Source organism: Alkalibaculum bacchi (assembly GCF_003317055.1).
Lineage (GTDB): Bacteria > Bacillota > Clostridia > Eubacteriales > Alkalibacteraceae > Alkalibaculum > Alkalibaculum bacchi.
On record NZ_QNRX01000003.1, the window covers coordinates 57,672 to 115,342 of the forward strand.

Annotated in this window: 56 protein-coding genes and 1 tRNA gene (2 of these 57 cut by a window edge); 2 read left to right on the forward strand and 55 right to left on the reverse strand. The window is 34.5% G+C overall.

Annotated elements, in window-relative coordinates; all coding sequences use genetic code 11:
* The 11 genes from DES36_RS02920 to dapF form a co-directional block, all read right to left on the reverse strand.
* Nucleotides 1-355 carry the start of a Stp1/IreP family PP2C-type Ser/Thr phosphatase gene (locus DES36_RS02920; protein ID WP_113919730.1) on the reverse strand. It extends 386 nt beyond the left edge of the window, so the window shows 355 of its 741 coding nt (coding positions 1-355); it begins with the start codon at nucleotides 353-355; its stop codon lies beyond the left edge, outside the window.
* Nucleotides 356-359: 4 nt separating this feature from the next.
* Complete coding sequence (gene rlmN / locus DES36_RS02925; protein WP_113919731.1) at nucleotides 360-1,397, reverse strand: dual-specificity RNA methyltransferase RlmN; 1,038 nt, start codon at nucleotides 1,395-1,397, stop codon at nucleotides 360-362.
* A 218-nt stretch (nucleotides 1,398-1,615) separates the two neighbouring features.
* A complete protein-coding gene (gene rsmB, locus DES36_RS02930) occupies nucleotides 1,616-2,956 on the reverse strand; it encodes a 16S rRNA (cytosine(967)-C(5))-methyltransferase RsmB (RefSeq protein ID WP_113919732.1) in 1,341 nt (446 codons plus the stop codon).
* 3 nt (nucleotides 2,957-2,959) lie between these two features.
* Nucleotides 2,960-3,649, reverse strand: a complete 690-nt coding sequence (locus tag DES36_RS02935; protein WP_113919733.1) for a zinc metallopeptidase — start codon at nucleotides 3,647-3,649, stop codon at nucleotides 2,960-2,962.
* A 285-nt stretch (nucleotides 3,650-3,934) separates the two neighbouring features.
* The gene (gene fmt, locus DES36_RS02945) at nucleotides 3,935-4,873 is read right to left on the reverse strand and encodes a methionyl-tRNA formyltransferase (RefSeq protein WP_113919735.1); all 939 of its coding nucleotides are present in this window, start codon (nucleotides 4,871-4,873) and stop codon (nucleotides 3,935-3,937) included.
* A gap of 289 nt (nucleotides 4,874-5,162) precedes the next feature.
* On the reverse strand, nucleotides 5,163-5,597 hold the full coding sequence (def, locus tag DES36_RS02950) for a peptide deformylase (protein ID WP_113919736.1): 435 nt from the start codon (nucleotides 5,595-5,597) through the stop codon (nucleotides 5,163-5,165).
* Between the two features lie 9 nt (nucleotides 5,598-5,606).
* Nucleotides 5,607-7,871, reverse strand: a complete 2,265-nt coding sequence (gene priA, locus DES36_RS02955) for a replication restart helicase PriA (RefSeq protein ID WP_170128152.1) — start codon at nucleotides 7,869-7,871, stop codon at nucleotides 5,607-5,609.
* A 295-nt stretch (nucleotides 7,872-8,166) separates the two neighbouring features.
* Nucleotides 8,167-8,355: a DNA-directed RNA polymerase subunit omega gene (gene rpoZ, locus DES36_RS02960; RefSeq protein ID WP_113919738.1), complete on the reverse strand. Its 189-nt coding sequence runs from the start codon at nucleotides 8,353-8,355 to the stop codon at nucleotides 8,167-8,169.
* 1 nt (nucleotide 8,356) lies between these two features.
* A complete protein-coding gene (gene gmk, locus DES36_RS02965) occupies nucleotides 8,357-8,986 on the reverse strand; it encodes a guanylate kinase (protein ID WP_170128153.1) in 630 nt (209 codons plus the stop codon).
* 12 nt (nucleotides 8,987-8,998) lie between these two features.
* Nucleotides 8,999-9,877, reverse strand: a complete 879-nt coding sequence (locus DES36_RS02970) for a YicC/YloC family endoribonuclease (RefSeq protein ID WP_113919739.1) — start codon at nucleotides 9,875-9,877, stop codon at nucleotides 8,999-9,001.
* 28 nt (nucleotides 9,878-9,905) lie between these two features.
* The gene (dapF, locus tag DES36_RS02975) at nucleotides 9,906-10,730 is read right to left on the reverse strand and encodes a diaminopimelate epimerase (RefSeq protein WP_113919740.1); all 825 of its coding nucleotides are present in this window, start codon (nucleotides 10,728-10,730) and stop codon (nucleotides 9,906-9,908) included.
* A 476-nt stretch (nucleotides 10,731-11,206) separates the two neighbouring features.
* On the opposite strand from dapF, the gene DES36_RS02980 reads away from it, so the two are divergent.
* On the forward strand, nucleotides 11,207-12,967 hold the full coding sequence (locus DES36_RS02980; RefSeq protein ID WP_170128154.1) for an Rqc2 family fibronectin-binding protein: 1,761 nt from the start codon (nucleotides 11,207-11,209) through the stop codon (nucleotides 12,965-12,967).
* Nucleotides 12,968-13,157: 190 nt separating this feature from the next.
* Here the strand turns inward: DES36_RS02980 and DES36_RS02985 are convergent, their stop codons facing one another.
* From DES36_RS02985 to DES36_RS15125, 14 genes are all read right to left on the reverse strand, one after another.
* The gene (locus tag DES36_RS02985) at nucleotides 13,158-14,087 is read right to left on the reverse strand and encodes an RluA family pseudouridine synthase (RefSeq protein WP_113919742.1); all 930 of its coding nucleotides are present in this window, start codon (nucleotides 14,085-14,087) and stop codon (nucleotides 13,158-13,160) included.
* A 6-nt stretch (nucleotides 14,088-14,093) separates the two neighbouring features.
* Nucleotides 14,094-14,837: a YlmH/Sll1252 family protein gene (locus DES36_RS02990; RefSeq protein ID WP_113919743.1), complete on the reverse strand. Its 744-nt coding sequence runs from the start codon at nucleotides 14,835-14,837 to the stop codon at nucleotides 14,094-14,096.
* Nucleotides 14,834-15,103 carry a YggT family protein gene (locus tag DES36_RS02995; protein WP_113919744.1) on the reverse strand — a complete coding sequence of 90 codons (270 nt, stop codon included), beginning with the start codon at nucleotides 15,101-15,103 and terminating at the stop codon, nucleotides 14,834-14,836. The genes DES36_RS02990 and DES36_RS02995 overlap by 4 nt, the downstream gene beginning before the upstream one ends.
* A 10-nt stretch (nucleotides 15,104-15,113) precedes the next feature.
* The gene (locus DES36_RS03000; protein WP_113919745.1) at nucleotides 15,114-15,584 is read right to left on the reverse strand and encodes a cell division protein SepF; all 471 of its coding nucleotides are present in this window, start codon (nucleotides 15,582-15,584) and stop codon (nucleotides 15,114-15,116) included.
* A gap of 21 nt (nucleotides 15,585-15,605) precedes the next feature.
* The gene (locus tag DES36_RS03005) at nucleotides 15,606-16,259 is read right to left on the reverse strand and encodes a YggS family pyridoxal phosphate-dependent enzyme (protein ID WP_113919746.1); all 654 of its coding nucleotides are present in this window, start codon (nucleotides 16,257-16,259) and stop codon (nucleotides 15,606-15,608) included.
* 9 nt (nucleotides 16,260-16,268) lie between these two features.
* The gene (locus tag DES36_RS03010; RefSeq protein ID WP_113919747.1) at nucleotides 16,269-17,549 is read right to left on the reverse strand and encodes a biotin/lipoyl attachment domain-containing protein; all 1,281 of its coding nucleotides are present in this window, start codon (nucleotides 17,547-17,549) and stop codon (nucleotides 16,269-16,271) included.
* A gap of 210 nt (nucleotides 17,550-17,759) precedes the next feature.
* Nucleotides 17,760-18,614 carry a metallophosphoesterase gene (locus tag DES36_RS03015; protein WP_113919748.1) on the reverse strand — a complete coding sequence of 285 codons (855 nt, stop codon included), beginning with the start codon at nucleotides 18,612-18,614 and terminating at the stop codon, nucleotides 17,760-17,762.
* A 227-nt stretch (nucleotides 18,615-18,841) separates the two neighbouring features.
* The gene (locus tag DES36_RS03020; RefSeq protein WP_113919749.1) at nucleotides 18,842-19,369 is read right to left on the reverse strand and encodes an FmdE family protein; all 528 of its coding nucleotides are present in this window, start codon (nucleotides 19,367-19,369) and stop codon (nucleotides 18,842-18,844) included.
* 291 nt (nucleotides 19,370-19,660) lie between these two features.
* Complete coding sequence (locus DES36_RS03025) at nucleotides 19,661-20,041, reverse strand: GNAT family N-acetyltransferase (RefSeq protein WP_113919750.1); 381 nt, start codon at nucleotides 20,039-20,041, stop codon at nucleotides 19,661-19,663.
* Nucleotides 20,042-20,329: 288 nt separating this feature from the next.
* Complete coding sequence (locus DES36_RS03030; protein ID WP_113919751.1) at nucleotides 20,330-20,692, reverse strand: VOC family protein; 363 nt, start codon at nucleotides 20,690-20,692, stop codon at nucleotides 20,330-20,332.
* Nucleotides 20,693-21,055: 363 nt separating this feature from the next.
* Nucleotides 21,056-22,870 carry a heme NO-binding domain-containing protein gene (locus DES36_RS03035; protein WP_113919752.1) on the reverse strand — a complete coding sequence of 605 codons (1,815 nt, stop codon included), beginning with the start codon at nucleotides 22,868-22,870 and terminating at the stop codon, nucleotides 21,056-21,058.
* A 286-nt stretch (nucleotides 22,871-23,156) separates the two neighbouring features.
* Entirely contained in the window at nucleotides 23,157-23,801 is a 645-nt protein-coding gene (locus tag DES36_RS03040; protein WP_113919753.1) for a DNA alkylation repair protein, read from the reverse strand.
* A gap of 390 nt (nucleotides 23,802-24,191) precedes the next feature.
* Nucleotides 24,192-24,368 carry a hypothetical protein gene (locus DES36_RS14730; RefSeq protein WP_170128155.1) on the reverse strand — a complete coding sequence of 59 codons (177 nt, stop codon included), beginning with the start codon at nucleotides 24,366-24,368 and terminating at the stop codon, nucleotides 24,192-24,194.
* A gap of 388 nt (nucleotides 24,369-24,756) precedes the next feature.
* Nucleotides 24,757-24,855, reverse strand: coding sequence for a putative holin-like toxin (locus DES36_RS15125; protein ID WP_242981681.1), 99 nt, complete (start codon nucleotides 24,853-24,855; stop codon nucleotides 24,757-24,759).
* A gap of 392 nt (nucleotides 24,856-25,247) precedes the next feature.
* On the opposite strand from DES36_RS15125, the gene DES36_RS03045 reads away from it, so the two are divergent.
* Complete coding sequence (locus tag DES36_RS03045) at nucleotides 25,248-25,910, forward strand: phosphatase PAP2 family protein (RefSeq protein WP_207657420.1); 663 nt, start codon at nucleotides 25,248-25,250, stop codon at nucleotides 25,908-25,910.
* Between the two features lie 140 nt (nucleotides 25,911-26,050).
* Here the strand turns inward: DES36_RS03045 and DES36_RS03050 are convergent, their stop codons facing one another.
* The 30 genes from DES36_RS03050 to yajC form a co-directional block, all read right to left on the reverse strand.
* The gene (locus DES36_RS03050; protein WP_113919754.1) at nucleotides 26,051-26,662 is read right to left on the reverse strand and encodes an N-acetyltransferase; all 612 of its coding nucleotides are present in this window, start codon (nucleotides 26,660-26,662) and stop codon (nucleotides 26,051-26,053) included.
* Entirely contained in the window at nucleotides 26,649-26,840 is a 192-nt protein-coding gene (locus DES36_RS03055) for a hypothetical protein (RefSeq protein ID WP_113919755.1), read from the reverse strand. The genes DES36_RS03050 and DES36_RS03055 overlap by 14 nt, the downstream gene beginning before the upstream one ends.
* 401 nt (nucleotides 26,841-27,241) lie before the next feature.
* A tRNA-Pro gene (locus DES36_RS03060) sits at nucleotides 27,242-27,318 on the reverse strand.
* Nucleotides 27,319-27,670: 352 nt separating this feature from the next.
* Complete coding sequence (gene spoIVA, locus DES36_RS03065; protein WP_113919756.1) at nucleotides 27,671-29,143, reverse strand: stage IV sporulation protein A; 1,473 nt, start codon at nucleotides 29,141-29,143, stop codon at nucleotides 27,671-27,673.
* 364 nt (nucleotides 29,144-29,507) lie between these two features.
* The gene (locus DES36_RS03070; protein ID WP_146953596.1) at nucleotides 29,508-30,536 is read right to left on the reverse strand and encodes an NAD(P)H-dependent glycerol-3-phosphate dehydrogenase; all 1,029 of its coding nucleotides are present in this window, start codon (nucleotides 30,534-30,536) and stop codon (nucleotides 29,508-29,510) included.
* A 1-nt stretch (nucleotide 30,537) separates the two neighbouring features.
* The gene (der, locus tag DES36_RS03075) at nucleotides 30,538-31,866 is read right to left on the reverse strand and encodes a ribosome biogenesis GTPase Der (protein ID WP_146953598.1); all 1,329 of its coding nucleotides are present in this window, start codon (nucleotides 31,864-31,866) and stop codon (nucleotides 30,538-30,540) included.
* Between the two features lie 11 nt (nucleotides 31,867-31,877).
* Nucleotides 31,878-33,185, reverse strand: a complete 1,308-nt coding sequence (locus tag DES36_RS03080; RefSeq protein WP_113919759.1) for a DUF512 domain-containing protein — start codon at nucleotides 33,183-33,185, stop codon at nucleotides 31,878-31,880.
* Between the two features lie 277 nt (nucleotides 33,186-33,462).
* On the reverse strand, nucleotides 33,463-33,648 hold the full coding sequence (locus DES36_RS03085; protein WP_113919760.1) for a capping complex subunit for YIEGIA: 186 nt from the start codon (nucleotides 33,646-33,648) through the stop codon (nucleotides 33,463-33,465).
* Between the two features lie 3 nt (nucleotides 33,649-33,651).
* Nucleotides 33,652-34,563 carry a YIEGIA family protein gene (locus tag DES36_RS03090; protein ID WP_113919761.1) on the reverse strand — a complete coding sequence of 304 codons (912 nt, stop codon included), beginning with the start codon at nucleotides 34,561-34,563 and terminating at the stop codon, nucleotides 33,652-33,654.
* A 181-nt stretch (nucleotides 34,564-34,744) separates the two neighbouring features.
* The gene (phoU, locus tag DES36_RS03095; RefSeq protein ID WP_113919762.1) at nucleotides 34,745-35,401 is read right to left on the reverse strand and encodes a phosphate signaling complex protein PhoU; all 657 of its coding nucleotides are present in this window, start codon (nucleotides 35,399-35,401) and stop codon (nucleotides 34,745-34,747) included.
* Nucleotides 35,402-35,434: 33 nt separating this feature from the next.
* On the reverse strand, nucleotides 35,435-36,193 hold the full coding sequence (gene pstB, locus DES36_RS03100; protein WP_113919763.1) for a phosphate ABC transporter ATP-binding protein PstB: 759 nt from the start codon (nucleotides 36,191-36,193) through the stop codon (nucleotides 35,435-35,437).
* Between the two features lie 15 nt (nucleotides 36,194-36,208).
* On the reverse strand, nucleotides 36,209-37,399 hold the full coding sequence (gene pstA, locus DES36_RS15355) for a phosphate ABC transporter permease PstA (protein WP_113919764.1): 1,191 nt from the start codon (nucleotides 37,397-37,399) through the stop codon (nucleotides 36,209-36,211).
* A gap of 11 nt (nucleotides 37,400-37,410) precedes the next feature.
* The gene (pstC, locus tag DES36_RS03110; protein ID WP_423230746.1) at nucleotides 37,411-38,307 is read right to left on the reverse strand and encodes a phosphate ABC transporter permease subunit PstC; all 897 of its coding nucleotides are present in this window, start codon (nucleotides 38,305-38,307) and stop codon (nucleotides 37,411-37,413) included.
* 152 nt (nucleotides 38,308-38,459) lie between these two features.
* Nucleotides 38,460-39,317 (reverse strand): phosphate ABC transporter substrate-binding protein, encoded by an 858-nt coding sequence (locus DES36_RS03115; protein ID WP_242981682.1) that lies wholly within the window; start codon nucleotides 39,315-39,317, stop codon nucleotides 38,460-38,462.
* A 280-nt stretch (nucleotides 39,318-39,597) separates the two neighbouring features.
* Complete coding sequence (locus DES36_RS03120; protein WP_113919765.1) at nucleotides 39,598-41,364, reverse strand: ATP-binding protein; 1,767 nt, start codon at nucleotides 41,362-41,364, stop codon at nucleotides 39,598-39,600.
* An 8-nt stretch (nucleotides 41,365-41,372) separates the two neighbouring features.
* Nucleotides 41,373-42,062, reverse strand: coding sequence for a response regulator transcription factor (locus DES36_RS03125; protein WP_113919766.1), 690 nt, complete (start codon nucleotides 42,060-42,062; stop codon nucleotides 41,373-41,375).
* Between the two features lie 354 nt (nucleotides 42,063-42,416).
* Nucleotides 42,417-42,842, reverse strand: coding sequence for a SoxR reducing system RseC family protein (locus DES36_RS03130; RefSeq protein WP_113919767.1), 426 nt, complete (start codon nucleotides 42,840-42,842; stop codon nucleotides 42,417-42,419).
* Between the two features lie 117 nt (nucleotides 42,843-42,959).
* Nucleotides 42,960-44,741 (reverse strand): aspartate--tRNA ligase, encoded by a 1,782-nt coding sequence (aspS, locus tag DES36_RS03135; RefSeq protein ID WP_242981683.1) that lies wholly within the window; start codon nucleotides 44,739-44,741, stop codon nucleotides 42,960-42,962.
* A 388-nt stretch (nucleotides 44,742-45,129) separates the two neighbouring features.
* Nucleotides 45,130-45,741: an MBL fold metallo-hydrolase gene (locus tag DES36_RS03140; protein ID WP_113919768.1), complete on the reverse strand. Its 612-nt coding sequence runs from the start codon at nucleotides 45,739-45,741 to the stop codon at nucleotides 45,130-45,132.
* 247 nt (nucleotides 45,742-45,988) lie between these two features.
* Entirely contained in the window at nucleotides 45,989-46,438 is a 450-nt protein-coding gene (dtd, locus tag DES36_RS03145) for a D-aminoacyl-tRNA deacylase (protein WP_113919769.1), read from the reverse strand.
* 8 nt (nucleotides 46,439-46,446) lie between these two features.
* Nucleotides 46,447-48,612, reverse strand: a complete 2,166-nt coding sequence (locus DES36_RS03150; RefSeq protein ID WP_113919770.1) for a RelA/SpoT family protein — start codon at nucleotides 48,610-48,612, stop codon at nucleotides 46,447-46,449.
* Between the two features lie 188 nt (nucleotides 48,613-48,800).
* Nucleotides 48,801-49,319 carry an adenine phosphoribosyltransferase gene (locus tag DES36_RS03155; protein ID WP_113919771.1) on the reverse strand — a complete coding sequence of 173 codons (519 nt, stop codon included), beginning with the start codon at nucleotides 49,317-49,319 and terminating at the stop codon, nucleotides 48,801-48,803.
* Between the two features lie 56 nt (nucleotides 49,320-49,375).
* Nucleotides 49,376-51,139, reverse strand: coding sequence for a single-stranded-DNA-specific exonuclease RecJ (gene recJ / locus DES36_RS03160; RefSeq protein WP_113919772.1), 1,764 nt, complete (start codon nucleotides 51,137-51,139; stop codon nucleotides 49,376-49,378).
* A gap of 232 nt (nucleotides 51,140-51,371) precedes the next feature.
* Complete coding sequence (gene secF, locus DES36_RS03165) at nucleotides 51,372-52,253, reverse strand: protein translocase subunit SecF (protein ID WP_113919773.1); 882 nt, start codon at nucleotides 52,251-52,253, stop codon at nucleotides 51,372-51,374.
* Nucleotides 52,254-52,264: 11 nt separating this feature from the next.
* On the reverse strand, nucleotides 52,265-53,542 hold the full coding sequence (secD, locus tag DES36_RS03170; RefSeq protein WP_113919774.1) for a protein translocase subunit SecD: 1,278 nt from the start codon (nucleotides 53,540-53,542) through the stop codon (nucleotides 52,265-52,267).
* A 146-nt stretch (nucleotides 53,543-53,688) separates the two neighbouring features.
* Complete coding sequence (gene scfB, locus DES36_RS03175; protein WP_113919775.1) at nucleotides 53,689-55,029, reverse strand: thioether cross-link-forming SCIFF peptide maturase; 1,341 nt, start codon at nucleotides 55,027-55,029, stop codon at nucleotides 53,689-53,691.
* A 61-nt stretch (nucleotides 55,030-55,090) separates the two neighbouring features.
* Nucleotides 55,091-55,228, reverse strand: a complete 138-nt coding sequence (gene scfA / locus DES36_RS03180) for a six-cysteine ranthipeptide SCIFF (RefSeq protein ID WP_113919776.1) — start codon at nucleotides 55,226-55,228, stop codon at nucleotides 55,091-55,093.
* A gap of 289 nt (nucleotides 55,229-55,517) precedes the next feature.
* On the reverse strand, nucleotides 55,518-55,904 hold the full coding sequence (locus DES36_RS03185) for a TIGR04086 family membrane protein (protein WP_170128156.1): 387 nt from the start codon (nucleotides 55,902-55,904) through the stop codon (nucleotides 55,518-55,520).
* 90 nt (nucleotides 55,905-55,994) lie between these two features.
* Nucleotides 55,995-57,419 carry a spore germination protein gene (locus DES36_RS03190; protein WP_113919778.1) on the reverse strand — a complete coding sequence of 475 codons (1,425 nt, stop codon included), beginning with the start codon at nucleotides 57,417-57,419 and terminating at the stop codon, nucleotides 55,995-55,997.
* A gap of 241 nt (nucleotides 57,420-57,660) precedes the next feature.
* A protein-coding gene (gene yajC, locus DES36_RS03195) for a preprotein translocase subunit YajC (protein ID WP_113919779.1) crosses the window boundary here: on the reverse strand, nucleotides 57,661-57,671 show its 3' portion. Its footprint extends 304 nt past the window's final position; the window shows 11 of its 315 coding nt (coding positions 305-315); its start codon lies off the right edge, out of view — the gene reads right to left on this strand; the stop codon is at nucleotides 57,661-57,663.

The following is a 57,671-nucleotide window of genomic DNA, read 5'->3' on the forward strand; positions in this document are numbered from 1 at the left end:
CATGAAAAATATGAACTTGTTGATTCGCTATAATGGATAAACAAAGGGTTGTTCCCATTTTGCTCAAATTCACATCATTACTACCCATTTCATAGATGATTTTGTTGATTTCTTTAATAATTTCTATTACCTCTTGCTCTTGAATTCGTTCCTCATCTATTATATTGGTATTTTCAAATTTATCTTTTATTTCTTTTACTAAAGTACTGCTGGCAATTTCTCCTGCATTATGTCCACCAAGGCCATCTGCTACAGCCAATATGATTACTTTTGCACTAGATTTCTCTAATACGAGGTAGGCATCTTGGTTTTTGGCTCTCATATTGCCAATATGGCTTTTATAACCAATGTCCATTATTTCACCCCTTAGGTTTTTCAGTATGATTTCTACGCAATTGGCCACATGCCGCGTTAATACTCGATCCTAATTCCCTTCGAATAGTTGTGGGTATACCGATATCATTTAAATAACGGCTAAACCTTATTATATTATCTTTCGAACTTTTTATAAAGTCTCTTTCTTTAATTTCATTTACAGGTATTAAATTCACATGACAATTAAGAGCTTTTAATAGAACTTCTAGTTCCTTTGCATGCTCTATTTTATCATTTACGCCATTGACCATTGAGTACTCAAAACTGATTCGCCTTCCTGTCTTTTCAATATAAAACTTACAGGCTTCCATCAATTGTTGTAAAGGATATCTTTTGTTTATTGGCATCATTTTTGACCTAATGAAATCATTTGAACCATGTAACGAAATAGATAAATTAATCTGTAAATTTTCTTTTGCTAAATCATATATTTTAGGTACAATACCACAGGTGGAAAGTGTGAGATGTCTTTGTCCAATATTTATTCCATTTGAATTATTGACATTGTAGATAAATTTTAAAACCTCATCATAATTATCTAAAGGCTCTCCACTGCCCATTAAAACCACATTTGAGATTCGAATTTGAAGGTGGTTTTCTACAACCATAATCTGATCGATGATTTCACCACTAGTCAAACTCCTCACGACACCCTCTAAAGTAGAAGCACAAAATGTACAGCCCATTTTGCAGCCTACTTGGGTAGAAACACATAAGGCGTAGCCGTATTTATATTTCATCAAAACACCCTCGATGGTGTTTTGATCGTTTAAAGAGAACAAGAACTTATGGGTTTCATCTTTTTCATCTATTAATATTTTTTCAATCTTAATATGTTCAATGGTGTGTTTTTCTTTTAATTTCTCTCTTGTATCTTTTGGCAAATTGGTCATATGATCAATAGATGGAGCTCTATGTTTGTATACCCATTCATAAATCTGCTTTCCTCGAAACTTCGCTTCCCCCAGCTCTCTTACTACTTCGTATAATTGATCTTGAGTCAATCCGATAAGATTTGTCATAATCTGTTCCTTTCTAATTTACCTTATTATAGAATACCAAAAAATCATCAATTTCTCCACTAAAACCAAAAATATTGTCGAATTATAACAATTGTGAACAGTAGTTGAACGATAGTAAAACAATCGTCCAACCGTTCCACTTTCCACATTCCACTACTAACTATTCATTAAATGAACCTAGACCGAACCAAAGCAAAAAAGCGCCATTACGGCGCTTATCAAGTTCTCTTTTGAATTTTTGACATAAAGAATCCATCCCATTGGCCTTCTTTTGGGAAGGTTTGTACAAAGTGCTTATTTAGTAAAATCGATTCATCAATACCCTTTAAACTTAATAAGGATGCACTCTTATTATTCTCAATCAAATCATGAACTACTTCTTCGTTTTCTTGTCTATTGATAGTACAGGTGCTGTATACTAAAATACCACCAGGCTTTAAATAATCAAAAGCATTTTTTATTAAACTCTTTTGAATCTGTATTATGGCTTTAATACCTTCTTCGCTGAGATTCCATTTAATATCTGGTTTTCGTCTTAAAATCCCTAATCCTGAACAAGGTGCATCTAAAAGTATCTTGTCATACTTTTCCTCGTCTTCAGGGTAAAACTTGAGCCCATCTTTTAATTCTATTTGAACATTTTTTAAGCCTAATCTTTTACAATTCTCATCTATGAGCTTAAGCTTGTGATCGTAAATATCTCGAGCAGTCAGTCCATGAGTATCTTTTATCATTTCCCCTATATGAGTAGTTTTCCCACCTGGAGCACTACACATATCTAAGATTTTTTCACCAGGTTTGGGATCTAATAAGTCTACTGTCATCATGGCTGCTTCATCTTGTATGATAAACAATCCTTCCTGATAACTAGGATTTTTGCTTATATCTGAAAACTGATTTATGATAATGGAATAATCCCTGAGTTTCCCATCTTCTACACCAATGCCCTCTGTAGCTAAAGATTTTTTTAGTTCTTCTTTTGTGGTCTTTAGCCTATTTACGCGAGCAGTTATAGGCGCATTTTTCATAGATTCCTCAAAAAAAATTTCTACTACTTCTATGGGATACTGCTCTTTAAGCATTTTCACAAGCCAAATAGGTGCAGAGTATTGAATCGTCAATTTTTCATCTCCCTCAAAACGATGTTGGAGAATCTCCTCTTTATTTCTAAGGATAGAGCGAAGTACACCATTGACAAACTTATCGGATTTACCCTTAGAGTACTTTTTACTCAAATTGACGCTTTCATTTACTGCTGCAAAATGAGGCACCTTGTCCAAAAAAAATACTTGATAAACCCCAATGCGAAGGATTTCTAAAAGCATTGGGGCAATTTTTTTTAATTTAATCTTACTGTGATTCGAAATAACCCAATCACAGTAACTCATATGCTTAATCACTCCATAAACCAGTGTATTGACAAAGGGTTTATCAATTGAAGACAATTTAGGGTCCTTCAGACTCTTTTTTAAAGCGATATTTACAAAGGCTTTGTTGTGATTGATTTCATATAATGTTTTTACTGCTAATTCTCTTGGATAATCTATCTTATAACCCATAAATTAATCTCTAGATCCTTTCAATGCAAGCATTCGTAATAATTGTAAAAAAGACATGATTGTGGCAGCTACATAAGTTAAAGCCGCTGCATTTAAAACTCTTCTTGCCCCTGGACCATCTTCATCATAAAGAATAGCATTTTGATCTAATTGAGCAATAGCACGCTGGCTAGCGTTAAATTCTACAGGCAAGGTGATAATATTAAATAGAATCGCTCCTGTAAAAAATACAATACCTAATTCCATAAGCCCTGCAAAATTAAAGAACAAGCCTATTATAAACAAATACCATGCAGAATTTGATGCAAGTGCAGCTACAGGTGCAATAGCGCTGCGAAGTTTAAGTGGGGCATAACCTATATTGTGCTGAATAGCGTGACCTACCTCGTGAGCTGCAATGCTTACAGATGCTACGCTTCTGCCATTGTATACTTCATGAGATAATCTCAGTACTTTCTTTCTTGGATCATAGTGGTCGGATAATTTTCCGCCTACTAGTTCTACAGAAACGTCTGTAATCCCATTGTTGATGAGTAATTTCCTTGCCGTTTCTGCACCAGTTATTCCTCTGCTATTGGCAACCCTCAAATACTTGTTATAAGTAGACGACACATTCCACTGAGCAAAAGCTGCTAAAATCAACCCAGGAATGAGTATAATCATTGTATAGTCAGAAAAATATGGAAAAATCATTCTAACACCCTCCTTTTGCGTATATACGGTCATCTTAGTACTTATTCTATACGATATTTCTTAAATGATGCTTAAAATAGCTGAAAGCGGAAGGCGGAAGGTAGAAAAAACACTTCGCCTTTAGGCGAGTTTTGATTTTCCTAACCAACCAACTAGCTTTTCTAACATACCAACATTCCAACTTATAAAGTTCCGCTTTCACCTTTCCGCCTTCAGCTAAAAGGTTTTCCGGTCCAACCGTCCAACCGTCCAACCGTCCAACCGTCCAACCTTTTAATTTTCCGCTTAATCCAGTATTGTTCCTATATTAATCGAATTTCCTTTTAAGTAATCATCTACATGCATTTTCTTTTTATTGGGGAATTGGATTTCTTCTAGAAATAGTCCTCCATCTCCTGTTTTTACTAGGAGTCCTTTGCCTTTTACGTGTTTTATGATGGTGCCTGGAGTGATATCAGAAGACAGTTCTTCTGTGTATCTTTTGGAAGTATGGACTTTTAACCTTTTTCCTTCGTAATTGGTATAGGCTACAGGCCATGGATTAGTGCCTCTGATAAGATTAAAGATCCCTTCTGAGCTCTTATTCCAGTGAACTTTTCCAGTATCTTTTGTCAGCATAGGTGCATGAGAGCTCTTTTCATCTTCTTGCTTTGTTCTGGGTTCTATTTTCTTTTCTACATGATCTAATGTTTTTAAAATCAGACTTGAACCTAAATCCGCTAATATATCGTAAAGCTCTCCAGCAGTCATATCCTCTTCTATTTTTACTTTTTGCTGGTAAATAATATCTCCTGTATCCATACCCTCATCCATATACATTGTAGTCACACCAGATTCTTTTTCACCTTTTATTATGGACCAATTTATAGGTGCAGAACCCCTATAAGCTGGCAATAATGAAGCATGAATATTAATACAACCGTATTCTGGAAACTCAATGAGCTCCCTAGGTAAAAGCTGTCCATATGCAACTGCAATGATTATATCTGGTTGAAACGCCTTAACTTGATTCACTGCGTCTTTATCTTTAATTCTATTTGGTTGTAAAATAGGGATATTATACTCTAAAGCCAATTCCTTTACGGAAGAATAAATAACCTTATTGCCTCTACCTTTAGGCTTGTCAGGCTGTGTAACCACAGCTACTACTTCATGGTCTGATTCTAATATAGCTTTTAAAGGCACAGCCGCAAAATCAGGAGTACCCATAAATAGGATTTTCATACTACGCTATCACCTCTATAGTTGTTTTATATTAATTGTTACGTTAAGGTTTATTGCTAATGTAGCAGAAAGTAGAATGTGGAATGTGGAAATTTAGGTCACATAAAGTGACCATTATGGTTGGTGGACGGAAAAACTCTTCAATGAACAATGAACATTGAACATTGAACAGTACAAATATGCTACTTTTATTACTCTTCTAAATTGTTCATTATTTATTGTTCCGCATTCATTGTTCACTGCGACGTAAGTCGCATATTTGACCACCTGACCACCTGACCACCTGTTTTTACAATTTATCTATGAATAGTATTCCATCTAAATGCTCTACTTCATGGCATATAGCTCTTGCTAGTAGTTCCTTACCTACTAGTTCTTGTTTTTTTCCTTCTAAATCTAAATATTCCACTTTTACTTCATTAGGTCTTTCTACTTCTTCCGTTACATCAGGGACGCTCAAACATCCTTCTGGACCTACTTGTGAACCATTGGTTTCCACAATTTCTGGATTAATCATAACAATTGGACCTTCTCCAACGTCCATTACGATGATCCTTCTAAGTATTCCCACCTGAGGTCCTGCTAAACCTACTCCTTCTGCGTGATACATCGTATCTAACATATCTCTCGCCAATTCTTTTATACGGAGATTTACTTCTGTTATCTCCCTCGCTTGTTTGCGTAGTATTGGGTCTCCTTCAGTTCTAATATTTCTTAGTGCCATAGCGTCCTCCTATAGTATATTGTTTGGATTAATATCAATGATTAATGTTGAATGTAGTTCCATAATTTCTTTTTCTTCACTTAATTTATTCAATATGGAATTATACTGTAAAAGGTGATTGGTCTTAATAATAAAGTACCACCTGTATTTTTTATTGATTTTTTTAATAGGAGAGGCTGTAGGTTGATACATTTCCCTCAAAAGCTCTTCTCCTTCTTCCTCTTTAACTAGCTTGTACAATTTGTCATAGTATTTTAGGCAATCTCGTGAAACTTGCACTTCATCTTCATTCGTAAAACCTATATATATAATATCGGAAAATGGAGGATATTTCATCATTTTTCGATAAGATATCTCCTGATCATAAAAGCCCTTATAATCGTATGCTTGAGACAGAGTGATGGCATAATGATTAGGCTCATAAGTCTGGACGATGACTTCTCCTAATTTATCTCCTCTGCCTGCTCTACCTGCTACTTGAGTAATTAATTGAAACGTTCTCTCACTAGCCTTATAATCTGGTATATTTAAAGTAGAATCTGCTAAGATTACACCTACTAATGTGACATTTTTAAAATCAAAGCCCTTTGTAACCATTTGAGTTCCAAGAAGGATATCTGCTTTGCCTTGTTGAAATAAGTCAATGGTCTCTTCATAGGCTCCTTTTCGTTGCATAGAATCCGTATCCATCCTCAGTATTCTTGCCTGGGGATAGTACTTTCTCAGTTGCATCTCAAGCTTTTGAGTACCAGAGCCAGTGTATTTGATTTTGTCACTATTGCATTTAGGACAAATGGTCGGTACATGTTCTTTATGTCCGCAATAATGACAAGCCATTTGCTTTATATTATGATGATATGTCATACTGATTTCACAATTAGGGCAGTTTACTGCATATCCACAATTTCTACAAAATACAAATGTAGAATAACCTCTCTTATTCAAAAATAAAATAGTCTGTTCTCCGCGTTTTAAATTTTGCAAAATGCCATTATGAAGCTTTCGGCTGATCACTGTTTTATTCCCAGCGTATAGCTCTTCTTTCATATCAATAATATGAATCTCAGGCATAGGAATGGACTTGACCCTTTCTGGCAGCTCTAATAAATTTACATGTCCATATAAAGCTTCATAATAAGATGAAACACTTGGCGTTGCGCTCCCTAAGACGATATGGCATTCATGAAACTCTTGAAGCTTTTTTGCCACTTCATAGGTATTATATCGGGGACGGTTGTTAGACTTAAAGGTATTTTCATGTTCTTCATCTAATATGATTAAACCTAAATCGTCCATAGGGGCAAATATGGCCGAACGTGCACCCAAGACAATACGAACGCTTTTATTTTTGATGGCATTCCATTGATCAATTTTCTCTCCATCGCTTAGATGGCTATGGATGATTCCTATATTCTCCTTAAATCGCCCCATAATTCGTCCAATAATTTGAGAGGTAAGAGATATTTCAGGAACAAGGTAAATACAGCTCTTCCCCCTCTTTATCGTTTCCTCTATATACCTTAAATAAACCTCCGTCTTTCCACTTCCCGTAACTCCATGAAGTAAAAAAGTACTAGGTTTTTCATAGCTATTAAATGAATCAAAAGCTTCTTGTTGATGCCTGTTTAAAGTATTAACAGGATACTGATATTCCCGATCTTTATAAGGGTTTCGTATATTGATTTCTTTTGACTCAGTGATTAACCCCTTTTTTATTAGGATATTTAAATTTGCTGTTGTACAAGTTGTTTTTTCCTTAAGCTCTTTAAAACTTACGGGAATTTCTTCTAAGCAGCTTAATATCTCTCTTTGTTTTGTAGCATTGCTCTTGATTTGAGCTAAATAGTCTTCTGTCTTGAAGTATTTTCCAGAAAGCTTATAATACTTGACCTCATGCAATGCATTGGCCATGTAATACGTATTTCTGCCATTCTCTTTTTTCTTTTTTATATGTAAATTGCTTGGAACAAAGCAGTTTACAGCTTCCATAAAGAGACAGTGGTAACTCTTTTGCAGCCAATAACACATTTTTATCTGCCAATCATTAAGTTTTGGATAGTCTTCAATAATTCCTTCAATATTCTTTAGCCTTTTATACTCGCTGCTCTCTTTAATGCCTACGACTAAACCATCAATTTTACTATTTTTTACCCCAAAGGGAATAACCACCCTAAGACCTATTTCCATAGGCTCTAAAAAATCAGGTATGTAATAATCAAAGGACCTATCCATATTTTTGTTTATTTGATTGATGTAAATCTCCGCTACCCTCATGAATTCCATCCTTTAGTTATAAGTTGGACGGTTGGTCGGTTGGACGGGAAAATCTTGCTCACATATGGCGAGTACTTTCTCTTCCAAATTTCCAACTCCCTATTTTTCGTAAAAAAATTGCAAGAGCATATGCTATTGCAATTGTTTTTTACTATTGTTTAGCTACCCTTTAACCATTGTTTAACACACTACAGGCCCTTTTCATTGAGCGCTAGCTCGAATTTTTGACCCGAAAAGAATACATGCAAGCCAGTGACTAACGACTAATTGCTAGTGATTAAAATACGAAGGCGCATTAGTATTTGTACTCTATTAAATCTCTAGCAATTTCTTCTGTTGCAATAGACACTGGGTTTTCGTTGTTGATTTTGACATTTGTGGTCGAACCCTCTACTAAATGACGTGCTCTCTTTGCTGTTACAAGGATTAAAGAATACTTATTATCTACCTTTTGTAACAAATCATTTATTGCTGGATATCTCATATTATGACCTCCCTATAATTTCATCAATCTTACTTTCTAATCGATTAGAACGACATTTTTCTGCTGTTATAATCGACGCAATTTTATCTGCTGCTACGTGAACTTCGTCATTGATGACGATGTAACTATAATTTTTAGCATTTCGAATTTCATCATATGCACAGTTCATACGTTTGTTAAGTTGTTCTTCGCTTTCTGTTCCCCGTTCCGTAATCCTTTTTCGAAGCTCAGAAAAGGAAGGCGGAACAACGAAAATATAGATGCCTTCTGGGTAATTAGATCGGACTTGAGCAGCACCTTGAATATCTATTTCAAGTATTACGTCAATACCTTCATCCATCATATCTATAACGGATTGGGATGGAGTACCATAGTAATTATCATAAACTTTTGCGTATTCTAAAAATTCATCATTACCGATCATATCAAGGAAATTTTCTTTGGTAATAAAGTAATAGTTTTTACCTTCTACTTCTCCTGGTCTTGGATCTCTTGTAGTAGCTGAAACAGAAACAGCTAGATTGGGGTATTTGCTCAACAATTCTTTACATACTGTCCCCTTCCCTGCACCTGAAGGTCCTGAAATGACGATAAGTAAGCCTTTTTCTTTAATGTAAAAATTATTCTCCATTTTTCCCCCTAATTATTCGATGTTCTGTACTTGTTCTCTCATTTTTTCTAATTCACTCTTCATATCTACAACACAATTTGATATTTCAATATCATTTGCTTTAGAACCTATGGTATTGATTTCTCTATTCATCTCTTGAATAAGAAAATCCAACTTTCTTCCAACAGGCTCTGTTTCTTCAATAATTGTATAGAAGCGTTGAATATGACTTTTTAGTCTGGTAATCTCTTCATCAATACTGACCCGATCAGCAAAGATTGCTACTTCATTTAATAGCCTACTCTCATCGACCTCTATACAATTAGTATATTCTTTTACCTTATCTTCTAAACGAGCTCTATAATCTTGACTTACTTTAGGAGCTCTTTTTTCAGCAATAGACAAATTCTCATTGATATATGCTAAACGCATTTCAAAGTCTTTTTTTAAAGTATCGCCTTCTCTTTCTCTGCTATCTACTAGGGCAGATATAGCACATTCTAATGCTGGGGATACCTTTTGCCAAAGAATATCTAAATCCACTTCATTTTCTGTAGCGGTTATTACATCCGGAAATCTAGAAACTAAACTCAAAGAGATTTCACCTGTAATTTCTAAAAAACTGTCCTTTAATGCTTTTAGACTCTTTACATATTCTTCGGCAAGCTTGCTGTTTAAAGAAAGAGACTTATCTCCAATAGCACCTCTGTTTAGTTTGATACTTATTTCAACTCTACCTCTAGAAACGCTTTCGCTAACGTGTTTACGGATATTTTCTTCAAGCATAGCAATCTGTCTAGGAGTTTTTATAAAAAAGTCCTTATACCTGTGATTTATACTCTTCATTTCGACTATGATTTCAAATTCTTCATCTCGATATTCGCCTCTACCGAAGCCTGTCATACTTTTCATAAAACCCTCCTAAATAAATAAACAACTATTATAAAGTGATCTTTCCATTAAATACTTCAATGGCTTCACCCGTCATATATATATCATCTTTAACTTCTATATGCAAGTCTCCGCCAGGAAGAGTTGCCCTTATTCTTTGGCTTATGAGTCCCCTAAGGACTCCTACAGTTGCACTAGCACATGCACCTGTTCCGCAAGCCAAAGTTAGACCTGCGCCTCTTTCCCATGTAATCACTTTAATATGATCATGGTCAATAATCTCTACGAAGTTCACATTGGTCTTGCTGATGAATAATGGGTGATTCTCAAAAAAAACACCTACCTCATTTATGGGATAATTTTCTATATCCTCTACAAAAATCACCACATGAGGATTCCCCATTGAAAGAGCAGCATAAGAAATTTCTTGACCATTAAAAGATAATCTTTCATTTAATGCATTTTTCTGATTTAAATCAATTGGAATTTTACTGCATTCAAAAATGGGCGCACCCATATTAACTTGCACTTTCGTCACTACATCTTCTTTTATCTCTAAATAAGTGATTTTTAGCCCAGCAAGAGTTTCTACATAAAGAGGATTTTCTCTTACTATATTATTATCGTAAACGTATTTAGCAAAACAGCGAATGCCATTTCCACACATCTCCACTTCTGTGCCATCAGAGTTGTAAAAACTCATCTTAATATGATGTATTTGAGATGGATTGATTATGATTAAACCGTCTGCGCCAATACCGAACTTTCGATCACATAAAAACGTGATTTGCTCTTTGGTTAAGGTTAGGTCTTCTTTTAAGTTTTCTAAAACTATAAAATCATTACCTAATCCGTGCATTTTTGTAAACTTCATAATAAACAAATCCTTTTTTGATAAAATAACTTTAGCTCTACGTTTTATGTTGTACGTTCTAAGTAAAAACTTTTAGATGCGAGCCAATCTGCTGCAGATTACCTCGACCGCTTTGCGGTCGAGGTCGTTGGCACTTGCTCATAGAAATGAATTCATTTTCTCGTGCAAGCACGGAAAATGCTTTAATTTCTGCGAGCCAATCTGCTAATACGAATATTATACCATAAATCTATAAATAAACATTACTTTGACTTTATTTTATGTGCCGCAGATTGCCTCGACCGCTTGTGCGGTCGAGGTCGTTGCACTTGCTCATAGAAATGAAAATACTTCCTCGTGCAAGCACGGAAAATATTTTCATTTCTGCGAGCCAATCTGCTGATTCGAACATTATACCACAATAAAAATTATTGACATAGGTTTTTTTAGTGTATAATGTTTGAAAGAAGAACGAAGAAATGTAAAGGATGATTATAATGCCATTTGACGGAATTACTACTTTTTCGGTAGTTCAGGAACTAAGAGATAAATTAATTCACGGAAAAATCAATAAAATATACCAACCTGAATCTGATGAAATACTATTAAATATTAATAATAGAGGCAACAAGTACAGCTTGCTTATTTCTGCTAATAACAATAACCCTAGAATCCACTTGACAGAGCATACAAAGAACAATCCTTTAGCTCCTCCTATGTTTTGTATGCTTCTGCGTAAAAACATTCAAAATTCTACTATTTTAGAGGTCAATCAATTGGGTTTAGATCGAATTGTTGAAATACGTCTTCGCACCAAAAACGAATTGGGAGATACTGTAACTAAGAGATTAGTAGTAGAGATTATGGGCAGACATAGCAATATTACACTCATTAATGAACCTGAGGAGGTTATCGTAGATAGCATTAAAAGAGTAGGTAAAAATATCAGCACCTTTAGAGAAGTATTGCCTGGCAGAGTATACAAAACACCTCCACAGGACAAAAATGAGCCAATTGGCGTAAACAGAGAACAGTTTTTTTCTCTTTTACATGGCTATGGTCAAAACAAAACCCTTTATAAATTTATTATAGATACTTTTATAGGTGTTAGCCCACCATTATCTCATGAAATATGCCATAGAGCAAAAATAAACAGCGATAAACCTCTATCCGAATTAACAGATGAAAATGAAGATTCCCTATACAGTGTATTTAGTGATCTCTATAGTCATTTAGAAGACCATTTGCAATCTCTTATGTACACCAATGAAAACAAGAGCAAAGTCTATGATTTTTCTGCTATTGATTACACCTACTACGAGTTGTACCATAAGACGGATTACCCTTCGATATCTAGCCTTTTAGAGGAGTATTATTACTTAAGAGACTCTCTCTCTCGAATTCAAAACAGATCCTCAAGCATGGTGCAAATGCTAAATAACAAATTAGAAAGAGACTATCACAAATTAGACAAGCAAATCAAAGAATTTCAAGATGCAGAAGATGCTGAAATCTATAGAAAATACGGTGAACTTATTACAAGTCAAATATATTTATTAAAAGGAGGGCAAAAATCTGCAGTTTTATCTGATTATTACACAGGAGAAGAGATTGAAATCCCCCTCTCTGTTCAATTATCACCATCGGAAAATGCACAAAAATACTTTAAAAAATACAATAAAGGGAAAAGAGCAAAAGAATACTTAAAAGAGCAAATGTCTATTACAAAAGAAGAGATTTATTATCTTGAAAGCCAAATTGACAATATACGAAAATGTACTGAAATAGAAGAATTTAATGAGATCAAAGAAGATCTGATTGAAAATGGATACTTGAAGGCTCAAGGTCGAAAAAAGTCGAACAAAAAAGAATCCACTATATCCCAACCTATGAAGTATATCTACGAGGGAGTAGAAATTTACGTAGGAAAAAACAATAAACAAAACGAATATTTGACTACAAAATTTGCAGCAAAGACAGACTTGTGGCTACATGTAAAAGACATGCCTGGCTCTCATGTCATTGTAAAAAAAAATGCAGATAAAGTAGATGACAAACTCCTCTATACAGCAGCCCTTCTAGCCGCCTACTACAGCAAAGGCAAAGAATCCAGTAATATTCCTATAGACTACACAGCTGTAAAATACGTAAAAAAACCTAAGGGGGCTAAGACAGGTATGGTTATTTATACAGATCAGAAGACTCTGTATGTAACGCCGAAAGAGGATGAAGTGCTTAAGATTGATCGGGTAGACTAGGTGGTAAGGTGGTCAAATTTGCGACTTACGTCGCAGTGAACAATGAACTTGGAACAATGAAGAACAAACAATTTAGAAGAATAATAAAACACGCATATTTGCACTGTTCAATTTTTATTGTTCGTTGTTCATTGTTCATTGTTCATTGAAGGGTTTTCCCTTCCAACCTTTCTGCTATATAACGTAGAACTTAGAACGTAGAACTGTTACCGCCTAGCTCCTGCAGCACCTTCTCAAAGTACTCAGGTATAGGGCAGCTAAATTCCACATACTCTCCTGTCTCAGGGTGGGTAAAGCCTATGGTGGAGGCGTGGAGGAGCTGACCTTTTGAGTAGAGTTTTTGTCTCTTTAAACCGTAAGTAAGATCTCCTACTACTGGATGGCCAATATAGCTCATATGAACTCTTATTTGATGGGTTCTACCTGTCTCTAGCTTACATTCTATAAGTGTATACTTGCTAAATCGTTTTAATATCTTAAAATGGGTTTTGGCATCTTTCGCATTTCGATCTGTAACGGTCATTTTTTTTCGGTCTTTTACATGCCTTCCTATAGGTGCGTCTACAATACCTGTTTCCTCTTGAATAATTCCCTCTACTAATGCGGTGTATTTTCGCGTAATAGTGTGCTCCTTAAGTTGTACACTCAAAGATTTATGAGCCAAATCACTTTTGGCTACGACCAAAAGGCCTGATGTGTCTTTATCTATTCGGTGTACAATTCCTGGACGAAGGACCCCATTGATATCAGAAAGCTTATCAATATGGTAAAGCAAAGCATTAACAAGGGTATCTTTGTAATTACCTGGAGCAGGGTGAACGACCATACCTTGAGGTTTGTTCACAACCAGGACATGATTATCCTCATATACAATATCAATAGGAATGTTTTGTGGTTCGATTTCTAATGACTCTGGCTCTGGAAGATTTATTAAGACCTCATCTTTTCCCTGCAGCTTATAACTAGCTTTTACTTCTTTGCCATTAACCGTAATTTTACTGTCGTCTATTAGCTTTTTGATATAGGTTCTCGATAGTTGTGAAATATTATCACTTATATACTGATCGATTCGCATACCTTCATCTGATTCTTCTACAATTAACTCAATTTTCTCTTCCATAATACCTCACACATATTTTTTTATGACTATTTTATTTCTTCCTTTTTTTGTGGTACCACTAAAATCCTCTAAAATAAATCGACCTTTTCCTTTTACAGAAAATAAATCACCAATCTTAGCTATTTGAGAAGATTTTGTCTTCTCTTCATGATTAATCTTTACCCTGCCACCTTTTATCAGATCTGTGGCAGCTTCTCTAGAAATCCCACAAGCACTACTGATAATCGCGTCTAAACGAAAGGAAGCGATACTTATATTGCCAAATTCAAACTCTGGTGCTTTTACTTCTATTTGACTTATAGGGAGCACTTCAAATTGTATCTTGCGATTACTCAATCTAACAAAATTTACAGCAATAAAATCTGCAATATGCTCCTTAACTACTATTTGAATACACTTTTCATCAATAATAATATCCCCAATAATTTCCCTGGCAATACCTAAACTCATAACCGCACCTAAAACCATTCTGTGATGAACTTCAAAATCCACTTCACATCGACATAGAACGATAGGCCAAGGTATTCCTTCTTCGATCTCTTCTGTAGACAAGCATAACATCTTTCGCTCACAAAATTCATGCCCTCCAAAAAAAGCCAGATCTACAGGCTCGTGTTTTAATTCCCCTTCGATACGCCTCTGCTGTGAAGGGTCATAAAAATCAAAAAAAGCTAAGCCATCAGATAATCTTTCTGCCTGATAACTTATCTTTTTTACCATAATATCTGTGTTATTATACTTTTGACTCATAGAAAAATCATCCCTAGTATCAAACGATAAACCGGTTCCACGACAAAGTCAATGAGTATCAGGGCTAATAACGGTGAGAAGTCCATAGGGCCAAAAATGGTAATCCTTCTTAAGGGCTCTAAAATAGGTTCTGTCATATTGTATATAATCTGAACAATAGGATTATCTCTGTTAGGCCGAATCCAACTAAAAATCACATTTACAAATATTAATAAAGATATTAATTGAAACAAGACACTTCCTGCCCGTAACAATGTATAATACATCTAAACACTCCTACTTATCAAATTTCCAGTTTAATAAATCACTCGTCGTAGAAGAATCAATACTTTCAGCAATAACATCAACAGTGTTCGGTGCAAGAATAAATACATTTTCACTGATTTTTTGTATGGTACCATCTAATGCATAAACTGCCCCATTTAAAAAATCAAAAATCTTTCTACCTTCTTCAAAGTCTGCCTTTTCTAAATTAACAACTACTGTTTTATTCTTTTTTAAATTGTCACAAATGACAGGTGCATCATTAAAAAGTACAGGTTCTACTACTAACACTTTTGAATTTTTTTCTGCAGTTGTGGCAGTTGTCATGGCAATCCCCTTATCCTTCTTTACTTTTGATTTATAAACTGGTCTTTCCTCTACTTCTTCCTCTTCGAATTCCTCTTCAAATTCATCATCATCGTATTCATCCTCTATTTCTAAACCTAAAAGATTTTTTACTTTTCCCCAAGAATCCTTAGCCATAATATGTAGCCTCCTCTTATATTATACAAAAATACCTCGTCCTATTCTAACTAGGTTAGAACCCTCTTCTATTGCAATAGGGTAATCATTAGTCATCCCCATAGACAAAGTCTCAATATTTACATTTTTAAATGCATCTTGATTATCTTTTATTTTATCATATATTTCGTGCATTTTTCTAAAAATATGACGAGTTTCTTCAATGTTTTCAGTAAAAGGCGCCATAGTCATAAAGCCTACTACAGAGATATTGCTTTCATGAGAGATTTGCTGGAGAAAAGATTCTACCTCTTCTACCTCTATGCCAAACTTGCTATCTTCCATCGATACATTTACTTGAATTAAGACTCTCATGATTCGTCCATGTTTTTTTGCTTGAGTATTGATTTCTTTAGCTAGCTTTACAGAATCTACCGAGTGAATTAAATCTACTTTGTCTATAATGTACTTTACTTTATTAGTCTGCAGATGTCCGATTAAATGCCACCTAATATCTCCTTTAATCTTGTCGTATTTATCCAGTAGCTCTTGAACTCGGTTTTCACCTAAGTCTTTTATCCCATAGTCTACAACTCTTTGAATTTCCTCTATACTTCTATGCTTTGTAACAGCTACTAGTGTTACGTTTTGAGGTATTTCTTTCATAATTTGATCTAATTTTTTTTCTATATTCATCTTCTTCACCTACGGATTTATGATTAATGCTGCGCCTTCCTTGATGTCTTCATTGTCTGTTTTGTCTAAGAATACATCTTTACCTTTTTTACGATTGATTTTAACCTCTATATATTCTTTTAAAGACCCCTTGCTCATGATAACAATATTATCTTTCCCATCTTTTTGAACAATAGACTTTTCAGGGATAATATATCCTGAGTCAGAATACGTCACAAGATCAATATCTACTTGCCTGCGAGTATAAAAATCAGGTGGAAGCTGCTCTTTTAATTGAATTAAGAGAATTTTTTCTTGACCATATTCTATGATATCGACGGCATGCCCTTTATAGTTCTCTTCATTATAATGAAAAGAAATCATAGGCATAGCTCTTAAATCTCCAAACTGACTGTTTAAGTGATGGTAATATGTACTCAAATCTTTGGTCTTAATAGACTCCATAATTTGTTCTTTTACTTTTAGTACTTGTTCTTCCTGTCTTAAAAATACTTCTCTAGGCAATATAATGGAGAGATACATATAAGTATCATCTATTATTTTAACGGTTTGCTTATAATTAGAATCATCGCTACCATTATAATTCTTTAATTCTTTTATGTATTCAGGCGTCAAATACTGCAAAATATTTGTATTTAATAAACTTTCATAGCCATCAGATTGAAAATAAATATACCCTGGGAAGCTGATATTTAATTTTTTAGCTGTGATCTTTGACCCAGTGGTATCGTTTTGAGAACTATACTCTTTTTTTAGTTCAAGAAGGCTTTCTTCATCAGCTCCTAGATATTGAAAGGACTTTAATATATAGCTTTTTTTCTTGGTTAATTGGTCTTTTTCGGAATTTAATACTTTTAGCTTGTCCTCATTGCCAAAATTCTTTGCCCATTTAATATCACTATTAAGCTTTTCAATATCCTTGTCAATCTTTTCAATATCACTAGAAAACAGATTTTCTTCTTGATAAGCTTTATTATCTATAAGCCAATTGATGATGTCGATTTCCCTATTAAAATAATCACTAAAGGAAATACTACTAGAATTAGAGAGCGTTTGATTTAGACCTACTCTTTGACCCTCTTTAACTTCAAAATCAATCTGTTGATCTAAATGAGCCACTTCTTCGTTTCGTATAACGAGAGCCTGAGTTTCATAGGATTCAGAATATTGTCTTGCATATAGTAACTCAACTTTTTTGCTATTGTGATTGACCCATAATAAAATCACTATGGTCACAATAGCCAATCCTATCCAAACCGTGTTTTGAGATTTTTTCTTTTTATTCGACATAAGTTCACCTGTTCTATAAGGAAAATGTAACTATTTACAAAATGTTTTGATTTCTGCGAGCCAATCTGCACAGATTGCCTCGACTGCTTTTCGAACATTATAACATATAAAAAAGGACTTGTACAAGAAAAGTACCCAAGTCTAACGATAGTTGAACAGTTGTTGAACGATAGTCAAACGATTGTTTAAATATTTAAGAGGATATTTAATTTATTCCCTTTTTAAAGTGATCAAGACTAGTTCGGGTGGATTATTAATTCGTATTGGAATTATGCTATTGCCTAGACCTCTACTTACGGCCATTGAAGTTGAGTTTTTACTATATATCCCTTCTGTATACTTTGGAATAAAACCTTGGTTTGGAGCTACTAAAGCACCTATAAGTGGAAGTATAACTTGACCACCGTGCGCATGACCACTAAAAACAAGATCTACCCCGGAATCTTTATATACATTTAATAGTTCAGGTCTATGAGAAAGCAAAATATTAAAATTTGTTTTAACATTTTTGTATAATTCTTTAATACTCTCTATCATATATTTTTGATTATCATTCCAAAGATAAGTACTTTCACTTTGAACTATAGCAGGATCCGCTACCCCCATTAAACCTACTTCGTCTCCTTTATTGGATAATGTTATATAAGAATTATCAAGAAAACGAACATCTAGCTTTTTCATTTCTTTCATTAGCTCGTTATACTTATCTGATAATTGCTCGTGATTTCCCGTAACATAATAGGTAGGTACCATAATAGATAATCGTTTAACTAGTTCTGTAGCTGTTTTAATATCGGTATTTCTTCTATCAATTAAATCACCGGTGATTACAATAATATCAGGATTACTCTCTTCCACTAATTTATCTAATAACCCATGAAAGTTTTTATTATGTAAGTCAGATATTTGAAGAATTCTATAACCATTAAAACCTTCTGGTATTTTAGCATTCTTGTACTCGTATTTTGTCATCCTAACACAGTTGTTTTGCCATAGGGCATATATGATAAAGATTACAATTAAAGCAATCACAAATCCATATATCCTTTTATTTATTTTTATCATAACTTCCCCCATCTACTTATAATCTGCTCTTAGCTACGTTTAAGCACTGCTTTAGCTTGACCCATATCACTTTATTTTTAATGCTTTACGAATTAATGTTTTATATTAAATAACTCTATAAAACCTTATGGGGAAGAACTTCAAAATTTGAGTTCTTCCCCTTTTAATTTGTGGTGATATATTTAGAATATTTTACTTAACAAGAAATATATCACAGATATCCATCTCTAATCCCAACCTCTTGTATAGGGTTCAAAGCAGTCTAAACAAAGCTTTTGCCCATTCATCATTCGAATTTTATGGTCTGCAGCGCCTTCTTGGCATTTATCACATATAATTGTTTGAAAACCACGAGCCTTTTCAGGTACTTGTATTTTTGGATATGTAATTTTAAATACATCTCTATAATCAGCGAGCAGTAAAAATTCTCTTCTTTGTTTTTGATTCATATCTTCATGAAATGGATTAAGCATTAATCGAACGCTTTTGTTTTCCTTTCGATTTAAAAATGTAAATGCCATTTTCCCAGTACCTTTATACATAAGATTTCCTTTTCCCATAGTACATCCTGTAATTACTTGAACAGCATCTACTCCGCAGGCATCGTTTTCAGTGATACATAAAAGCTCTTCATCTTGAGAAAAGTTTAATCCCAACTCTTCAATTGCTCCTAAGGCTGCCTTAAATCCAATAGCCAGACCTCCACACTCATGTCCATGAAAATTAACACATTTTTCCCATAATTCTTTATTCATTTACATTCCTCCTCAAACAAATAAATGCTCACAAAAAATTACCGTTTATGCCGATAACCCTTCGTGAGCAAATTGAACTTTGTTAAAAGTCTCCATAACTTATAGCCACTATATCTGTATATTATATCTTTATTAACTTGCGAAAGCAATATAATTGCTAGTAATCTATTCCCATAATAAATAAGATAAATATTGTTTATTTATTATATTATATTATATTAGCTATTTTTCTAGAAGAGTTGCAATTGTCAAGCTATCTTTCACATAAGGCTTGCCTTTCGCAAAGCTCATTTATAGCACTTTCTCATATAACTTAAAATGATGTAATCCATATCTGCCAAGCCCATTTTTTAGATGGGAGGGGTGAACGGCAAATGTATGTACCACAAAGATGCTAGAATAATCAGCATTTTTATGTTTCCAGCTTGTCTTGCTGTAAGCAGGCTCAGGCTCATGATTCAATATAATAGAGCCAACAATTTTTTCTGCGATTTTTGCAACATAAAGCGTTCTCTTTGCAACACCTGCTTCTGCATCTTCACGATTTGGATAGATGCCTTTTTTCCATCCGGGATAATTAATTCCGCTTTTTAGAAAATCATTCAAATCATCATAAAGCTGTGCGATTTGGTCTACATCAGATTTTGCACCATTTTCAATAATAATGTTCATATATCCTCCTCTGTTTTACAGTATATAAAAAACTATCCATTTATCGTCTCGTTGAACTGCATTATCTAGGAGGGGATCTGAGGACGGTAAGCTTATACTCCAAATTTTATGCTGGCAATCCAATTTAAATTGGCATTCTGGCAGGCTGAAAGAACATAAGGCTTTTTCACTTCCACCTTCTCCTTTGTAGCGAATCTAATGTATCACTTTAACTTATCCTAAATCTTTGTATTTTCAATACTTTTGGAGTTAATGTTTATATTTAGGTTGGACTGGCCACCTCGTAAGCTATTTAGGAAAGACTCTCAGCTGAATAGACACGCCGTTTGGATCGTATACGTAGAAATAGCAAGTGTCGTCTCCTGGGTTTTGAATAGGCGATGGGTTAAGGCCTTTGTCCTGTGCCATCTTATGCATCTCATTAAGTTTATCTGTTTCAAAGCAAATAAACATACCCTTGCCTTCAAAAGTTTGACCTTCTGGCATATAAAGAAGCTCAATTTCCGTTTCTCCTTCTCCATTTGTCAAAAACGCCAATTCTGTAGGACCTGATGTAAAACGTCGTGAGATCTTTAGTTCTGTAATTGTTTCATAAAAATTTATGGATTCTTCCATATTTTTAACTCTTAAAGTAATATGTTTTATGTGCATATTTACACTCCTTTTCTTTAGCTGATTCTATCTTTTCCTTTTTTATTCTAACACACTCTATAAAAGCTAGAAAGTGCATAATTTCGCCTTGGCGTTACCTCAATCAATAACAAATACTACTTTACTACCAAGGTCTAATAAAAGGCAAGTAAGGACGGTAATTTTTACTCCAAATTTTGGATGATCTTTTATATATCTATGATTTGCCAGATGTCTCAGAAAAAGATTTTATACACCTAGATGATAAATTCTCTTGATATATAAAGAAAAGAAGCAGAGCTTTTTATAATATTAAAAGGGGCATTACACTAGGATTTGAAACATCCCTAGTGGACACCCCCTTCATTTTAATTCTTACCAGTCTTATATTTTGTATTTTTTGAGTTCAAGCTTAAAGCTACCAATCAGACTATCTAGTAGCCGTATATACTCGATTAAATCTATTACTTGCTGTGAATATTGGATAACATTCGCACTCATCTCTTCAGAAGATGCAGAATTCTCCTCTGCTATTGCCGCTAAAGAATGTATTTGCTCCATAACCTCTTGCAAATTTCTGGTTTCATTAGATAGTCGAGAGATTAAATGGACTATCACATCTGAAACGCGAATAATATTACCTGTAGAATTCTCATTATCCTTAGTGACCTTCCCTAAGGTCATGTTGCTGTTTTCTAATTGAGTATATTGATTTTGGATTCCTTTCACAAAACCTTCAATTTGTGTAATAAAATACTGCAAATTCTCATTGATATCTCCAACCGCTTGCTTTGTGTCTTCTGCCAAATTTCTTATCTCTTCAGCTACTACAGTAAACCCCTTCCCTGCCTCTCCAGCTCTTGCTGCCTCAATCGAAGCATTTAATGCTAGTAAATTAGTTTGATCGGCAATGGCTTCTACTGTAGCACCTATATCCATGATTTTGTTCACCTGTACAGATAGCTGCTTACCTTGCTCATTAACAGTAGAAAAATTATCTCTTACTGCATTTATCATGCTATTTACGTTTTGAATTTCACTTTGAGAAGCTTTTAAATGATTTACAGATTCTTCTAAATCATCTTTACCTTTTGTTTCCTCTTCTACAATAGCATTTAAGGATTCAATATAATTCATCAATACGGAAACTGCCCCTTCTGTTTCTTCCGCCTGATGAGTTGCACCACTGGCCACATCGTTGACAATTAAAGATATGGATTCTGATAACTTCTTAAGATTATCGGCAATATCGGAAAATTGTTTGATGTAATTATCCATATCGTCCATTCCACCCTTAAGAAACAAAAAGTCTTTTTTTATGTACTCCTTTGAGTCGTTTAGTAAATGAAATACATCCTCGAATTGATCTTCAGAATAATACTTTGATTTATAAGAAAAGTCATAATCCTTTAAAGCAGAAATATCATCTTCTAATTTATGCAAAGGTTTTAGCGTAATACGCGCTGCTATATAAACAACAATTCCCATACATGTACTGAGAATCAAATTTGGAACGATAGAATCCATTTTATGAAATATAAAATGTCCCACAATATTGAGGAGTGTAGGGATGAATGCAATTTTTAACGGCAAACTTTTTATCTTGTGAAGACCTAATAGTTTAGAAAGAGGAGCATTTATAATCGAGTCCGGATTTTTTTCAATGGACAAATGAACCTTCATAAAATGCCTACCATCTTCCATCTTCCCTCTATCTAGTTCTGTAATTTCAATCTTTTCATTAAAATATTCAGAACTCCCTTCAAATAATCCAAGCAGATAATCGAATAATCCTCTTTGGGATATATATTTTATTTCAATTTCCTTTTCATTGATTTCCGTTGCAATTAATCGAGGTGGATTTGCACCTGAAATGATTTTCGTCAATTGATGATGTACATCATCCATCATCATTAAAAATCCTCTTAAGCTATTCCTTTCAAAATATGAGGGAAACCATTTTTGAAACATTTCAATATTTTGATTTCCCACTTTCCTCCATATATTTTTTACAGATTCGTTTGTATCTTTAGAAACCTGCGTAAATACTTGAAAAATCTCTTCATCAGGGATATTTTCAAGGGGATGAATAATACGAGTCTTATCCCAATGAACGGATGCAAGTGCAGAATCTACAACTTCATCAGAAAAAATTTTGCGCAAGCTGTTTAACCAAGTAGTGACAATAGTTCCCTTCATATGCTCTCTGTCCTTTCAAAAAAGTTAATTGTACTTTATCATATCGTCCACTTTTTCAAACTTTTAAGACCTACCGTTTCTATATTCCTATTTGCTAATTAATAAAAGGCTCCTTGCACATAACACCATGCCGATTATTTGGCGTAAACACGCAGTTTCCTTATAGCTTAATATATTATTAATAATACCCTTGACGGGAGGTCAAAGACCTCCCCTACAACCTCAATCCAATCAGTAGAGGTGCGCCCGTTTACACGACACATTTTTCTACAATTATGTTATTATACTAAATGTATTTACTGCCTTCTCTTATGCTTAACTTAGAGAGCTCATTATGCTCGATAAAAGCTCTAACCCATTCCTTATTTGTTTTAGAATACTCTCTCAAAGCCCATCCTATAGCTTTATTTATAAAAAATTCCTCTGTTTGTGAATTACATATAATTGCTGTTCCCAAAAACTCAGTATCTGTTTTCTCTTTATACTTTAATTGAAAAATAATAGATATTCTATTCAACCATATATTATTGGATTTCATCCATTTTAATATATGGCCTTCCTTTACTTCTGGATATTTCATGGCAATATGCCCTACGATTTTATTTATGGCATCTACACTATCCCACCAGGACTTTATAATTAGGAGTTGCGTGATCCTTTGCATATCATCTGGTGTGAATAGGTCAATTACCTTCTCCATATAATCTATTGCCAAATATTGAAATTCTCTTTCTGGCATTTTAAAGCATTGATGAATAAATTTCCAATCAACTTCTGTATCCTTTTTTCTCTCACTAAGAAATGCTTTAGATATGGCTGCTCTCTCTGGTTTCTTTAAGCCTAGGAATGAAAAAAGATTTTTCATATATTTAGCCATAGACACAGCTTGTACTTCATTTTTATTGTTGTAAAATTCTTCAAATATGTTCATATGTATTCATCCTTTATTTAACAACTAAGGGGCTAATCATTCCAAATCTTTCGCAAGTTTTTGATTACTCATTGGACTAGTTGCCGCAAAGCATTCACAGATTATTTCTCCATCAGAAGATATAATATCCAAACCTTTTAAGTTCCAAAATTTACTACGAACTCTTTCTCTGGATATTTTTTCATAAATACTCCTACCCCTTTTGATGTATCTATATGTGAATACATTTGATTCAACTGCCCAATGATATTTAGTTCATATCCAAATAGAAGTTCATATCCAGTTTTGTGAACTTTGATTGAAATAAAACATCCAAACTGTCCCCTAGGCTTTCTTTGATATAAGACACTCTGTTATTGAGCGCTTACTCATAGATTACAATAGTTATATTTACTTTTTATAAAACTTATTTCGAATAAAAGTAACAATAATTGAAATCAATATCCCTATAAACATATACTTCAATAAATTTGTTCTTTTTTCAGGTGTTAATAGTATGGATATAATTGTAGTAAACATAAATAAAATTACTACTTGTTTTATAAAATGACTTTTTCTTGTATTCATTATTAATTTTCATCTCCTAAACTCACAGTAATTTAATTTACATTTTATGCTATAGGCATTTGGGAACGGTGACCTTTCACTCCAAATTTTAGGAGAGAGAAATCATCAACTTCATACTGCCTGTTATCCCCATATTCCTTTGCATTGGTGTTACCTCAATCAATAATTAATTTTACCCTATCTACAATACCACCTTCAAGCATAACTGTAATCATCCATTCTTTCATCTTCTTCCTTATATTAGTTTCTCTAAAAAAATTAGTACGTGAATGATGTTTACATGAAATTTTTATGTGGTATAATACAAATAAGAGAAGAGGTAATCGAACCGCTTGGTGCGGTTACCACAGAAATTATTACTTAATCACCCTGCGGCTAGGCAGGGTGATTATTTTTTATGTTTGCTATCCCTATCTAAATAGGAGATAAGTGATATTAGTAATACTCCAAAGCTCATCATTAAAGATAAAGCTTGATATGTACTCATATCACACCACCTCCCTTCTTTCATATGTAAGAGAAGTGGCAATCACACCTGCTTTTCGATTACCTGGGTTTATATTACCATAATATTACAACATGCTTCAATAATATATGCAAAAATGTCGAGGGCGTATATTAACGCACTTACCTTCATAGATTGTGTCATGTGTTTTTTCTCCATCAAAAGAAAGGACAGCTGTGTATTTTGTTGTTTTTATTACACTAATAGTAAAAGGTAAGTTTTTTAATATTTTATTTTTAATCAGCGAAATCTATCATATAATGATAATGACTGAGCTCTGTGAACTGATATATTTAAAGAACAAGATTATGAAATATAATAAAAACAATATGCTTAAATGTAGAAAAATCAACATATGAAATGGGGTTATTACTATGATGAAATTTACAAAGCAGTTATTGAGCGGCTTTATAATAAGTATAATATGGCTTATTGGTTTTAGTTGTATCGCAATTTTAATGAACGGACAGAAACTTATTCAATTTGATCAAGTATTGATCTCATCTATACAAGGTTTGGAATCACCGGCTTTAACATCACTAATGAAATTTTTTACTTTCATCGGGTCATTTCCGTCTGTATTTGTTATTTGTCTATTTACAGCCTTATTTCTTAATTTTGTCTTAAAGCACCGAATAGAGCTTATCTTATTTGTTTATGTTGTTATAGGCACACCCATTATTAATCAAATCCTAAAATACTTTTTCCATCGTGCTCGCCCAGATTTCTATCGATTGATTGAGATTCGTGGATACAGCTTTCCTAGTGGACATGCAATGAATGCATTTGCAGTATACGGAATCATTACTTTCTTGTTATGGCATCGTATACCTTCCCATTTAGGACGTATGATTCTCATTTTGATAAGTAGTGGACTTATTATTATAATCGGTGCAAGTCGGATTTATCTAGGTGTTCACTATCCAAGTGATATTATTGGCGGATATTTTGCTAGTGGTTTTTGGCTTTCGTGTGCTATTTGGTTTTTTCAAAGATACAAAGAAAAGCAATCCCAAAGAAAGCGTTTATCGGATTGAACGATATAGAAATGTTCATTCTATTATGAAGCTTATACTATGACCTTTGTCTGATTTCCTCATGGAATCAATACATAAAGCTGATATCATAATTCACAATGGTAAACAAAAGCCCAATCCGAAAATGGAAAGGGCTTATTTTATGTATCTAAATATTTTAACATTTGTATATAATATTTCGTATTTGACTTGTCCAGTTCATCGCCATCTAACTCACGTTTTCCAAAATTAACAAAACCATTCTGACGGTAGAAGTCAATTAACCTTTCATTATCCTCGCATTCCAGATACACGACTTTTCCACCAATTTCGTTTTGGATCCCTCTTACCTTATCACAAGCCATTTTAAGAAGTTCATCACCAGTAATTAAACGGTTATATGTATTTGTATAGTTTTTTCCTAGTTGGGCTATTAAAGGAGCAGTAATTTGATATCTCTTCAATTCATTATCATATCTGGCGAATTTTGAAATTCTTCTTCTCAGGCGATTACTTAATGAGGATTTTTTAAGAAAAAAGAATTTCGTTGCCAGAGTAAAATACCCTATCAGAACCAACTCGTCTTTATATGATGTGAATATTAAATGTGTTTTTGACAACCCTTGTTTAGAAAACTCTATCGCCTTGTGTCTTAAAAACCATTCAACATCCTTGTTATAAGGGCATGAATATGTAGAGAGGATGAGTTTTACATCATCCTCTCCTAGTTCTATAACTAAATCATTTAGATTTACATGTTTATACCCTGTCATTATCATCTGTTACCTTAAATATTTCCTTGATTTGATCTTTTGATATTTCGGAGTATGATTTCTTATACGTAACTTCTTTACTTTTTTTGTTCTTAGCGTTCTCTAACGCTAGTACTAATCTACGACCAGAATTTTTTTCTTTAATATTAATGTTTTTCAAGATACTCTTTGTTGCCATTTTATCGCCTCCGATAACTCTAACACATTTAAGTAGCATTGAGTAAAAATCGCTAACATGCCGTATTTTTATTATTGACAAATTTATTAAAAATAATAAACAAACTCAAATTATATGTTTTCATACTATACTTTACTGTATTATTCTTCTTAAATTTATTATATTCAAGGTGAATCTTTTTTGCAACAGTTCTATAGCAAAAAATCAAATAATACAAAAACAATAAAATGGATCTATCTAATTATCCTTTCGATATTTGACATTATTATTTTGTCCCTAAAAAACAAAAGCCCAATCCGAAAATGGAAAAGGCTTATTTATGCGAATTAAAAAACAATAAGGTTAAATTAAGGATAAAAGGCTAATTTAAAAATCATATAAAGCCTTGAAAGTACTGATAATGGTCTGAGTGAGAGGATTCGAACCTCCGGCCTCGTGAACCCCATTCACGCGCGCTACCAAGCTGCGCTACACCCAGACAATATATTTATTATAATCATTACAAGGTAAAATTTCAAGTAGAAGTTGCATTTGAAATTTTGAATTAAAAATTAAAGAAAGATTAATTTAGTACATGGTATTTGTCTTAGTAGTCAGATTGTAGGGATCCTTCGCTAACGCTTAGGATGACTAGGGTAGTAGCTAGGACTGACTTGTAAGACGTAGGGACAATTTTTGTTCGTCCTTTTATAGTCCCAATCTGTCGCTTAATATCACAACGGCGAGGCACCGTTTCCTACTGCTAAGATACAGCTAGATGCTAAAACAGAGGCGAACAAAGTTCGCCTCACTAGGCCACCACCGGTGGTCAAAAGGTTTTGCTTACCACCTTAAATAATAATAAACACAATTCCTCTACCATTCTCATTTAATACTCTAGATAATGTTCTCTTGATCTTCTCTTGATGGTCTTCAGACATTCTGCCTACTTTGCCATTTAAATTGTTCATGACCAGTTCGTTCAGATTCTTTCCGAAAATTTCCATTTCCCACATTTTAGCTGGGTCATCTTCAAAAAGTTCTTTCATTTCGTTCATAATCCGCTCACATTCCGCTTGTGAGCCCACAAACGGGGTAACTTCAGTATCTACTTGAGCATTGATTACGTGAATAGATGGTGCACTTGCTTTTAGTTTTAGGCTATAACGATTCCCTTTGCCGGTTACCTCTGGATTTTCTAGTTGGAGTTCTTCTGCGTCAGGCAGTACAATGCCATAGCCTCTGCTCTTTGCACTATCAAGAGCGCTTCTAATTCTGCTATACTCAACACTCACTTCAGACAATTTTCGTATGTAGTTGAGCAAGTCTAGTTTATTATTTAATTCCTGACCTGCATTTTCATTTAAAGTATTGTAGAAGATCTTTTCCTCTACGCATATATCAAATGAAACTTCCCCTTTTCCAAGATCTAAAATGCCAGTGCGTATTCCAATGGATTCAGTCCCTGTTGTGGAATTACTTAAAATATCTCTTATTTTAACAGAACCCTTTACCTTATTTTCAATGATATCCATCATGCTTTTCTTAATAGCATTTTCTTCATCAATGGCCTTAAACCATATAGGCACATTAAATTTAATTTCTTTAATTGGAAATTCATACAATACTTCTTTTAATATAGTGTTGATATCGCTTATTTCAATATTAGCAATATCTACAGGGATAACGCTAGTATTATACTTTTCAGCTAATCTGTCTTTTAACGCAGCAACGTCTTCGCTATCTGGGAATTTAGTATTTAGCACGATGACAAAAGGTTTGTTAATGGCCTGTAGTTCTTTAACAACTCTTTCTTCTGCTTCAACATACTTTTCTCTTGGTATGTCTAATATGCTACCATCAGTAGTTATGAGCATGCCAATTGTAGAATGATCCTTAATAACCTTTTGAGTTCCTGTCTCTGCAGCCTTTTCAAAAGTCATTGGTGTTTCACTCCAAGGAGTCATAATCATTCTAGGGGTGCCATCTTCAACAGATCCAATTGCGTCATCAATAAGATATCCAACGCAATCAATTAATCTTACTTTCATATTCACATTAGTACTCTCGTCAAACTGAATATTTACAGCCTCGTTTGGAACAAATTTTGGCTCTGTAGTCATAATAGTCTTGCCTGATCCACTTTGAGGTAATTCGTCTTTTGCCCTTAAGGCTTGAAATTCTTCCTGTATGTTTGGAATAACCAACTTATCCATGAATTTCTTGATAAAAGTTGATTTTCCAGTCCTTACAGGACCAACTACACCAAGATAAATATCGCCGTTTGTTCTATTGGCTATATCTTCATATACATTAAAGTTCATTACACTTCCTCCTCGATTCATTGTCCATTAATAATATTTATTCAGAGGAAGCACATATATGCTATTTTTTTAAAAAGATATTTTTCTTGGAGCCTTAGTCTCTAATCCTTAGTCATTTGCCCTAGCATTAGGGTATTCCTTTAGGGTCAAGATCTTTCGCTTGCGCTCAAGATGACATTGGGCAGGAGATATGCCAAGAGTAACACTTTCTTACAATCTAAAAAAGAACACATTTAAATGTATTCCTTTTTTAGATTAATATCATATAAAACGAAAATCCTGTAGAAAATAAAATCACCTACGATGTTTTAAAGTTTTACATAGAACGTACAACTTAGAACTCAGAAGATCATTTAATCTTCTGTTATTTCCATCCGTGATAATAAAGGCTATTTATTTCCTCAATTTCGTTTTTCTTCTTTCGGGTCATCATGTCTCTAACCACTTCTTTTACATCTGCATTTTCGTACAATACTTTATATATAGCAGTAGTAATAGGCATGTCACAATGGTATAAATTTGATATCTGGTAAGCGATTTTTGTTGCGTTAATTCCCTCTACGACCATACCAATTTCTTTTAAGACATCTTGAAGGGGCATTCCTTCACCTAATAGTATTCCTGCCCTTCGGTTACGGCTATGCATACTTGTACAAGTTACGATTAAATCTCCTATGCCTGTTAAACCTGCAAAGCTTTCGCTTTTTGCTCCAAGGACTTTACCTAGCCTGCTGATTTCTACAATACCTCTGGTCATAAGAGCAGCTTTGCTATTATCTCCATAACCAAGTCCATCAGACATACCTGCTCCTAAGGCGATAATGTTCTTTAAAGCTCCACCTAATTCTACACCTACAATATCTGGATTCGTGTACACTCTAAACGTGTCTGTAGAAAAAACTTCTTGCAGATACTCAGATTTCTCTCGACTTTCTCCTGACACAACTACTGTTGTAGGAATCCCTTTAGCAACTTCTTCTGCATGACTAGGTCCTGATAATACGTAGACTTCATTATAAGGTAAAACTTCATTGATTACTTGAGATAGTCTCAGATAGGTATCAGCCTCTAATCCCTTAGCTAGATTTACGATAATTTGATCACTATTGACATATGGTTCTAAACTCTCACAAACATTTCGTACAGCCTGAGATGAAACTGCGAGAACGATAACCTCCGCATCTATAAGGGCTTCTTCTAAATTTACAGTAGGATAAATATTCTCATCTATTGTAATTCCAGGCAAGTACTTTGTATTTTCTCTTTTTTCTTTTATATTGTTAATAATTTCTTCACGTCTATGCCAAAGAGATACTTCATATCCCTTTTTGCCTAATGAAGAAGCAATAGCTGTTCCCCAACTTCCTGCTCCTATTACTGCGATTTTCAACAAATCACTTCCCATCTTTATCTGTTTTTTCTCGAACTAGAAAAATAATCGGCGTACCAATAAAGCCAAAAGAATTTCTAACTTGGTTCTCTAAGTATCGAATATAGGAGAAATGTATTAGTTCCTTATTATTCACAAATAATATAAAAGTTGGCGGCTTCACGCTAGCTTGTGTAGCATAATAAATCTTAAGCCTTCTCCCTTTATCTGCTGGTGGCTGATTTAAAAGTATTGCTTCACTAATAACATCATTAAGCATACCGGTTGTAATTCTTTTTGCATGCTCGCTTGCAACCTGTAAGACAGTCTCCATTATTTTATTGACTCTCTGACCTTCTAAAGCAGATATATAAAGAATAGGAGCATAACTCATAAAGGATAGCGTTTCTCTTATATCTTTTTCAAAGCTTTTTGTAGTATGATTGTCCTTTTCGATCTTGTCCCATTTATTTACTACAATAATCGAGGCTTTCCCCCTGTTATGTGCAATTCCAGCTATTTTAGCATCTTGTTCTGTAATGCCATATTCTGCATCGATTAGAATCAAGCAGACATCTGCCCTTTCTACAGCTGTAACAGCTCGAAGAATACTGTATCTTTCAATTTCATCATAGATTTTATTTTTTCTTCTAAGACCAGCTGTATCGATGAGCACGTATTCTTCTCCGTAGTATTTAAAAGAAGAATCGATGGCATCTCTTGTAGTTCCAGGAACATTGCTTACAATTACTCGGTCTTCGCCAAGTAATCTGTTTACAAGAGTAGATTTCCCTGCATTGGGCTTGCCTAGAACGGCAATTTTTAATCTTTCATCTTCTTCAAAATCTACTTCGCTTCGTTCAAAAGATTCTACGACTTTGTCTAATAAATCTCCTATCCCTAAACCTTGCTCTGCTGAAATAGAGATGGGATCTCCTAATCCCAGGTTATAAAATTCAAAAGAATTTCGATCTAATTCTTTTGTCTCTATTTTGTTTACTACTAATATAATGGGCGTGCTTGTCTTGCGAATCATATTGGCTACTTCTAAGTCGGCAGCCGTCATCCCTTCTCGCCCATCTACTAACAATAATATGACATCTGCCATGTCGATTGCTATCTGAGCTTGTCGTCTCATCTGAGACAAAATAATATCCTTAGAAAAAGGCTCGATACCCCCTGTGTCAATCATTGTAAATTTGTGCCCTAGCCACTCGCAATCAGCAAAGATACGATCTCTTGTAACACCTGGTGTATCTTCGACAATTGAAATTCTAGAACCTGCGACTTTATTAAAAAGAGTAGACTTCCCTACATTAGGTCTACCTACAACTGCAACTATTGGTTTTTGCATTATTTTTCTCCTCAGTATAATAACTTTTCTATAAATTCTATTCCATCTATTTCAACAGGAATACATGGGACACCTAATTTCTCAGTGAGCTCATCTACTGTTACATCATCTAAGAATTTATCCCCTTCAAAGCGAAGCATATTTGCTGGAAATAGAACCTGACTTCCTAATTGGTGTTTTTCTAGTTCAGCAATAATATCTTTTCCAGTAACTAATCCTGATACAGTGATATCAGAACCAAAGAAGATATTTGGAATTTCTACAACTTGAATATTCAGATCTTGGTACTTACCCATAATCTTTTGAACAATACGATCCATTATGGGATATGCTAAACCCCCTGTAATTACCGTAATATCTTTTTCTTTCACTTTTCCTTTTGTATCTTCTAAAGCGGTATAACACTGATTCGTAAATAGAGAGACCATGCCTACTCCATTTTCCAATTGAGCAAAAGAATCATAATAATCCACAGGAGGAATATTTATATTTCCTTTTAAGAAAAACTCGTCACTGGCATAAACTACATTTTTTCCAATTTTTTCTTGCATTTGAGTTTGATAATGATCAATTTGTCTGATTACACCTTTACACTCTTCTCTTGTAAAGGTTCGTATAGGATTTAATTGGTCTCTATACTTTGTAAGCCCTACAGGAACAATTGAAATCGAATTGATATAAGGCACCATCTGCGTTAAATCCTTAAGTGTCTTGTCTAATTCTTGACCGTCATTGTACTCTGGAACAAGGACAATCTGTATATTCATATGAATTTTATTATCGTAAAATTTTATTAATGCTTCATTAATATTGTACGCTTTTTTATTGTGGAGCATTTTGACTCGAAGTTCAGGATTGGTCGTATGAACGGAAATATTGATAGGTTCAAGGCGGTATTCAATTAATCGTTCGATGTCCTCTTGGGATAGATTTGTTAAAGTCACGTAATTGCCATAAAGAAAAGACAATCTAGTATCATCGTCTTTAAAGTATAGAGTATCTCTCATCCCCTTGGGCAATTGATTGATAAAACAAAAGACACAATTATTGTGACAACTCTTAGGCTTATCGATCATCTCTTCCTGAAAAGTGATTCCTAGAGGCTCCTCATAATCTTTTTCGATTTCAAGCTGCCAAATCTCTCCGTTTGCTTTTTGTATTTCTACTAACAAAAACTCATCATTGATCAAATACCTATATTCTAATATATCCCAAGGTTTTTTCCCATTGATGGTAAGCAACTTATCCCCTGCTTCAATATCAAGTTCTTCTGCAATACTTTCTTCATCAATTTTTACAATTAAAATATCTTCTTCCATTATTCCATCCTTTTATTAATTCTTTATGTATATTATCATTTGTGCCAATTAAAGGCAAGCTTTTTGGCCGGGCATTCCTTCGGGGTCAGCCATTAGCCATCAGCGTTCAGCATTCAGCTACCAGTATCAAAGGCATTCCTCTGGGGCCAAAAGGATAGCCGCCAGCCATCAGTTAAAGACATTGGACAGCAACCAGCCATCAAATCAAAACTCTACAGCTACCGAAGGTAGCTAAAGTACTGGTCGCTGATGGCTGGCGGCTAGTTGCTTTTTTTCCTTAGTGCTGGACGATAATAAAGCACTCATTCTCCACATCGTGAATCATAGCCAGCGTAATCTTTGATAGGAGTAGTGCTGTTTTTTCTGCTTCTTCTTTGCTTTCTGCATAAAAGACGGGTGGACCGCTATATAATACTCTTTCTTTATTTGTTGTAACAATTGCGACAATCGTTTCCTTAGCCATCTACTACCCTTCTTTCTTTTCAGAACCATCTGGTTTTCTTCTAGCGCTTTCAAGAACCGGTACATTTTTTGCAATAACGATACCATCGTGAGGGATATTGTTCATAGTTATAATAAACAAGCTAATATTACCAGTACTTGGTTCTCGCCTTGCTAATGGAGTAAAATCTGGTTCATCTACATCTTTTCGTATACCCAATTGACTTGCCAAATTATGAATGATTGCTTGTCTCTGCCCAATATTGGCTAATGTTGCCACGGCGTTTTCGTCTTTTGGATAAATGGTAATACCCATACCCTTTTCGAGTATAATATCCTTAGATACTTGGTAACCAATGTTCATAATCACCACATCATCTACCATAAGAAGGGGACCTTTAAAATGGATTTTGCCTTCTTTTACATCAGCAATATCTGCAATGGTATTTGGTTTTAGGATATTTTTTAAAAACAAAATCAAAAGAAGTCCAAATACAATCTCAACAATCAGCAAAAGAATCACTTCTAATTCAAAAATTTGATTTAATATAGAGGATAAGGTGCAAACAGAAAAAGAGGTTAAGAATGCAACGTAATTTCTCGCTTCAAATCGCTTAGCAATATCTTCAATATATGCCTCACCTCTTTTAACTAGTTCCATGCTTTCAAGTCTTTCTAAGCTCTCTCTTTCCATGCTTCGTATATCTTTAAATTGTGCTGTAGCAAGTCCTAGGAAGGTTACAGCTCCATAGTCCTTAGATAAAAAAGCCGGGGTAACCACTGCTCCTAGACAGGCTGCAACAAAACCAAGAATTAAGTGAGAGACAAAGGATTGTGGATAGCTAGGGTATTGCCTATAATCAACGCGTATCATGAGCACTCTAGCCAAAGTCCCCATTATAATCGCAATAAAAATTACTGAAATTGAATTTTCCATAAAAACCACCAAAAGCCTAAAGATTTATTCTAGATAATCTTTAGGCTTTCCTAAAATGAGTATTTCATACTTGTTAAGTTGTAAGTTCTATGTTCTAAGTTGTAAGTAAAACCTATGCCACAACTAATAGCTTATTGGTTTTGCTTACCACCTGACCACCTTGTCACCTTACCACCTGATTTTAAAAATCCTTATACTCCCCAGTGACCATATAATTAACAGACTCAAATATATTAATTGCGTGGTCACCTACTCGTTCTAAATGGCTCGATACAAATATAAATTTTGAATACTGTTCTATCATGCTGGCATCACATGACATTCTTTGAACTAAATCTCTACGAAGATTATGGTGAGCATTATCCACTTCTTCTTCTAAGGATAATATTTCCTCCACTTGACTGATGTCTAAGTTGATATAAGAATCGATGCATTTCTTTACTAATTCAATGACGATTTCAGACATTCTCTTGATTTCAGTAATTTCCTTTAAATTAATTTTCTTATCTAACAAATCTTTTGTTACATTTGCTATATTTACTGCATGATCTCCAATTCGCTCTAGATTATTGATGATTTTAAAAGCAGATGTAACTCTTCTTACATCTGAAGCAACAGGTTGCTGGGTTGCAATAATTAAGACACATAGTTCTTGTATTTCTATTTCCTTTCCATCTACCATATCATCTCGTTTAATAACTTCAATGGCTAAGCTTTTGTCGCGATTTGAAAGGGAATCAATGGAGTCTCTTAACATATCCTCTACAATAGAGCCCATTAACAATATTTCATTATGCAAGCGCGCCAATTCATTTTCAAACACTTTTCTCTGTACCAAACTTATCACCTCTACTTATATATTTTTTTATCATCAACCAAATCTACCAGTAATATAATCCTCTGTTCTCTTATCACGAGGTTTTGTGAAAATATTAGAGGTAATGTCACTTTCAACGACCTCTCCTGATAAGAAGAACGCTGTATTGTCTGATATTCTGGCTGCTTGTTGCATGGAGTGGGTAACGATAACGATGGTGTAATCTTCCTTAAGACTTTCCATTAGTTCTTCAATTTTAGAAGTAGCGATAGGGTCTAGAGCTGAAGTTGGTTCATCCATCAATATGACTTCTGGTTCCATAGCCACTGCTCTTGCAATACAAAGTCTTTGTTGTTGTCCACCAGATAAGCCTAGTGCAGATTTATTCAAACGGTCTTTTACTTCATCCCAAAGCGCCGCCTGTTTTAAACTTTTTTCAACCAATTCATCTAATGTAGCTTTATCCTTAATCCCTTGGCACCTTGGGCCGTAGGCAATATTATCATAACAACTCATAGGAAAGGGGTTTGGTCTTTGGAAAACCATGCCAACTTTTGTTCGAAGTTTAATAACGTCTATATCACCGTATATATCGGTATCATCCAGAGCCACTACACCATCGATTTTTACCCCTTCAATGAGATCGTTCATTCTATTCAAGCATCGAAGTAATGTGGATTTCCCACAACCAGAAGGTCCAATGAATGCAGTAACCTTTTTTTCTACAATATTTAAATTTACATTAATAAGGGCCCGGAAAGTGCCATAATATAAATTTAAGTCTTTTATAAAAAATTTATTTCGATCTTTCAAGTTTTATTCCTCCAATTAATAATTCGCTCTGTTAAATAAGCGAGTAATAAGCTTTGCAATGATATTTAGTACAATTACTAATAATATTACCACAATTCCTATAGCACACGCCATTTCAATATTGCCTTCTTCTTTTGCTAAATAATAAGCTTGTACTGTAAGAGTACTTCCTGAAGAAAACAAGCTATCTGGAATCTTTGCAACGGTTCCTGCGGTCAATAATAGAGCAGCAGACTCTCCAATAATTCGTCCTATACTGAGTATTACCGCTACAAGAATTCCTGGCATAGCGCTAGGAACGATGATCTTTCTAATGGTCTGTAATTTTGATGCACCTACTCCATATGACGCTTCTCTATAAGAATCTGGAACAGCTTTGAGAGCCTCTTCTGTACTTCGAATAATTGTTGGAAGCAAGATAATACTTAAGGTCAACGCTCCTGAAAGTATAGAAAGGCTAAATTTCAAAAATACTACGAAAAAAGCCATACCAAATAAACCAAAGATAATTGAAGGAATTCCTGATAAACTTTCAGTAGCAAAACGAATAAGATTAACGAGTTTACCTGGTTTTGCATACTCCACTAGGAAAATAGCAGCTAAAATCCCTATTGGCGCGGCAATTCCTAAAGATAATAATATCATATATACGGTAGTAACGATATTTGGAAATACGCCTCCACCTACCGAAACTACTTTTAACTCGATTTTTCCACTTGTTTCTTCTAATATATTTACGATTTCTTCTAAGGATTTATCTTCTACTTTTTCGCCATTAATTCGATTAAGTAGAAATCCTTCCTTTATACCAATAGATTTACCTGTACGATCTACGGCTTTACTCATAGGTGATTTATTTTCAACATAAGTGATCATAACATCTGTATTTTTCGCTCTTGTATTTTCGATAATACCTATAGCTCCACCAATATTTTCAATGTATATTGGTTTTTCTATTATATTATACATTCCTTCTCTGTACTTTGAGTCTAATAACTTGTCTTCACTTATATTTGATTTTATGTTTTCTGCATTAAAACTCAAATAATAAGAAGAAGAATTGTACTCATTGACAAAAAAGTCCTTGCTGATTTGACCTAAGCCTTTTCCAAAAACGAATCCTAAGATGGCAACTAATATTCCTACGCTGATTACGGAGGACAATATGATAATGAATTTTACAATATTATCTTTAATTTTTCTCATATTCTCTCTCCTTAACTTATTTTCTTTTGGATTATCTTATTTAATGTAAAATTGATAATCATAATAAACACGAATAATACTACACCTGTTGAGAAAAGAAGATCTTGGTGCATACCAGATGCGTATCCCATTTCTAGAGCAATATTTGTGGTAAGAGGTCTGATTTTATCCCAAAGAGATGTAGGAATTCCAGCAATTGGATTACCAGCAACCAACATAACCGCCATAGTCTCACCAATAGCGCGACCTATACCTAATACTACACCTGCTAAGATGCCTGATCTAGCAGCAGGTATAATGACCTTAAAAATCGTCTGTATTTTAGAGGCTCCTAAAGCTAAAGATCCTTCTTTATAAGATGATGGTACTGCGCGGATAGCTGTTTCAGACATAGAAACAACAGTTGGCAAAATCATAATAGCTAATACTAAAATACTGGCTAAAAGAGATTGTCCCTGAGCATAAGGAGAATACCCTTTTAATATACTTACAATGATTCCTAAACCAAATACGCCATACAATACAGAAGGGATACCTGCTAAGAGTTCAACTGCTGGTCGAATAATATCTGCTAGTCTTTTAGGGGCAAGTTCTGCAATAAAAACTGCTGTTAACAAACCTACAGGCACACCTATAGCAATGGCACCAGCAGTAGCAAATATAGACCCTACTATCATATATAAGATTCCAAATTTATTTTGACCTGGTCTCCATTCTAGTCCTGTCAAAAAATCAACGATAGAGTAACCATTCGTTCCAGGCATAAAAGGCTTTAACCCTCTGAAAAAAACAAAAAAGGTAATTGCAAATACACTAATTACTGCCACAAAAGCACAAAACATAAATACATATTTGAAAAAATTTTCTTTGCGAGTTTTATCCGTCTTGTTATCTTTCATTAAATCCACTAATTTGTCCCCCAGTGATTGATTGAAATTTAATTTAGTAAGAAATTTTTGTTCTCTTACTAAAAATACTTATGCTCAAAAATATATTATCATGGAAAATAGGCTCTTTACAAAGAGCCCTATTTTACTGTCCATTCAATTAGTATTCATATTTATTTTACAGGAATGCCGCCTTCTTCTTCAACAATCGCCTGTCCTTCTTCACCCATTAAGAATTCGATGTACGCTTTACCCGCATCATTTAAGTTGTCATCTTGGTAAACCATAACGAATGGTCTAGAAACTTTATACGTTTCGTTTAATACATTATCAGTAGTTGCTTCTACGCCTTCAACAGTTAAAGCTTTGATTGTATCATTGATGTAAGTGAAAGATACGTAACCAATAGTATTTTCATTTTCAGCTACAGTTGATTGAACATTACCATTTCCTTCAGCAATTGTTGCATTCGCTGTAAGTTCTTCTTCAAATCCTACGATTTCTTCAAAAGCACCTCTTGTACCTGAACCATCTTCTCTACTAACAACTACGATTTGAGCGTCTTCTCCTCCTAAATCTTTCCAATTCGTGATTTCACCTTTGTAGATTTGAGCTAATTGTTCAACTGTAATATCTTTTACTTTGTTTGCTGGATTTACAATTACAGCAATTCCGTCATAAGCAAAGATTTTTTCAGTTAAGCCTAAAGCTTTTTCTTCTTCTTTAATGTTTCTAGAAGCTGTCCCGATTTGGTATACACCAGAATCTGCATTTTTTACACCGTCAGAAGAACCCGTAGCATTATATTCAGCAGTTACATCTGGATTTAATGCTGCAAATTCGTCTAAAGTAGCTTCCATAATATTTTTTGTTGAAGTAGATCCACCTGCAACAATTTCTCCAGATACTGTAGTATTTCCCGTTTCTGTACCTGTTTCATTTTCTTCTGTAGATCCTCCATTGTTTGAACATCCTGTGAAGAAAGCAAAACTTAATAGCATAATTAGCATGGCGATTGATAATTTTTTCAAAGAAATTATCTCCTTTCAAATATGTAAGATTAATTTATTACAAAACCAATCTTATCATAAGGTTTATCCTGCTTGGTTTATTCTTCGTTAATACAATGTTAAGAATATGTTAAGTCGTATATCCGCATTTTTTAACTTTTATCTCTAATTTTTTAATGCTAGATTACCTTAAATATATTATGTCCATTGTTTATTTATAATATAGATAGCTATTAAGTCTTTTTGATTTTGATGAGTAGTTTTTACTTTTTAATACTTATCATTAGGGAAATCTTTTTTATCAAGCATCTTCAGTATTTAAGGGTATTTCAACAAAAAATGTAGTCCCCTTATCAACTATACTTTCTACTCTTATTGTACTATTATTCACCTGAACAATATGCTTTACAATGGCTAATCCTAAACCAGTTCCACCAGCTTGCCTAGATCTGCCCTTATCTACTCTGTAAAAGCGTTCAAAAATTCTTGGCAAATCTCTCTTTGGAATCCCTATGCCATCATCCTGAACTTCAATAATTGCATTGCTCTCCTTCATGTACATTTTTACAATGACACATCCACCATTTTTATTATACTTAATGGCATTGTCAATAAGATTAATCATGAGCTGTTTAAAATGGTTGCTGTTAAAAGGAACTTCTTTAAGCTCTTCATCTATTTGTATAGATAAACTTATATCTTTATCTTCAGCAAGCTTTTCCATCAAGGAATAGATACTATCCATATAGGCCATCACATTTACCAATTCTTGTTCGGATTGAGTTATAGTAGTTTGACTGTCTAAACCAGACAAAGTTAAGATATCTTCTACTAAATGAATTAATCGATTGGTCTCTGAATCAATTATATTGTAAAACTTTATCTTTATATTTTCATCTTCTATGCCACCTGAAGTCAATGTTTCGATAAAACCTTTTATGGAAGTAATAGGCGTCTTAAGTTCATGAGTGACATTTGCTACAAAGTCCTTCCGAAGATTTTCATATTTACGAATTTGAGTAATATCTTGTATCACTATTAAGAATCCCGTCTTTATGCTATTAGAATAATAAATTTGTTTTACGTATATACTAAGAATTTTCTCCTTAAATTGATATTCAAAAATATTTAGATCGTGTTCATTGTAATCAAAATTTTTGATTTTTTCGTACAAATCGTATATTCTAAATGCAGTTAAAATATTCTTTCCTTTGACATCCTCCATATTCGAAAGATTCAGCATTTGAATGGCACCCTCATTGATGAGTATTATTTGCTCTTTATCATCTGTAGCCACAATTCCATTTTTTACATTGGATAAAACAGACTCTAGCTGAAAGTTTCTTTCCGATAATTTCGCAAAGGAATATTCTAGTCGCTTCGCCATATTATTAAGGGACTCTGCCAAACTTCCGATTTCGTCATCTCGAATCATACTAAGGCGCTTTTTATAATTGCCCTCTGATATTTTCCTTGCAAAATCAGTGGTGGCTTTTAATGGTTTAACAATATTTTTGATTAGTATATAGAAGATTAAGCTACCTATCATAAGAGTGACGAAAATAGAAATGGCCATATCATTAATAAGAGCATTGGTCACGTTTTTTAAGGTATGAAGGGGGATAGAATTGCGAATAGCCCCGATGATTTCACCATCTATTTCAATGGGAATAGCTACATACATCATGTTAACATCTAATGAGTCGCTGAATCTCGTACTCATAGTAGCAGTTCCATTTAATGCCCCTTGAATTTCAGGACGATTACTATGATTTTTCATTGTAGAGCTATCTGCCTCAGAGTCAAAATGCACTTGACCATCTTTACTTACGATAGTCAATCTAGAATTAGTCACTTCTGAAAAATGTTCAAATTTCCTTTGATTTTTAATGGATTGAAAATCCTCTACAGTTTGAATATCTAAACGAATCAGCTGTGCTGTTTCTATTAGACGAGTTTCCATCACATTGTAATATTCCGTTTTTGCAGTATTGTAAATTCCAAATGCAATTGCACTGATACATAAAAATAATATAACGATAAAATTGATTAATATTCGCTTATACATTTCTCACCTTATGCTTTAAACCGATAACCCACACCTCTTACTGTTTCAATATATTTGGGGTTTGAAGGGTCATCCTCAATTTTTTGACGAATATGGCGTATATGTACATCTACTGTTCGAGTTTCACCGATATAATCATAACCCCATATGGTATCTAGCAAAAAGTTTCGATTGAGTACTTTTCCTCTGTTTTTTGCTAATAATAATAATAGTTCATATTCCTTTAATGTAAGAGCTACCTGTTTGCCACCTTTATATGCGCGAAAAGCATCCTGATGAAGCTCAATATCACCAAATCTAACAATATTAGATGTTTCTTCTTCGCTATTTACAGACCTTCTTAGTAGTGCCTTTACTCTAGCGATTAATTCTTTTACGCTAAAAGGTTTTGTGATATAATCATCTGCACCTAATTCTAAGCCTAAGACCTTATCAAACTCCGTCTCTTTGGCAGTCAATATAATAATTGGTGTCTTTTTGATTTCAGCAGTCTCTCTTACTTCTCTACAGATAGACATACCATCTTTGTTTGGTAGCATCAAGTCTAAAACTACCAACTTAGGTCTCTCTGAAAGAATTGTATCTATTGCTAATGCTCCATCATCTACACCAATTACTTCGTAACCGTTGTTTTCAAGATTAAATTTGATTAATTCAAAAATATTACGTTCATCTTCTACAACTAGTATCTTGTCCATTGTTCCTCCTATTAGTGAGCTCTTTATTAAATTCTGATAATATTATACCATTTATTATGTTATGTTTATGTTAAATAAATTAAAACCAGCAACCAGTCATCAGCACTATGACTACCTATGGTAGCCGTTGAGTGTAGAATTCCATAGTAGAGTAATTTGCAATCAGTCATATAATAGTATTTCCTGAGGCTGTAGGAATGATTTGTGTTTATTGAAGTAATTCTATAAATATTTATTATATTCTATTTTGAAAACGGCGTGACGAATTAAACTTTAAGTCACCGTAGGTAACACGAGTACTGATTGCTGAACACTGGCCGCTGATGGCTAAAAACAAACCCATGAATCAAAGATTCATGGGTTTGTTTTTGTAATGATATTTGTAATTTGTGGTTCATAGGTGAACGCGAATGCATCTTTTTTATCGAGTATTTTTATTATAATAAAAGCCACCGCCATAAGCACGAGACCTGAGATAAAGCTTATAACTGGATTTTCGGCTTCTCCTGTAAATAGGGAAGACAGCACCGCTCCTATTATAAAGAGTAGTAGTGGAATTCCATAGGCGATTATTGAAGCCATTAAGACATTTTTAAAAGCCATCTCTACTTCTACCCTATCCCCTACCCTGGCGTTTACAGTATTTAGAACGGTGGTCTCCATAGTGAGTTTATCTTTTCCCACCTGGCAAGCACCGCAATCTCCACACATAGCACTACGTTCAATAATTACCTTTGCCTTTTTTCCTACTATAGAATCGACTGTACCTATTTCTATCATAATATCACCACCTTTATGTTTTATGTTCTATGTTGTAAGTTCTAAGTAAAACCTTTAGGTCACCAATCGTGACCACTTGCTTTTACATAGAACTTACAACTTACATCTTAGAACTTATCAGTTTTCTAAATCCAATTCGATTCCCAATTCTACCAAGCTCTCTTCTTTTGCTGGGCCTGGTGCGCTGGTCATCAGGCAACCATGATTTTGTGTTTTAGGGAATGCGATTACTTCTCTGATGTTATCAATGTCAAGAAGCAACATCATCATCCTATCTAAACCAAATGCTATTCCGCCATGAGGTGGTGTGCCGTATTTAAAGGCTTCTAGTAAGAATCCAAATTGTTCCTCTGCATTTTCTTTTGTAAAACCTAATGCAGCAAACATCTTTTCTTGAAGTTCTTTGTTGTGAATTCGAATGCTTCCTCCACCCATTTCAACGCCGTTGACGACCATGTCGTATGCCTTTGCACGAACTGCACCTGGATTAGATTCCATTAATGGAATGTCTTCTTCTCTAGGGCAAGTAAATGGATGGTGTTTTGCCATGTATCTATTTTCTTCTTCTGAATACTCAAACAATGGGAAGTCTGTAACCCAAAGGAAATCGTACTCTCTATCATATTCTATTTCTAATTTTCGAGCTAGTTCTAATCTCAAATGACCTAAGGCATCAAATACGATAGAGGGTTTGTCTCCTACGATTAGAATCAAATCATCTGGCTCTGCATTTGTAGTCACTAATAATTGATTGATTTCTTCATCGCTTAAGAATTTTTCAATTGGTGATTTGATTCCGTCATCTGTTACCTTTACCCAAGACAAGCCCTTTGCCTTGTATATTTTAACGTACTCTACTAAAGCGTCAATTTCTCTTCTGCTAAAAGATTCTCCGCAGCCTTTTGCATTTATGGCTCGGATATCGCCGCCTTTTGCAATATTATCTGCAAAAACTTTAAATCCCGTGTTTTTAAATACTTCTTTTACATCTACTAATTCAAATCCAAAACGAGTATCTGGCTTATCGGAGCCAAATCGCTCCATTGCTTCTTTGTAAGGCATTTTCTTTAATGGAAGAGAAATATCTATTCCTTTAAATTTTTTAAATAGTGCTGCAACCATTCTTTCATTTGTATCCATAATGTCTTCCTCATTGACAAAGGATAACTCCATATCGATCTGAGTAAATTCTGGTTGACGATCTTGTCTTAAATCTTCATCCCTAAAACACTTTACAATTTGATAATATCTGTCGAAACCAGAGACCATTAAAATTTGCTTATACAATTGTGGTGATTGAGGTAATGCAAAGAAACTACCCTTTTGAACTCTGCTTGGCACAAGAAAGTCCCTCGCTCCTTCTGGAGTTGGCTTTGTAAGCATAGGTGTTTCAATATCTATAAATCCCTCATCATCTAAAAAGTTTCGAACAAAACTTGTTACCTTATGTCTCATCATGATACTGTGTTTCATATTTTGTTTTCTAAGATCTAAATATCGGTATTTTAATCGAATACTCTCTTTCGAAGTATCTGAATCATCAATATAGATTGGTGGGGTTTGAGCTGCATCTAGTACTTTTAGACTGTGACATTTTACTTCAATTGTACCTGTAGGCAAATTGGGATTAATGGTTTCTTCTGCCCTCTTTACTACATTACCGCATACTTGGATTACGTATTCATTTCGAAGGGTAGAAGCTAATTTAGCAGCTTCTGCATTATCGCTTTCATCAAACACGATTTGCACGATTCCGCTTCGATCTCTTAAATCAATAAATGTTACCCCGCCAAGGTCTCTCCATTTTTGTACCCAACCGGATAGCTTTACCTCTTGATTGATGTTATCTTCATTTAATTGGGCACACATATGTGTTCTATAACTTGTGCTTGTGTTCATGTTTTTCCTCCTGTATTTTTTGAAATTTTGGATTAAAAATCTCTATATTTGATTATTCTGCCGTGTTGTAGACATTGGGTTTAAAGGTGGTCAGCAAACAAAAAAAATACCCACCCCTGACAATATGTCAGGGACGAGTATCTTAACCCGTGGTGCCACCCTGTTTGGTAAAAACCCACTTTAACGCCTTTGCGTTCTCATAAAAACTCCAAAGTGTTTTTCAACTGCTAAAATATAAAGGCGCTTTCAGTCACGGCACCTTCTCCCTGAATATTCGCTACAGACTACTCTCTTTTTCATCGTTTTCCTATGCAATTGTCTATCATTATAGTTTTTTCTAAATAAAGTGTCAAGGAAAAAGTCAACACCCTTTTTTAAAACCCCCTATTTATAGTTGAAAATAAGGATTTGTCGTACATTCAGTGCTCAATTGACTTGATGGACCATGACCTGGATATACTTTTAAGTTTGAATCTAGTGTTTTTATATTATTTAATGATTGTATGATGGTATTATAGTCTCCTCCATAAAAATCTGTTCGACCAATAGAGCCCTTAAAGAGCGTATCTCCAGTAAATAAAGAGTCTCCTATTTGAATGCATACAGAGCCTTTTGTGTGCCCTGGAGTGTGAATGACTGTTATGGTCTCTTCTCCTAGTTTCAAATTATTCTTGTGATCATAATAATAATCACTTTTAAAAGATACGGTTTTTTCAAAATGAACAGATAAGTTGATAAGAGAATCGTTTATCATCTCTTCATCTTCATTATGAACATATACTGGCGCTTTTGTAATCTCTTTTAATTCTGGCACTAAACCAATATGATCCCCATGTCCATGAGTAAGCAAGATATACTTTACCTTAAGTTCATTTTTTTCAATGTAATCAAAAATCGTATTCATACTCCCAACAGGATCTATTACAATTGCCTCTTTTTCAATAGACACAATATACGTATTTGTCCCCATTGAATTATTATTAATGATTTTAATATCCATATATACACTCCCTTTTAAAAGATAGCCACCAGCGGTCAGCATCCAGCCATCAGTATTTTTGTCACCTTGGGCGACCTATAGTCTTAGTAGTTATACACTTTTCAAAATCAGAATAATCTGAGAACCACTCTACTACAACAAACCTAAACTTAACAGCTTCCAAAGGTAGCTAAAATACTGGTCACTGACGGCTGGTTGCTGGTATCTTTTATTATTAGTAGTTGATGGTTTGGCTTAAAGGTAGAACTCAGAAGCTCTTCTCACTATCGACTAGTAATGTCACTGGTCCATCGTTATCTAGCCTAACATTCATATGAGCTTGAAAAACCCCAGTCTTTACTGAGATTTTTGTAGAACGAAAGGCTTGGACGAATTCATCATACAAGCGCTCTGCTTCTGCTGGCTTTCCTGCTCGAATAAAACTAGGTCTTCTGCCTTTCTTACAATCTCCATATAAAGTGAATTGAGAGACGATCATGATCTCTCCTCCTATTTCATTTAAGGATAGGTTCATCTTTCCCTCTTCATCTTCAAAAATCCTCAAATGTTGGATTTTGTCCACCAAGTACTGGATATCTTCTTGCGTATCATCGGTTTTAATCCCTAGTAAGACGAGCAAACCTTCTCCTATATGGCTATAGGGCTCTCCTTCTACGTCTACGCTACAGGAATTAACTCTTTGAATTACTGCTCTCATTTTTTCACCTAAATTCTGTAGATAGATAATATCTCTGGTATTTTACTTAGTCTCTTAATCAATTTGCTTAATTCTTTAACTGTTTTCACTTCTACACTAATATCAACATATGCATAGCCTTGAGTATCCCCTTTACAGTACAAAGTATCAATATTGATATCTTCTTCAGACAAGGTATTTGTAACCTTTGTCAAAAGTCCTTTAACATCTCTTGCTTTAATATTGATCTGTGCTTTAAAGTTTGCATTTGTATGTTTTACCCATTCTACATCGATTAGTCGCCCTATATCATCTGTATGGCGGATATTTACGCAATCTGCCCTGTGTATCGAAACACCTCGGCCTCTTGTAATATATCCTACAATATTATCTCCAGGTACGGGATTACAGCATTTTGAAAAGCGTACTGCCATATTATCAAAACCACACACTTTTACTGCTTTATCTAAATCGTTATAAACTTTCTGAGGTTTTGTTTGTTTTTGTTCAATTACAGTTGGCTCAGCTGGTTGTTCTAAGTTTAGCTCATCTTTAAACTTATTTTTGATCTTTTGTATAATGTGATTGGCTTTGATTCCGCCAAATCCGATAGCAGCGCACAAATCGTCTACAGAGTTGTAATTAGTCTTCTGTGCTGCGTACTCAAGATAATGTTGTTTGATTATAGTAGTGTTTTGTAAACCCTGTCTTCTTAGTTCTTTTTCTAAAGCATCTTTTCCCTTTATAATATTATCTTCACGTTTTTCCTTTTTAAAATACTGTCTAATCTTATTCTTTGCATGGGATGACTTTACAAGCTTTAGCCAGTCTCTACTAGGTCCACTTGAGTTGTTAGAGGTTAAAACGTGGATAATTTCCCCATTATTTAATTCGTAATTTAAAGGGACAATCTTTCCATTTACCTTTGCGCCAATACATTTATTTCCAATATCACTATGAACTCGATAGGCAAAATCCAAAGGGGTAGCTCCTTTTGGAAATTGCATGACATCACCTTTTGGCGTAAAAACAAAAACTTCATCAGAAAACAAATCTAATTTAAGGGTTTCCATAAATTCCGATGAATCCTGAAGCTCCCTTTGCCACTCCAAAATCTGCCTAAGCCATACTAATTTATCTTCAAAAGAATCTTCTTTACTAGTAGCTACGCTTTCCTTATACTTCCAATGAGCGGCAATACCAAATTCTGCAGTACGATGCATATCCCAAGTTCTAATCTGAATTTCAAAAGGGTCCCCATTAGGGCCAATAACAGTAGTATGGAGGGACTGATACATATTCGGCTTTGGCATGGCTATGTAGTCTTTAAACCTTCCAGGAAGAGGCTTCCACATAGTATGTGCCACCCCTAAGACAGCATAACAATCTCGTACGCTATTGACAATCACGCGAACGGCAATAAGGTCGTATATTTGATCAAAAGTTTTGTTCTGTTGGTACATCTTCCGATAAATGCTATAAAAGTGCTTAGGTCTTCCGTAGATATCAGATTCAATTTCTGCTTTTTGTAAGCGCTGCTTTAAACTATCTATGACCTGTTCAATATATTCTTCTCTTTCTTTTCTCTTGCTAGAGACCTTATGAACCAAATCGTAGTAGGTCTCCTCAGCCAAATACCTGAGAGCTAAGTCTTCTAATTCCCACTTTATTCTGGAAATACCCAGCCTATGAGCAATTGGTGCATAGATATCCAAGGTTTCTTGGGCTTTTTCCTTTTGCTTATTCACTGGCATATACTTTAGCGTCCTCATATTATGAAGCCTATCCGCTAATTTTATAAGAATAACCCGAATATCTTTTGCCATAGCTATGATCATTTTACGCAAGCTTTCTGCTTGCCGCTCTTCTTTAGAGCTAAATTCAATTTTTCCAATCTTGGTGACACCATCTACTAGCTCTGCTATTTCTGGAGTAAACATATTGCAGATATCTTCATAAGAGTAATTGGTATCTTCAATGACATCGTGTAAAATCGATGCTGTAATCGTAGGCATGTCCAGTTGTAATTCGATAAGAATTTCGGCAACTTCTAAAGGATGAACAATATAGTCCTCTCCAGACTCTCTCTTTTGACCCTCGTGAGCATTTTTTGCCAACTCGTACGCCTTTATGAAAATATCAGTGTCCGCATCTTTATTATAAGATTTAATTTTTTGAACTAATTCGTTTATCATAAGACACACCATCCTAGTATATAAAAGCGCCTGCGGCGCTTTAGTAATCAGCGATCAGTCACCAGTGCTCTAAGGCCACGTTTCACGGATTAATTTTTTGCTTTTTTGTTTTTCCCGTCCAACTGTCCAACTGTCCAACGCTTAGCTTTTTAAGAATACATGAAAAGCTGACCTTCGTCAGCTTTACTTTAATAAGGATATGTGATTAGGGATTGTACATTATAGCCTTTTAGATTTTCTCTACCGTTTAGATTCATCAATTCAATTAGCGTGAAAACCCCTTCCACTGTTCCTTGCAATTTCTCAACCAGTTTTATTGAAGTGCTCAAAGTGCCACCTGTAGCTAGTAAATCATCGACAATTAAGACCCTTTGACCTTTTTGTATGGCATCGTGATGAATTTCTAGAGAGTCTTTACCATATTCTAAAGAATAACTCTCACTTATCGTCTCTCTAGGAAGTTTACCTGCTTTTCTTAAAGGTACAAAACCAGCACCTAAAGCATACGCTACTGCAGTACCAAAAATAAACCCTCTTGCTTCTGGTCCTAAAATAATATCTATTTGGAGGTCCTTAGCCATGTGGGCAAATTGATCTACTGCATACTTTAAAGCATCTCCATTTTGGAGCAATGTTGTAATATCTTTAAAACTAATTCCCTCTTCGGGAAAATCGGGTACAATACTTATAAATGATTTTAAATCCATTAAAATTCCCCTTACATTATTATATTTTACCATGATTTCATACGAATTCAAATCTTTTATTTCATATGTAAAATATTTATTTGTATTTTTTCATTTCCATTATAACTATTTAATTTAGGATAATAAGCCATATCTAATAAAATGCGATTATTCATTCCATTATAAAGCTTATCTAGTTCATCTCTTCCAAACTTTTCTTCAATGAATTCATTAAACTTTTTGATATCTCCAAAAAAGATACCATCATGAAGCTCCTTATTAGAAGAAACCAATTTTAAAGACAATACATTCCCTTTTTCTCCTAAGATTCTTCCCTTCAGAAGTCCAATGTTTTTATCGCCAAAGACAGGTTTGCTGTTTCCCTTTCCAAAGGGCTCTAAAAATTCTAATTCATTGATAAGGGCTAAATTGACCTGATCAATGGACATAAATGCGTCAATATTCAATTTAGGAATGAGTTCTTCTTCATCTATATCAAATTGTTCATTTATTTTTTGTCTTAAGGCTTGAATATTCGATTTTTGAACAGATAAACCTGCCGCCATAGAATGTCCACCGAATTTTTCTAATAACTCTCTACAAGAAGATAATCCTTCATATATATTATAAGCTTCAATCGATCTACCAGAGCCCTTAGCTATGCCCTCTGAATCCGTCAAGACAATAGTTGGTAAATGATATATATCTTTTACCCTGCCTGCTATAATGCCTGCTACGCTTTCATGAATATCTTCCTGAAATATAATTTTGATTTTGTCGTCTTTTATTTGTGAATTCTCAATTTCAAAAATGACTTTTTCTAGACCAGATTCCGTAAGCTCTTTTCTCTCATAATTAAACTGATATAGTTCACTAGCTATGACTATTGCTTCGTCCTCATCATCTGTTATAAGTAGCTCTACAGCGATATCACTTGAGTCTAATCTACCAGCTGCATTAATGCAAGGACCGATGATAAAGCCTAAAGTATAAGCAGAGATTTTTTGTATGTCCTGATTGTTAACCTTAATCAATTCTTTTACTCCTACATTCTCTGTAGATTTAAGCAACTCCAAACCATTTTTTACGATAATTCGGTTTTCCCCTACTAAATCGACAATATCGCATACAGTTGCAATAGCTGTATACTGTACAAAATCAAGTGCTTCTGCTTTAGGAAGGTTCATAAGTTCATAGAGTAATTGTATCATCTTAAATACTACACCTGCACCGCAAAGAGACTTAAAAGGATATTTACAATCCTCTTGATGTGGGTTTACGATGGCATACGCTTTTGGCTTTTGGTACTCTTTGCTTCCATCTTCAAATACTTCATAAGAAAGTTGATGATGATCCGTAATTATTACGATTAATCCTAATTCACTTGCTAACTCCATTGCATCAAAGGCAGATATTCCGTTATCACAAGTAATAAGAATGTCTATCCCATCTTCCTTTGCATCTCTTACGATCCGTTCATTAATACCATAACCATCATATACCCTATGAGGGATCACATAATCTACCCTTGCTCCACATCTACTTAAAGCTTTATATAAGGTATAACAACTAATCACTCCATCTACATCATAATCGCTTACAATGCGAAAGAGTTTATTTTCTTGGATTCCCCGTATTATCGCATTAACGGATTTTTCCAAATCTAACATGAGCCTAGGGTCATGCAAATTTTCAAAAGTTGGGTGGAGATACTCTTTGATGCTCTGCCTTGAAGTAATATTTCGATTAACTAATACCCTACAGACTTCTTGGCTAATTCGAAGCTGAGAAGACATGTTTTTGTAGTCTACTTTCCGATTTTTTAAGGTCCATCTATACATACTCTTCTCCTCTCTCTCTTTAAGTTGTATGTTTTATGTAAAAGCGACCAGCAACCAGCGTTCAGCTATCAGTATTTATGTCACCTTCGGTGACAAGTTTATGCAAATATAGTAAAAATATTGAATAGCATAGAAACAACTCTATTGTACAAGTCTAAACTTTACAGCTACCAAAGGTGGCTAAAGTGCTGATGACTGATTGCTAGCGACTAGGCTTAAAGGGCAAAGCCCTTTAAGCCTTTGCTGCTTGTCTCTTCTCCTGTGCTACATACCAGAAGGAGCTCGCTATAAATATAGTTGAGTAGGAGCCGCTGATAAATCCAATGATTAATGGAAGAATAAAGTCTTGTATAGACTGTACCCCCATTAGATATAAGGATATAATCGCTAATAATACACATAGGGTTGTATTAATAGATCTTCCCATGGTTTGATTAACACTATCATTCGTCAATTCGAACAACTGGCTCTTTTTATACTTTCTTCGATTTTCTCGTATTCTGTCAAAGATAACAATTGTATCATTAACAGAGAAACCTAATATGGTGAGCATTGCTGCAATAAATGGTGAATTGACTTCAACACCAAAAATCGAATATGCTCCTAATACAGCTATTAAGTCATGTGCTAATGCAAGTACGGCAGAGAAGCCAAACAAGAACTCAAATCGAAATGTAATATAAACGAGTATAAGTAGTACTGCGATGACTGAGGCTAGTATGGACTGGGTTTTAAATTCGTCACCTATTGTAGCGCTTACCTTCTCTGATGATAATAAATCTTTGCCTTTTAAATCGTATTTTTCTTGAAATTTACTAAACAAGGACTCAATTTGTTCTTCATTCAAACTCTCCTGAGTATTGATCATTAGTTGAGTTTGTTCTTCCCCAGCATAAGTAATGTCTGCGCTCTCATCAAAAGTGTCTGTAATTTCTCTAATTTCATCTGTTTTAAAAGTTTGATGCATTTCAATTTGAATAATAGTACCACCTTTAAAATCGATGCCGTAATTTAATCCATTAATCAATAAGGAGCCTATACAGATGATCATAAGTATGGTAGAAAAGATAAAGAAGAACTTTCTCTTACCTATTATATTAAATTTCTTTTTCATGTACTCGCCTCCTATGCTCCGTAAAATTTAGTATTTTTTACTATCTGCATATTTACAAACATCTTTAACAGATGTCTTGTTACAGTAAGTGCTGTAAACATGCTAATTGCAGTACCTATTAAGAGTGTTACTGCAAAACCCTTTACTGTTCCAGATCCCAAAGCAAAGAGTACTAGACCAGCAATGACTACCGTAACATTTCCATCAAATATGGATGAGAATGCTTCTTTAAAGCCTGAATCAATAGCAGCTCCAAGAGATTTTCCAATGCGGAGTTCCTCTTTTATTCTTTCAAATATAATGACATTGGCGTCAACAGCCATACCAATAGAGAGAATAATTCCTGCAACACCTGGAAGTGTTATGGTCACACCAATTAAAGAGTATACTAAGAAGTTTAAAAGGACATATACAATTAATGCTAAATCTGCAATAAACCCTGGCACCCTATAGTAAAATAACATAAAGGCGAATACTAATGAAATACCAATTGCCCCACCAATGATACTCTTTTCTAATGAGTCTTGTCCTAAGGTAGGTCCAATTGTTCGAACTTCCACTGGCTCTAGTTCTACTGGCAATGCTCCTGCTTGAATTAGAGTAGCAAGATTTCCAGCTTCTTCAATATTTGCCATGCCTGTTATGACTGCTTCTCCACCAGTAATTTTTGTTTGTACTTGTGGAGCAGAAATCACTTCGCCGTCGAGTTTTATTTCAATGACTTGATTGATATATTTAGCTGTTGCTTCAGCAAAAGCTTCTGTACCAGCTTCATTAAATTTTAATGTAACAACTGCTGATCTTGCACCTGTTTCATCTGTTTGATAGACAGCATTTGATTCTTTAACTCGCTCTCCTGTTAAAACAACTTCTCCATCAGGACCTACAAATTCTAATTGAGCTGTCTTACCTATTACATCTAATGCTTCTTTTTGATCTTGCATATCTGGTATGGAAACACGGATTCGATTTTCTCCTTGCCTTGCAATAATAGGCTCAGATACGCCTAATCCATCTATTCTCTCTTGAATAATTGCAATAGCTCGATTGATTTTTTCATCTGTAACAGGATCTCCTTTAGCTTCTTTTGCTTCTAGAACTACGTATACTCCACCTGTTAAGTCTAAACCGTAGTTGACATTGTCTTTAACAGGCAGTATTTCATATATGCCTACTTGCAATCCATTGATCATAACAAAAGAGGTAAAAGCGATAATCGCTAAAATTAGTACAAATCCTACTGTGCTTTTACTTCTTGTCCCCTTTTTCTTGTAGACTTTCTTTTTCATCTCAAGCCTCCTCATATCTTTATCACTGAACGAACCCGCCCTAAGACCTCCGCCTCCTTAGACAGCGGGGGCCCAAGGGCGGTTAACTCGACTAACCTTTAGTACGGGCGAATCCCCCACTGAAAGAAGTCTCGTTCAAACAACAGTTAGCTTCTGTTAATCGTTTCGATGGCTATAGCACATTCTAATCTCTTCTTTTCTAATTCACAGCCTATTTCATCAGGTTCTAATACATTTCCGTTCGTATTATATGCATTTGCTAAACATCCGCCACCACAGAAATATTTTGCCCAACAGTCTGTGCACTTTGCTTTTTCTGTTAAATTAGCCTCATGAAATTCGTCTTTCACTGTAGTATTGACAATTCCTTCGAAAATTGTACCTAATTTAAATTTCTCATCTCCTACAAATTGATGACAAGGGTAAATATCTCCTTGAGGCGTAATAGCAATATAGTCATTGCCTGCACCACAACCTGAAACCCTTTTGTAAAGACATGGTCCATGATCTAAATCTACATTAAAATGGTAAAAGCGAAATGGTTTGTCTTCTTGTCTTTTTAGGTATTCTTTCGTCAATTTTTCGTATTCATTAAATAAAACTGGTAGATCTTCTCTTGTAATTGCATAATCCATTTTAGGATCTGTAACAACAGGTTCCACAGATATGTGCTTAAAACCACAATCAGCTAGATGAATCACATCATTACTAAAGTCTAAATTATATTTTGTATAAGTACCTCTAACATAATGTTCCTTATCCCCTCTCTTATCTGCCATAGCTTTAATCTTAGAAAGGATAATATCGTAAGTACCCTTGTTATTAGGTGTGTATCTCATACGGTCATTTACTTCTTTTCGACCGTCAATACTCAAAACTACATTGTGCATATTTTCATTGATGTATTCCATTGTCTCTTCATCTAACAAAACGCCATTTGTAGTCATCGTAAAGCGGAAATTTTTATTGTGTATCTTCTCCTGCTCTCTACCGTAATCTACTAGTGTCTTTACTAATTCAAAATTGAGTAGAGGTTCTCCTCCAAAGAAGTCTATTTCTAGATTTCTTCTTCCTTTTGAATTTTCAATTAGAAAATCAATAGCTTTTTTCCCTGTCTCTTCGTCCATAAGAAGTCGATCTCCTTGAAAGTCTCCTTGGGACGCAAAACAGTATTTACATCTAATATTGCAGTCATGAGATACGTGTAAGCACATAGCTTTGATTACAGTATTGTTTATAAAATTAGGATTTATTACATCTTGTTTTGTAAATAATTCATTTCGATTTATCAATTGGTCTATTTCATCAATAATTTCAGATAATTCTTCAATACTATATTTGTTTTTTAAGTTTTCAATGGTCTGTTCTTTATTTACATCAGGATAATAATCTAATATATCATAGGTGATTTCGTCAATTTGAAAAACCCCCCCACTATTCACATCAAGTAAAATATATGTATCTTCTAGTTTATATTTATGTATCAAAAAAAATCCTCCTAAACAAACAACAGCAGTAAATATAATATTTACTGCTTAAAGCTGTTTCTTATTCATTTTCACACTTTTGATTTCCTACTGTACAGGATGTCTTACATGCTGATTGACAAGATGTTTGACATTCACCGCAACCTTTATTTTCAAGATTGTGTAATGTCCCCTTATTTATTTTTACAAAATGTTTCACTTTTTTTCACTCCCATCCATATCTTCTTTTTAAATGATCTACTTTATTTTGTAGATAGTAGATTTTCTCTCTAAGTTTTCGTACAGATCGCACTTACCGTAAGTAATGTAGCATAAATAAGACGCAGATTACCTCCGCTGCTACCCAGCTCCGGTCGTTTAGAGTGTTCACTTTGCTTTCGCGCAAATCATCCCATTTTCTCGTGCAAACACGGAAAATACGCTGATTTTTGCGAGCCGACCTGCTGACTCGAATATTATATCATAATATTTACCACGATTAAACAAATTTATCGAATATTGACTCCAATGCAACCGCCAATAAAACCTGTACTTCCAAAAAAGATCCATTTAGGGAGAATACTCATAATTTGAAAACCATCTGCAGCTGTTCCTAGATTTACAGCAAATATAATGGCAAAATAAATCGTTCCCATAATAATCCCATGAAGCCATCCCTTGCTCTTCATACGCCTAGAAACATAAATACTAGCATATAAAACACTTAGTAGCAATATGACAAATTCGAATGGATTGACTAAATTATTATTTAAATCCACAAAGAAAAATACAGTCGTCATAATGACAATTAAAATCAAGGCCAAACCAATGCTACGCAGTAAGCCCTTAAGATATAATTTCAAAAACTCATTATCAACTTGCGAATTCTCTTTCATATCCATACCTCCGACCTCTATCTGTTTATTATTTATTATTCAGTGATGGGAGGTTTTAGAACTAAAATAGGTGGTAACGTGATAAGGTGGTTATTCTTTATTTTTCTTCCCAACTTGTGGTATAGGTTTTCTTACTAGGATGCTTTTAAGAGCAGACCAGTCGAAGGGGTATAGGGGCCAAGTGTATTTTTTGTGATCAAAAGATCTCGTTCTATAGATCATTCCTATTATGATAATTATGCCTAAGGCAAACCCCCAAATATCAAACAATCCCGTTAGAACCAGGAGGACAATGCGAAAAATAGTCATGGATAGTCCAAACTCTACGCTAGGGTTGGCAAAAGTGCCTACACCGGAAATAACGGTATATAAAATAGTCTCAGGTATAAACCACCCTACATTTATAGCAAGATCTCCTATGAGCAAAGCCCCAATAATACCCAAAGAAGTAGAGAGAACATTAGGTGTATGAACAGAGGCAATCCTTAAAATACCAAAACCAAATTCTAAGATGAGAAATTGCACAAATATAGAGATTTCACCTGCTTCCTTTGGTCCTATAAATTTAAGAAAACCAGGCAAGGATTCATGATGATTGACTAACAGAATCCAAATGGGTATGGCAAAAATAGACAGAAACATACCTATAAAGCGCATCCACCTAAGATACGTACCTACTACAATATTTTGATAATAGTCTTCAGCGTGCTGTGTAAAATGAAAGATCGTAACAGGCAATAAGATGACACTTGGCGAAGTATCTACGATAATGGCAATATGTCCTTCCATAAGATGAGCAGCCACTACGTCTGGTCTTTCTGTATATTTTACCTGAGGCAATGGATTATACCACTTTGATTCTACTAATAGTTCAACTAAAGTCTTTTCCGCCATTACTAGGGCATCAACTCTAATATTTTCGATTTTTTTCTTAATCTTATCAAGTAACCCATGATCTACTAAATCGTCAATATATCCAATGACTACATCAGTCTTCGATCTAGCGCCTACTTGCTGAATTTCAAAGTACAATTTAGGATCCCGTACACGTCTTCGTATTAAAGCTGTATTAAAGATAACGGTCTCTACAAAACTGTCTTTTGCTCCCCTTGTGACCTTTTCTGTCTCTGGCTCTTGGGGTCCTCTGACGGGATAGGTTCTAGCGTCTATAATAATTCCTTCCATTTCCCCATCTACAATCAGAGCTAATGCTCCTGAGAGCACCGACAACTGCATCTGTTCTAAATCTGTAAAAGTATCTACCTCTATATAAGCAATATTTTTATTTAAGAGGTTTTTAATTACATCTTTTTTCAAATCTTCTTTTTCTAGTTGCTGCAAGGTATTGAGGATATAATACATAATATCATCTTTTGCAAATCCATCTATAAAAAAGATACAAGATTTTTTCTCTGCTATATACAATTCTCTTGCAATAATATCAAAGCTTTTTTCTATTCCAAGAACATCCTTTATAGAACGCATATTTTCGTTGAAATTAATCTGTAATTTCATAAACCCAACTCCTACCTAACTAATAGAAGTATCATGCCCGTCTTAAAAGGGTTTTATGCTAAATTATGAGAAATGTGCGGAGAGACTCTTCGTCCCAAGTTCGTCTGAGTGACTAGGCAGGAGCCCGGATCCATGTGCTTCGAACAATTAAGAGTTCAGAATTCACAATTAGAGTTCCGCTTTCAGCATTCAGCTTTCCACTTTTGACCAAAGAAAAAAGACAAAGCTAAATTCTTTGTCTTTACTCATCTT

Excerpts from the sequence above, each read along its gene's own strand:
- rlmN (WP_113919731.1), bottom strand. The coding sequence starts at position 1,397 with ATGACAAATCTTATCGGATTGACTCAAGATCAATTATACGAAGTAGTA.
- rsmB (WP_113919732.1), bottom strand. The coding sequence starts at position 2,956 with ATGGGTTATAAGATAGATTATCCAAGAGAATTAGCAGTAAAAACATTA.
- DES36_RS02935 (WP_113919733.1), bottom strand. The coding sequence starts at position 3,649 with ATGATTTTTCCATATTTTTCTGACTATACAATGATTATACTCATTCCT.
- fmt (WP_113919735.1), bottom strand. The coding sequence starts at position 4,873 with ATGAAAATCCTATTTATGGGTACTCCTGATTTTGCGGCTGTGCCTTTA.
- def (WP_113919736.1), bottom strand. The coding sequence starts at position 5,597 with ATGGCACTAAGAAATATTAGAACTGAAGGAGACCCAATACTACGCAAA.
- priA (WP_170128152.1), bottom strand. The coding sequence starts at position 7,871 with ATGAGGGTAGCGGAGATTTACATCAATCAAATAAACAAAAATATGGAT.
- rpoZ (WP_113919738.1), bottom strand. The coding sequence starts at position 8,355 with ATGAGATATCCAGCAATAAATGATTTGTTACAAAAGGTAGATAATAAG.
- gmk (WP_170128153.1), bottom strand. The coding sequence starts at position 8,986 with ATGGAGAATAATTTTTACATTAAAGAAAAAGGCTTACTTATCGTCATT.
- DES36_RS02970 (WP_113919739.1), bottom strand. The coding sequence starts at position 9,877 with ATGAAAAGTATGACAGGCTTCGGTAGAGGCGAATATCGAGATGAAGAA.
- dapF (WP_113919740.1), bottom strand. The coding sequence starts at position 10,730 with ATGAAGTTTACAAAAATGCACGGATTAGGTAATGATTTTATAGTTTTA.
- DES36_RS02980 (WP_170128154.1), top strand. The coding sequence starts at position 11,207 with ATGCCATTTGACGGAATTACTACTTTTTCGGTAGTTCAGGAACTAAGA.
- DES36_RS02985 (WP_113919742.1), bottom strand. The coding sequence starts at position 14,087 with ATGGAAGAGAAAATTGAGTTAATTGTAGAAGAATCAGATGAAGGTATG.
- DES36_RS02990 (WP_113919743.1), bottom strand. The coding sequence starts at position 14,837 with ATGAGTCAAAAGTATAATAACACAGATATTATGGTAAAAAAGATAAGT.
- DES36_RS02995 (WP_113919744.1), bottom strand. The coding sequence starts at position 15,103 with ATGTATTATACATTGTTACGGGCAGGAAGTGTCTTGTTTCAATTAATA.
- DES36_RS03000 (WP_113919745.1), bottom strand. The coding sequence starts at position 15,584 with ATGGCTAAGGATTCTTGGGGAAAAGTAAAAAATCTTTTAGGTTTAGAA.
- DES36_RS03005 (WP_113919746.1), bottom strand. The coding sequence starts at position 16,259 with ATGAATATAGAAAAAAAATTAGATCAAATTATGAAAGAAATACCTCAA.
- DES36_RS03010 (WP_113919747.1), bottom strand. The coding sequence starts at position 17,549 with ATGTCGAATAAAAAGAAAAAATCTCAAAACACGGTTTGGATAGGATTG.
- DES36_RS03015 (WP_113919748.1), bottom strand. The coding sequence starts at position 18,614 with ATGATAAAAATAAATAAAAGGATATATGGATTTGTGATTGCTTTAATT.
- DES36_RS03020 (WP_113919749.1), bottom strand. The coding sequence starts at position 19,369 with ATGAATAAAGAATTATGGGAAAAATGTGTTAATTTTCATGGACATGAG.
- DES36_RS03025 (WP_113919750.1), bottom strand. The coding sequence starts at position 20,041 with ATGAACATTATTATTGAAAATGGTGCAAAATCTGATGTAGACCAAATC.
- DES36_RS03030 (WP_113919751.1), bottom strand. The coding sequence starts at position 20,692 with ATGCACATAAAACATATTACTTTAAGAGTTAAAAATATGGAAGAATCC.
- DES36_RS03035 (WP_113919752.1), bottom strand. The coding sequence starts at position 22,870 with ATGAAGGGAACTATTGTCACTACTTGGTTAAACAGCTTGCGCAAAATT.
- DES36_RS03040 (WP_113919753.1), bottom strand. The coding sequence starts at position 23,801 with ATGAACATATTTGAAGAATTTTACAACAATAAAAATGAAGTACAAGCT.
- DES36_RS14730 (WP_170128155.1), bottom strand. The coding sequence starts at position 24,368 with ATGAATACAAGAAAAAGTCATTTTATAAAACAAGTAGTAATTTTATTT.
- DES36_RS15125 (WP_242981681.1), bottom strand. The coding sequence starts at position 24,855 with ATGAGTACATATCAAGCTTTATCTTTAATGATGAGCTTTGGAGTATTA.
- DES36_RS03045 (WP_207657420.1), top strand. The coding sequence starts at position 25,248 with ATGATGAAATTTACAAAGCAGTTATTGAGCGGCTTTATAATAAGTATA.
- DES36_RS03050 (WP_113919754.1), bottom strand. The coding sequence starts at position 26,662 with ATGACAGGGTATAAACATGTAAATCTAAATGATTTAGTTATAGAACTA.
- DES36_RS03055 (WP_113919755.1), bottom strand. The coding sequence starts at position 26,840 with ATGGCAACAAAGAGTATCTTGAAAAACATTAATATTAAAGAAAAAAAT.
- spoIVA (WP_113919756.1), bottom strand. The coding sequence starts at position 29,143 with ATGAACTTTAATGTATATGAAGATATAGCCAATAGAACAAACGGCGAT.
- der (WP_146953598.1), bottom strand. The coding sequence starts at position 31,866 with ATGCAAAAACCAATAGTTGCAGTTGTAGGTAGACCTAATGTAGGGAAG.
- DES36_RS03080 (WP_113919759.1), bottom strand. The coding sequence starts at position 33,185 with ATGGAAGAAGATATTTTAATTGTAAAAATTGATGAAGAAAGTATTGCA.
- DES36_RS03085 (WP_113919760.1), bottom strand. The coding sequence starts at position 33,648 with ATGGCTAAGGAAACGATTGTCGCAATTGTTACAACAAATAAAGAAAGA.
- DES36_RS03090 (WP_113919761.1), bottom strand. The coding sequence starts at position 34,563 with ATGGAAAATTCAATTTCAGTAATTTTTATTGCGATTATAATGGGGACT.
- pstA (WP_113919764.1), bottom strand. The coding sequence starts at position 37,399 with ATGAGAAAAATTAAAGATAATATTGTAAAATTCATTATCATATTGTCC.
- DES36_RS03120 (WP_113919765.1), bottom strand. The coding sequence starts at position 41,364 with ATGTATAAGCGAATATTAATCAATTTTATCGTTATATTATTTTTATGT.
- DES36_RS03125 (WP_113919766.1), bottom strand. The coding sequence starts at position 42,062 with ATGGACAAGATACTAGTTGTAGAAGATGAACGTAATATTTTTGAATTA.
- DES36_RS03130 (WP_113919767.1), bottom strand. The coding sequence starts at position 42,842 with ATGATAGAAATAGGTACAGTCGATTCTATAGTAGGAAAAAAGGCAAAG.
- aspS (WP_242981683.1), bottom strand. The coding sequence starts at position 44,741 with ATGAACACAAGCACAAGTTATAGAACACATATGTGTGCCCAATTAAAT.
- DES36_RS03140 (WP_113919768.1), bottom strand. The coding sequence starts at position 45,741 with ATGGATATTAAAATCATTAATAATAATTCAATGGGGACAAATACGTAT.
- dtd (WP_113919769.1), bottom strand. The coding sequence starts at position 46,438 with ATGAGAGCAGTAATTCAAAGAGTTAATTCCTGTAGCGTAGACGTAGAA.
- DES36_RS03150 (WP_113919770.1), bottom strand. The coding sequence starts at position 48,612 with ATGATAAACGAATTAGTTCAAAAAATTAAATCTTATAATAAAGATGCG.
- DES36_RS03155 (WP_113919771.1), bottom strand. The coding sequence starts at position 49,319 with ATGGATTTAAAATCATTTATAAGTATTGTACCCGATTTTCCCGAAGAG.
- recJ (WP_113919772.1), bottom strand. The coding sequence starts at position 51,139 with ATGTATAGATGGACCTTAAAAAATCGGAAAGTAGACTACAAAAACATG.
- secF (WP_113919773.1), bottom strand. The coding sequence starts at position 52,253 with ATGAAAAAGAAATTTAATATAATAGGTAAGAGAAAGTTCTTCTTTATC.
- secD (WP_113919774.1), bottom strand. The coding sequence starts at position 53,542 with ATGAAAAAGAAAGTCTACAAGAAAAAGGGGACAAGAAGTAAAAGCACA.
- DES36_RS03185 (WP_170128156.1), bottom strand. The coding sequence starts at position 55,904 with ATGAAAGAGAATTCGCAAGTTGATAATGAGTTTTTGAAATTATATCTT.
- DES36_RS03190 (WP_113919778.1), bottom strand. The coding sequence starts at position 57,419 with ATGAAATTACAGATTAATTTCAACGAAAATATGCGTTCTATAAAGGAT.